Here is a 56981-nt window from a genome sequence, read left to right as displayed (position 1 = left end):
GGCCAGCCGCCGCTTGAGTGAGGCGGCGTCGACCGGCAGGCCGTCGGTCGCCGGCAGGGCGTCAACCACCGTCGCCGACCCGCCCAGCGTCGCCAGCCTCAACTCGACCTGCATCTTCTCGGTCCCCAGCGTCTGCTGCTGCGCGCTTAACAGCGCGATCCTGCGCGCGGCGACCGCCGCGACCGAACGGAAAGCCCGTCGCGCGACCTGGTGGCGCAGCGAGGCTTCGTCGGCACACACGTCGACCAGCCGGTGCGCGCCGAAGCTGACCACGGTCTGCGCGACATCGTCGACCAGCTGGCCGTTACGCATTGCCTGCCCGAAGCGTTGCGAGCGGTGGCACTGCATCACCAAAAGCGCGTACGCCTCGTCGGGGTTGCTCGCGCTGAGGAAATAGTCGCGCAGCGCGTCGCTGCCCTCCAGCGTCGCGAGCAACACCTCGGGGGACGAGAACATCAGCCCGATGCGCGCGTCGGCGCCGTAACCGGCGGGCGACAAATCAAGCGGCGAGAGCTCGTGCGCCCCCAGCTCGTCAGCGTAGGCGAGCGTGCGGCGCACGCCTTCGCGCAGCGCCTGCACCGCGCCGGGCAGCAGCTCGAGCTTGGGTTCGGCTACATGGATCAGCGCCTTGACCGACGCGTCGACCGAGCCTTGGTCACCGCCAAGGCCGAGCATGGATTTGAACGTTTGCCAGACAGACATCCCCGCCCCGCTTTCAGAATTGTTCGCCCGGCGCGAGGTAGCGCCACTTGCCTACCGGCAGGTCGCCGAGCATGACCTTGCCGATGCGGACACGCTTGAGGCCGACCACCCGCAGGCCGACCAGTTCGCACATCCGGCGGATCTGCCGCTTCTTGCCTTCGCGCAGCACGAAACGCAGCTGGTCCTCATTCTGCCAGCCGACCTTGGCCGGCAACAGCTTCTTGCCGTCGAGCTCGAGCCCGTGGTTGAGGCGGGCGAGCCCCTCGGCCGACAAGCGGCCGGTCACCCGCACCAGGTATTCCTTGTCGACATCGGAGCGCTCGCCGATCAGCTGCTTGGCCACCACCCCGTCCTGCGTGAGCACCAAGAGGCCGACCGAGTCGATGTCGAGGCGGCCGGCCGGCGCCAGGCCCTTCAGGTGGTCGCGCGAGAAACGGATGCCGCTCTTGTCGCCCTTCCAGTGGTTGTCGGGGGTGACCAGCACCTGCGCGGGCTGGTAGCCGTCTTCGGCCTGGCCGGACACGTAGCCGACCGGCTTGTTGATCAGGATGGTCACGCGGCGCGACTGGGCCTGGCGCGCGCGCGCGTCCAGCTCGATCACGGCGTCGGCGTCGACTTTCTGCCCGAGGATGGCGACCTTGCCGTCGACCTTGACCCAGCCCTGCTCGATATAGCTGTCGGCCTCGCGGCGCGAACACAGGCCGAGCTCGGCCAGACGTTTGGACAGACGGACGCTTTCCATGGTGACTCCAAGACAAAAGGGCGACACAGGGTCGCCCGGTTTCAAAGAGCCATTTTAAGTCAACGGACGATTTTGCGCACGGGCACGAGGCGTGCCAGCAGCCCTTCCGGCTGCCCGTTGCCGCAAGCGATGCCCGCGAAGATGGCGGCAAGGCCGGCCACGTGGTAGGCATGCACCGCCTCGCCCAGGAACATCACCGACATTAGCGCGCCGAAAGCCGGCATCAGGTAGAGCCAAGGCGCGGCGCGTTCGCTGCCCATCACCGCGAGCGCACGGTTGTAGAGGATGAAGGCAAGCACCGACGGGAATACGCCCAGATAGGCGAGCGCGAGCCATTGCGGCGCGGCCATGCCGCTTACCGCGTCGCCGCGTGCGAACTCGGCCAGCATGAAAGGCGCGAGGGACGCGCCGCCCAGCGCGAACAGCAGCAGCATCAGCGCATTGGCGGGAATGCCGGCAGGCAGGTAGCGCAACGAAACCGTGTAGCACGCCCAGCAGGCGCCGGCGGCGAGCACCAGGTAGTCGCCACCTGCGAAGCTGAGCCTTGCCAGAGCGGCCGCGTCGCCGCGCACGACGATCAGCAAGGCGCCGCAGAGCGCGAGCAGCATGCCGAAGACCTGCCCCGCGCCGACGCGGCTGCGCGCGACGAGCGCGCCAAACAGCAGCACCAGCACCGGTGTCGCGCTATTGATCACCACCGCGTTGAGCGCGCTGGTGGACTTGAGCGCGAGGTACAGCAAGGTATTGGTCAGCGCGATGCCGCTGGCGGCGAGCAGCATCACCAGCGGCCACGCGCCACGGATAAGGGGCCACGCCGACTGGAGCGGCCGCCACGCGAAGGGCGCGAGCACCGCCAGCGCGATCAGCCAGCGCAGGCAGGCCAGCGTGAACGGGCCGATCGCGCCGGCGAGCGCGCGGCCGATGATGAAATTGCTCGACCACATCAGGAGGGCGAGCGCCAGGAACAAGGAAGATTGGTGACGGCGGAACATGGCATTTGCATTTTGTGCGATGCAGCCATTTTACCGGCCTACCAACGTAGTGAATGCCAAAGCCCCGCCACGCAATCAAACTAAATTGCCAGTTTTTGTTTGATTGCAAAACTACATGCCAGAAAATCGGAAAATAACAGCAACAATCACTTCAGGCGCGTGCCATCGGCGTCGAGCACCGTCACTTCGACGCGGATGCCTTGGCGGACGCTTTGCGTGACCGTGCAATAGTCCTCGAAGGTCGACAGCACCCGCTCGACATGCTCAAGCGTCGCGGCCGGCCGCCCAAGCTGCAGGGTGACGGCGATGGACTCGACGCGCAGCCGCCTGTCTTCATTGCGGCCGATCACGCAACTGGCCTCGCCCGACAAGGGCGTGACGTCCTGCTTGAACTTGCCGAACGCGAACAGCAGGCTCGCCGCCAGGCAATTGGCGGTCGCCGCGACCAGCAGCTGCGACGGCGACGGGCCGCTGTCCTCGCCCAGCGGCGGCGGCTCGTCGGTAAACAGTTCGGGCACGCCGCCACCGAACAGGTTGGAGAAACGGTAGCGTTCGAGCTGCGTGAAATTCAGGGTGAAATCCGCGGACACGGGGTCTCCTTAAGCAAAGGTGCGCCCGAGCGCGGGCGCAAGCGCGCGCATCTGCGCGCCAAGTTGTTGCAGCGACGCCGTATCGAGCGCATGCGCCTCGGCGCCGACGTCGACCATCAGGCCGTCCGCGCCGGCAGCCAGCGCGGCCAAGGCCACCGGCGCCACCAGGTCGGCACGGCCGACGGCACGGCCGGGGTCGGCGATCACCGGCAGGTGGCTCTCGCATTTGAGCCAGGCAATCGCGCCGGCGTCAAACAGCGCGGGGGTCGCGTCGTCGAAACCGCGCACGCCGCGCTCGCACAGCACGATGCGGTGGTTACCGCCCACCGCTACGTACTCGGCGGCCATCAGCCACTCGGCGGCCGTCGCCGCCAGCGCGCGCTTGAGGATCACCGGCTTGTTGACGCGGCCGACCTCCTTCAAGAGCTCGAAGTTCTGCATATTGCGCGCGCCGATCAACAGCGCGTCCACACCGTACTCGAGGAAGGTCTCCAGCAGGCGCACGTCGGTCAGCTCGGCGATCGCCGGCAGCGCGCGCGCGCGGGCCGCCGCGAGCAAGTGTTCGAGCCCGGCCACGCCTGCCCCTTGCGCCTCGTACGGGCCGCCGAACAGCGCGGGGCCGTAGACGCCGCCGTGCATCAGCCGCGCGCCGCAAGGTGCGAGGCTCGCCGCGACCGCCTCGGCCGCGCCCGGGGTGGCGACGCTGGTCGGCCCGACGATCAGCTGCCACGCCTCGCCGCCGATGGGTACGGCGCCGACCTGCACCACGCTGTTCACGCCGACCAGTTCGCGCGAGACCAGCCGGTAAGGCTTGACGATGCGCAGCGCGCGCTCGACACCAGGCAAGCGCCCGATCAGCGCCGTGTCGAGCACACGCTCGTCGCCGATGGCGCCGACCAGCACGCGCTCGGTGCCGCGCGACACATGTTCACGCAGGCCAGACGCCCGGATGTGTTCGACCAGCAGGGCAAGCTCGGCCTCGCTCGCGCCCGGCTTCATCACGACGATCATGGTGGTGCCCCTAGCCGCGCGCCAGCGCCGCGCCCAGCACCTCGATAAAGCGCGCGTTCTCGCCCGGCAGGCCGATGCTCACGCGCAGCCAGTCGCCCATGCCGTACGGCGCGAGCGGACGCACGATCACGCCCTCTGCGAGCAGGCGACTGTTGAGCCTGGCCGCGTCGGGCGCGCGGAAGGTCACGAAGTTGGCGCTGGACGGGATGTATTCGAGGCCGAGACGGTCGAACGCCTCGGTCAGCGCGCGCACCCCCGCGTGGTTGACCTCGACCGAGCGCGCCAGGTAGTCGGCGTCGTCCAGCACGGCGACGGCGGCCGCCTGCGCGAGGCTGTTCACGTTGAAGGGCTGGCGCACGCGGTTGATCAGGTCGGCGACTTCGGGGTGGGCAAAGGCGAAGCCCACGCGCAGGCCGGCCAGGCCGTAGGCCTTGGAGAAGGTTCGCGACACGATCAGGTTAGGATATTGCGCGAGCGCGCCGACGCTGTCGAAACGCGCCTCGGGCGCCAGGTACTCGGTATACGCCTCGTCCAGCACCACCAGCACCGACTCGGGTACCGCAGCGACAAAGCGCGCGATCGCCTCGGGCGAGAGCAGCGTACCGGTCGGGTTGTTCGGGTTGGCGACAAACACCACCCGCGTCCTGTCGTTGATCGCGGCGAGCATCGCGTCGAGGTCGTGCCCCCACGCCTTGGCCGGCACCGCGACGCCGCGTGCGCCGGTCGCCTGCGCGACCAGCGGGTAGACCGCGAACGCGTACTGCGAGAACACCACCTCGTCACCGGGCTTGAGGAAGGCGCGTGCGATTAGCTCGAGCACGTCGTTCGAGCCGTTGCCGAGCACCACCTGCGCCGCGTCCACGCCGAAGCGGGCGCACAGCGCGGCCTTCAGCGCGAAGCCGTTGCCGTCCGGGTAGCGCGCGAGCTCGGCGAGCTCCCGCTCGATGGCCGCGCGGGCCGAAGCCGGCAGGCCCAGCGGGTTCTCGTTGGACGCGAGCTTGACGATGGTGTCCTCGGCAAGCCCCATCTCGCGGGCAAGCTCGGACACCGGCTTGCCCGGCTGGTAGGGCGCGATCGCACGGACGTATTCGGGTGCCAGGTCGACTGGATGCATGGGTTCTTCCTTTGTTGTCGTGATGGGTGGCTCAGCCGCGCGAGAGGTCTTCCCACTTGGTGACATGGTGTGGGCGGTGCCCGGCGAGCGCGCCGAGCAAGGCGTCGGCGCCGCGCTCGGCGACGAACAGCGACAGGTTTTCCTCGCGCGCGAAGCCTTCGTCGACCGTGTGCCGCGCCAACGCAAGCCACGGGTCGAAGTAGCCGCTGACGTTGAGCAGGCCCACCGGCTTGTCGTGGATGGCAAGCTGCGCCCAGGTCAGAATCTCGAAGAGCTCGTCGTAGGTCCCGAAACCGCCGGGCAAGGCGACGAAAGCGTCGGCGAGCGACGCCATCTTCGCCTTGCGCGCGTGCATGCTCTCGGTCTCGACAAGCTCGGTCAGCCCGGTATGCGCGACTTCGCGCTCGCGCAGGAAGCCTGGGATCACGCCGGTAACCTTGCCGCCGGCGAGCAGCGCCGCGTCGGCGACCTCGCCCATCAGGCCGACGTTGCCGCCGCCGTAAACCAGGGTGATGCCGCGGGCGGCCAGCGCGGCGCCGAAGGCACGCGCGGCGTCGGTGTACTCGGCACGCGCGCCGTGGCGTGCGCCGCAGAAAACGCAGATCGAACGGATGCTTGTCGTCATTCAGATCACCGCCTGCGGGTAGGCGCCCAGCAGTTTCACGTAGGATGCGCGGCTGCGCAGCGCGGCGAGCGCGTCGGCGAGCGCCGCGTCGCTGGCGTGGCCTTCCATGTCGATGAAGAACACGTAGTCCCACAAGCCCGCCTTGGACGGGCGCGACTCGAACTTGGTCATCGACACGCCGTAACGCGCGATCGGCTCGACCAGCTCATGCACCGCGCCGGGGCGGTTGGGCGCAGAGACGATGACCGAGGTGCGGTCCTTGCCGGTCGGCGCGACGTCCTGGTAGCCCAGCACCAGGAAGCGCGTGGTGTTGTTCGGCTCGTCCTCGATGTTCTCGGCGAGTTTCACCAGGGCAAAGCGCTCGGCGGCCGCCTGCCCGGCGATCGCGCACGCGCGCTCGTCCAGGCTCGCCAGCCGCGCCGCCTCGGCGTTGCTGGCGACCGACACCCGCTCGACATTGTCGGGCAGCTGGCGGTTCAGCCACTCGTGGCACTGTGCGAGTGACTGCGCGTGCGAATACACGCGGCGGATGCCGTCCATGCCCGGCACCTTGCGCAGCAGGTGGTGGTGGATGCGCAGCACCACCTCGCCGCAGATCTTCAGCGGCGTGGTCACCATCAGGTCGAGCGTGCGACCGACCGCGCCTTCGGTCGAATTCTCGACCGGCGCGACCACGTAGTCGTGGGTGCGCGCCTCGACCAGACGGAACGCCTCGTCGATCGACGAGCAGGCGACGGTGCGCGCGGCGTGGCCGAAATGCTTGGTCGCCGCCAGCTGGCTGAACGTGCCCTCCGGCCCCAGGTAGGCGATCGACAGCGGCTTCTCCAGCGCCAGGCACTCGGACATGATCTCGCGGAACAGCCGCGCGACCGATTCGTCCGGCAGAGGGCCGCGGTTGATTGACTGGATGCGGCGCAGCACGTCCGCCTCGCGCTCGGGGCGGTAGATCACGCCGCCACCCTTGATTTCGCCGATCTCGCGCGCGTGGCCCGCGCGCTGGTTCAGGAGGTCAAGCACCTGCGCGTCGATCGCATCGATCGCGTCGCGGTGCTGCTTCAGGAGTTCATCCGACACGTTGTTCTTTCAGATTTGCGCTAATTTCTCGAATTACATAAGTGTCCACGGCTTGGGCCTCGCCCGCAAGTACCGATACCCCTTGCGTACCGTTCAGCCACAGCCGGCGAGCAGGTTGGCGGTGTCGATCACGAAGGCCGGTGACAGGTAGGCGTCGAACACGCCCGCCAGCACGGCCGCCAGCAACAGCACACCGCCCCACTTCATGCGGCGACCTGCTCGGCCACCGGGCCCTCGCTGATCGGGTAGCTCGCCAGGCTTGCGAGCACGCCCAGCACGATCGCACCGCCCCACACCAGGTCGTAGCTGCCGGTACGGTCGTAGATCATCCCGCCCAGCCACACGCCGAGGAAGCTGCCGACCTGATGCGAGAAGAACACCGCACCGGAGAGCAGGCCCAGGTTGGCGACGCCGAACTGGCTGGCGATCACGCCGTTGGTCAGCGGCACCGTCGACAGCCACAAAAAGCCCATCGCGGCGGCGAACACCGCGGTCGACAGGGCGCTTAGCGGCAGCAGCAGGTAGGCGGCGATCACCACGCTGCGCGCAAGGTAGATCCCCGAGAGCAGGCGCGGCTTGGCAAAGCGGCTGCCCAGCTCCCCCGCGCTGAAGGTGCCGAAGATGTTGAAGAGCCCGATCAGCGCCAGCGCAAGGCTCGCCACTGCCCCGGACAGGCCGTGGTCCTTCAGGTAGGCCGGCAGGTGCACGCCGATGAACACCACCTGGAAGCCGCACACGAAGTAGCCGGCCATCAGCAGGCGGAAGCCCCGCACTCGCCATGCGCGCGCGAACTGGCGCGCCATCTCGGCAAGCAAGGGCGGATGCGCGCCCCCGTGCCTGGGGGTGGCGTCCATGGCGGCGGGCACCCTTGTTGCCGGGATGATCAAAAGCGTCATCGCCGCGAGGATCATCAGCGCCGGCATCCAGCCCGCGCCGTCGATCAGGCTGCGCTCGATCGGCACCATCGCGAACTGGCCGAACGAGCCGGCGGCGGCGGTCAGCCCCAGCGCACGCGAGCGGTAAGCCACCGGCACCACCCGCCCGACCACGCCGAAGATCACGCTATAGGTCGTGCACGCCATCGCGATGCCGACCAGCACGCCAGCCGACAGCGCGAAGGCAGCCGGCGTCGCCGATACGGTGATCAGCATCAGGCCCGCCGCGTAGACCAGGCTACCGCCGATCAGCACCCTCCCCGGCCCGTGCCGGTCGGCCAGCGCACCACAAAAGGGCTGCGCCATGCCCCACACCAGGTTTTGCAGGCCGATCGCGAAGGCGAACGCTTCGCGCGTCCAGCCAAACTCCATGGTCAGCGGCGCGAGGAAGAAGCCGAAGCCATGGCGGATGCCCATGCTCAGCGACACGATGACCCCGCAGGCGAGCAGCAGGCGGACGTGCGAATGCTTCATGTTTATTTATATCTTTATGTCATTACTTGAGGGCGAGCCAAAAAAACCCGCCAGCGGCGGGTTCTCTCGTTCGGGTTGGCCTTTAGCCGTGCTGGCGGGCGAATTCCTGCATATAACCTACCAGCGCCTTCACGCCTTCGACCGGCATCGCGTTGTAGATCGACGCGCGCATGCCGCCGGCGACGCGGTGACCCTTGAGCTGGACGAGCCCCGCCTTCTTGGCGCCGGCAAGGAAAGCCTCGTCGAGCGCGTCGTCGGCCAGGCGGAACACCACGTTCATCTGCGAGCGCGCCGCCACCTCCACCGGCGCGCGGTAGAAACCGCCGCTCGCGTCGATCGCGTGGTAGAGCAGCCCCGCCTTTTCGCTATTGAGCGCGGCGATGCCGCGCAGGCCGCCCTGCGCCTTCAACCACTTGAAGACGAGGCCAGCGATGTAGATCGGCCAGGTCGGCGGTGTGTTGTACATCGAGTCGGCGTCGGCGTGCACGCGGTAGTCGAGCATGGTCGGCGTAGCAGGCAATGCGTGGCCGAGCAGGTCTTCGCGCACGACCACCACCACCATGCCTGACGGGCCGATGTTCTTCTGCGCGCCGGCGTAGATCAGGCCGAAGCGCGACACCTCGATCTCGCCCGACAGGAAGTCGCTCGACATGTCACAGACCAGCGGCGCCGCGCTCTCAGGGATGTACGGAAACTCGACGCCGTTGATGGTCTCGTTCGACGTGTAGTGCAGGTAGGACGCGCCGGCCGTGCCCTGGTAGCTGCCCGCCTGCGGCACCGTCGTGTACGCCGACGCCTCGCTGCTGGCGATGACGTCGACGCGGCCGTAGCGGCGCGCTTCCTTGATCGCCAGGCGCGACCAGTGGCCGGAGTCGATGTAGTCGGCGTGGCCGCCCTCGCCCATCAGGTTGAGCGGCACCATGGCGAACTGTTGCGACGCGCCGCCTTGCAGGAACAACACCTTGTAGCCGGCCGGCACGTTCAAGAGTTCGCGCAGGTCCGCCTCGGCGTCATGGATGATTTCCATGAACTCGCGTCCGCGATGGCTCATTTCCATCACCGACAGGCCGCTGCCGTGCCAGTCGAACATCTGCGCCTGCGCTTCGGCCAGCACCGGGTGCGGCAACAACGCCGGACCCGCGGAGAAATTGTAGAGTTTGCTCATATGGCTTCCCGACCTTGGCCGCGCTTACGCGGCCGATAACAGAAAGTGTGCGCGGGCAACCGCGACTGGCCGGACCCGGTCTTCCTGCCAGGCTTCGATCAGCACATGCGCGACGCGCTTGCCCTGCTTGGTGATCTCGCACTGCGCGTACAAGGTTTGCGGCTTGCCCGAGCGCAGGTAGTCCAGCGAGAAGTTGACGATCTTCGGCGTCTCCTGGCTCTCGCGGTTCCAGATCAGGTGGATCAGCGCGGCGTTCTCGAGGAAACCGCCGATCAGCCCGCCGTGCAGCGCCGGCAAACGGGTGTTGCCGACGTTGTGCGGGCTGAACGGCAGGGCGAACAGGAGGCCACTGTCCGTCACCTCGAAGGTCGCGCCCATCAGCTTCGCGTACGGGATCGCGTCGATCACGCCCGCAAAGTCGTTGGCCTCGCGCAGCTGGCTGAAGCGCTGCATGAATTCGCTCATGATTCGCTCCTGTCGACCATCGGGATCGGGCTCGAGCCGCGCATGAAGGTGGCGACCCCGTGCGCGATCGGCCGCTCGGGGCTCTCCTGGTAGCACACCGCGCGGGTGAACGCGACCTGGCTGGCGAGCCGGTAGCATTCGGCCGTGCAGTACACCGGCAGCCCTTGCCTGGCGCCTGACAGGTAGTCAATGCGCAAGTCGAGCGTGGCGATGGTCTCGAAGTCCGGCAGGTGCGCGCAGACGGCCAGCGCGCTGGTGGTGTCGACCAGCGAGGTAATCACCCCGCCGTGCAGCACGCCGGTGGCCGGGTTGCCGACCAGCTCTGGCTTCCAGTCGACCACCAGCGTCGGCTGCCGGCCATCGGTGCCGTGCCAGCGCATGCCCAGCGTCTCGCAGTGCGGCAAGGAGACGAAGAGTTGCCCCATCGCCTCCAGCACCTGTGCGTTGACCGGCGAGGGCACCATTACGCCTCGCCTTCGGCGGCGCCGTCGTCAGTGTCACCGCCCGCGTCGGCGACCTTCTCCAGGCCGATCAGCTTCTCGCCCTCGTCGAGGTTGATCAGCTTCACGCCCTGCGCCGTACGGCCGGTCTCGCGCACTTCCGAGACCTGGGTACGGATCAGCACGCCGCCGGTGGTGATCAGCATCACGTCGTCGCTCTCCTCGACCAGCTTGGCGGCGACCAGCTTGCCGTTGCGCTCGCTGGTATCGATCGCGATCACGCCCTGCGTGCCGCGGCCGGACAGGCGGTAGTCGCCGACCGGCGTGCGCTTGCCGTAGCCGTTTTCGGTCGCGGTGAGCACCTGCTGCGTCGCCTCGTTGGTGACCAAGAGCGAGATCAGCTGCTGGCCTTCGGATAGCTTCATGCCGCGCACGCCCTTGGACGTGCGGCCCATCGGGCGCACCTTGCTCTGGCTGAAGCGCACCGACTTGCCGGCGTCGGAGAACAGCATCACCTCGTCGCCCTCGCCGGCGATATCGCCGCCTTCGAGCTCCTCGTCCGCCACGCCCTCGTCCAGCACCTCGTCCTCGTCACCCAGCACGGCGGCGGCCTTGCCGCGGGTCAGCGCGACCGCGACCAGGTAGTTGCCCTCTTCGAGGTTGATCGCGATGATGCCGGCCGCGCGCGGGCGCGAGAAGTCGACCAGCGGGGTCTTCTTGACGGTGCCGTTGGCGGTGGCCATGAACACGAACTGGTCGTCGGTGAATTCCTTCACCGGCAGCACCGCGTTGATCTTCTCGCCGTCCTGCAGCGTCAGCACGTTGACCATCGGCTTGCCGCGGCTGGTGCGCCCGCCCTGCGGCAGGTTGTACACCTTGATCCAGTGGCAGCGCCCCAGGCTGGAGAAGCACAGCAGGTAGTTGTGCGTGTTGGCGACGAACAGCGTCTCGACGAAGTCGTCGTCCTTGGTCGCCGCCGCCAGCTTGCCGCGCCCGCCGCGGCGCTGGCTCTGGTAGTCGCCGACCGGCTGCGCCTTGATGTAGCCGGCGTGCGAGATGGTGACCACCATGTCCTGCGGGGTGATCAAGTCTTCGATATTGATGTCGGCACCGAAGGGCTCGATCTCGGAGCGGCGCGTATCGCCGAACTGCGCCTTGATCGCGCACAGCTCTTCGGAAATGATCGCGCTCACGCGCTCGGCGCGCGACAGGATGTCGATCAAATCGAGGATCTGCGCCATCACTTCGCGGTACTCGCCGACGATCTTGTCCTGCTCGAGGCCGGTCAGGCGCTGCAGGCGCAAGTCGAGGATCGCCTGCGCCTGCGTCTCGGACAGGCGGTAGCCGTCCTGCGACAGGCCGAAGCCTTCCGGCAGCCACTCGGGGCGTGCCATGGTCGCGTCGACGCGCGAGAGCATCTCCTCGACCAGCTCAGAACGCCAGGCGCGGACCATCAGGCCGGCTTTCGCCTCGGCCGGCGTCTGCGACGCCTTGATCAGGGCGATGATCTCGTCGACGTTGGAGAGTGCGACGGCCAGGCCTTCGAGCACGTGGCCGCGGTCGCGCGCCTTCTTGAGTTCGTAAATGGTGCGGCGGGTGACGACTTCGCGGCGGTGGCGCAGGAACTCTTCCAGCACCTGCTTGATGTTCAACAGGCGCGGCTGGCCGTCGACCAGCGCGACCATATTGATGCCGAAGCTGTCCTGCAGCTGGGTCAGCTTGAACAGCTGGTTGAGCACCACCTCGGGCATTTCGCCGCGCTTGAGCTCGATCACCATGCGCATGCCGGACTTGTCCGACTCGTCGCGTAGATCGGAGATGCCTTCGATCTGCTTCTCGCGCACCAGCTCGCTGATGCGCTCGAGCAGGCGCGCCTTGTTCACCTGGTACGGCAGCTCGTCGACGATGATCGCCTGGCGGTCGCCCTTGCCGATATCCTCGAAGTGGGTGCGCGCGCGCATGATCACGCGGCCGCGGCCGGTACGGTAACCTTCCTTGACGCCGGCGAGGCCGTAGATGATGCCGGCGGTCGGGAAGTCCGGCGCCGGGATGATGTCGATGATCTCGTCGATGCCCAGCTCGCTGTTGGCGAGCAGCGCCAGGCAGGCGTCGACCACTTCGACCAGGTTGTGCGGCGGGATATTGGTCGCCATGCCCACCGCGATGCCGGAGCTGCCGTTGATCAGCAGGTTCGGGATCTTGGCCGGCAGCACCAAGGGTTCGTGTTCGGAGCCGTCGTAGTTCGGGCCGAAGTCGACCGTTTCCTTCTCGATGTCGGCCAACAGTTCGTGCGCGATGCGCGCCATGCGGATTTCGGTGTAACGCATCGCCGCGGCGTTGTCGCCGTCGACCGAACCGAAGTTGCCCTGGCCGTCGACCAGCGGGTAGCGCAAGGAAAAGTCCTGCGCCATGCGCACGATGGTGTCGTACACGGCGATGTCGCCGTGCGGGTGGTACTTACCGATCACGTCGCCGACGATACGCGCCGACTTCTTGTACGCACGGTTCCAGTCGTTGGAGAGCTCGTGCATCGCGAACAGCACACGGCGGTGTACCGGCTTGAGGCCGTCGCGGACGTCCGGCAGGGCGCGCCCCACGATCACGCTCATCGCGTAATCGAGGTAGGAACGACGCATCTCCTCTTCCAGGCTGACCGGGATCGTTTCCTTGGCGAAAAGCTGATCTGTCATGGGTTACGCGCTTGTCTTCTTTTGATGGCAATAACTCGGGATTCTATCATGCGCAGCCCCTGCCCGCATGGCCTGACAGCACAAAGGCCGGCGCATGGCCGGCCTTTGTGGCGGATCGCGCGACGCGCTAGCGTCCGGCGACCTGGTAACGCTTCTCCAGCCTCGACAAACCCCAGGCCATCAACATGGTCAGCGCGAGGTACATGAAGGAAATGGTCAGGTAGGGTTCCCAGTAACGCGAGTAGACGCCGGCCACCGTGCGCGCGGCGAAGGCGAGCTCGGCCAGACCGATCGCCGAGACGAGCGACGAGTCCTTGAGCAGCATGATCGCCTCGTTACCCAAGGGCGGCAGCATGCGGCGGAACGCCTGCGGCACCACCACGAAACGCATCGCCTGCCCGTAGGAGAGACCCAGCGAGCGCGCCGCCTCGACCTGCCCCTTGTCGATCGACTGGATGCCCGCGCGGAAGATCTCGGTGATGTACGCGCCGGCGTTCAGCGTCAGCGCGAGCAGGCCCGAGATGAAGGCGCCGTAGTTTTGGCGGATCTCACGCGCGAGGTCACCGTCGAGCAGCAGGCCGTCGACCGGGTGGATCAGCGTCGGCATCAGCGCGAAGTGCGCGAGCAGGATCTGCACGAACAGGGGCGTGCCACGGAAGAAGGTCACGTAGGCCGTGGCCGGCCAGCGCACGAAGAATTCGAGAAAATACTTGGCAAAGCCGTGCGGGGCGCTCGCCAGGCGCGCCATCCCCATAAAGAGACCGATCAGGGTCCCGACGATCACCGCGAAAAAGGTGATCACCAACGTCATGATCGCGCCGTCAACAAAGAGTGGCGCGTACTCGACAATCATTCCCCAGCGTAAATCCATCCTCTTCTCCGAGAGTGTTCCGCCCGGCGGCGAAAGCCGCCGGGTCGTCGTTGCAAAAGCTTACTTGCTGCCGAAGTACTGCGTGTGGATCTTGTCGTAGGTGCCGTCGGCCTTGATCGCCTGGATGCCCTTGTTGAGCTTGTCCAGCAGTTCCTGGTTACCCTTCTTCACTGCCATGCCGTAGAACTCGGGCTGGAAGCTCTGGGTGTCCTCGACCATGCGCAGGTTGGCCTGCGGGTTGTTGGTCACGTAGTTGGCGACCACGCCGTTGTCGCCGACCACTGCCTGGACGCCGCCGTTCTCGAGCTCCTTGATCGCCAAAGGCAGGCTCTCGAAGCGCTTGATGTCCGGGCTGGTCTTGCCCAGCAGCTTCTGCACCACTTCGTCGCCGGTAGTGCCGGTCTGCACGGCGACCTTCTTGCCCTTCAGGTCCTGGAACGACTTGATGGCCTCGCCGCCCTTGCCGGTGGCGATCAGCTGGCGCGCCTCGAAGTACGGCTCCGAGAAATCCATCGACTGCTTGCGCTCGTCGGTGATCGTCACCGACGACACGATGATGTCGCGGTCACCCTGGTCGAGCGTCGCGAAGATGCCTTCCCACGGCGTGTTCACCACCTTGACCTTGAAGCCACCCTTGTCGGCGACCGCGTTGAGCACGTCGACGTCAAAGCCGACCACTTCGCCCTTCTCGTTCTGGAATTCGAACGGCGCGTACGCGGCGTCGGAGCCGACCACGTACACCTTTTCTTCTGCCGCAGCCTGCGGCGCGCTGGCCGCGCCCGGCGCCGCCGCTTCATCCTTCTGTCCGCAGCCCGCCAGCACGAAAACGCCGGCCAGCATGGTCGCCAGCAAAGTCCTTCTGTTCTGTTTCATCCCAGGTCTCTCCTTATTGATTGAATAAGCGGCCAACGCAAAGCCCGTGCGGGCTGCGTGTTACTATAACAACCCACCGATGCCGCAACAACGTATTGGCATTTTTTTTGCAGAATTAAATCCACCTTGAATACCATGTTTTTGCGCAATTTACTGCCAGCCTTCGTCGCACTGACGCTAGCCGTCTCGCCTGCGGCCTACGCAGAAGACGCCCCGCTACCCGGCGACTTCGGCCCCAGCTTCCGCAGCGCGCCCAGCAAGCCGCGCGCCGCAAGCCCAAGCAACAGCCATGCCACCAAACTGGACGGCAAGCGCGCGGACACCGGCCGCAAGGCGACCGCCAAGACGGCCCGCCATGCCAAGCAGGCGGCTCCCAACGTCCGCAAGGCACGCTCGACCAAGGCCGTCAAGGCGCGCCAAGGCACCCGCTCCGTCAAGGCAGCAGGCACCAAGCGCGTACACAAGGCCAGCGTGAAAGCCAAGCGTGGCGGCAACAAGAAACAGGTCGCAAAGTCGGCCAGCACCCGCACGGCCAAGGCCGGCAAGGCCCGCCAGAGCACCAGGGAAGCCAAGGCGGTACGCGCCAAAAAGGCCGGCAACCATGTCAAGCCGCGCCAGGCAGCGTCTGCCGGCAAGGCCAGGCAACAGGCCAAGACCGGGAAAAACCGCAGCAGGCAGCAGGCAAAGTCAGGTGTCAGCCCGCGCAAACAGGTAGCCAAGGCACCCAAACGCGCCACCCGCAAGGCAGCCGCCAAGAAGCCCGCCGGCAAGCAGAGCGCCAAGGCCGCCGCTACGCGCAAACGGGCGTAGGCTGCATAAGCCTTGCCAGAAGGGCGCGCCTTATGCATAATTCGCGTCCTTGGCCGGCTTAGCTCAGTTGGTAGAGCACCTGACTTGTAATCAGGGGGTCGCGAGTTCGAATCCTGCAGCCGGCACCAATATCCACGGGGCTTCCAGACATGGAAGCCCCGTTCCATTTCCTGCACGGCGCAACGCCGGTGCAACATTTCCCTGAAGCCGACCACCCGTACGCGCGGGCTGAATTGCACCCTCGTCCTGAGCGCCTTCGCCGCCCGCAGACTGCCCTGCCTGCAGGGCACGGCTTGGCCTACCTTCGGTCCGCCTTGCGCCCCAAGCGCCAGCCGCTGATGCTCCAGCCCCCTCAACACGCATGGTTCTGCGCCCACCACGTCCCTCACTGTGTCGCCGTGGGCTACCTCCTCCCCTGACAGTCTGCCGCCATGCCCCCGACGCCGCCCCTCTTGAATCTGCACGCTCACATGCCGCCTTCGCCGCTGGTCTTGGCGCAACACAAGCGCCCAATTTCCCGCCCTAAAGTTGACGCTAACGTAAACGTCATTAGAATGAATGCATGACGTCGTGAAAAGGCCGCACCCACCGGCCCCACCCGGGACAAAGGAGACAGACATGTACCACAGCCTGCGTTTTGACCTTGGCGAGTCCTGCCAGATGCTGCGCGAAGCGGTGCGCGACTTCGCCGCGCGCGAGATCGCGCCGCGCGCCGCCGCCATCGACCGCGACAACCTGTTCCCGACCGAATTGTGGCGGCAGTTCGGCGAGATGGGCCTGCTCGGCATCACCGTGCCCGAGGCCTACGGCGGCGCCGACATGGGTTACCTTGCGCACATGGTCGCGATGGAGGAGATCAGCCGCGCCAGCGCGTCGGTCGCCCTCTCCTACGGCGCGCACTCCAACCTGTGCGTGAACCAGATCTACAAGAACGGCAACGAAGCGCAAAGGCGCGCCTATCTGCCCAAACTGGTATCGGGCGAGCATGTCGGCGCGCTGGCAATGTCCGAGCCGAACGCGGGCTCGGACGTGGTGGGCATGAAGCTCAAGGCCGACAAGGTCGACGGCGGCTATTTGCTCAACGGCAGCAAGCTGTGGATCACCAACGGCGGCGACGCCGACACGCTGGTGGTGTACGCGAAGACCGACCCTGCCGCCGGCGCCCGCGGCATCACCGCCTTCATCGTCGAGAAGGGCTTCGCCGGTTTCAGCCACGGCAGCAAGCTCGACAAGCTCGGCATGCGCGGCTCGAACACCTACCCGCTGTTCTTCGATGACTGCTTCGTACCCGAGGCCAACGTGCTCGGCGGCGAGGGCAAAGGGGTGCAGGTGCTGATGAGCGGGCTCGACTACGAGCGCGCGGTGCTCGCCGCAGGCCCCTTGGGCATCATGCAGGCCTGCCTCGACGTGGTGGTGCCTTACCTTAACCAGCGCAAGCAGTTCGGCCAGGCGATCGGCGACTTCCAGCTGATGCAGGGCAAGCTTGCCGACATGTACGTGAAACTCTCGGCCAGCCGCGCCTACGTGTACGCCGTCGGCCAGGCGCTCGACCGCGGCGAGTCCGGCCGCCAGACACGCAAGGACGCCGCCGGCGCCATCCTGTTCGCGGCCGAGGGCGCCACCCAGCTGGCGCTGGACGCCATCCAGTGCCTGGGCGGCAACGGCTACATCAACGAATACCCGACCGGCCGCCTGCTGCGCGACGCCAAGCTCTACGAGATCGGCGCGGGCACCAGCGAGATCCGCCGCTACCTGATCGGCCGCGAGCTGATGGCCGAGACCCGCTAGACCCTGCCACCCCCGAGGCCGCCCCATGCCCGTCATCGAATCCAGGCTCTCTCCACGCAGCGCCGACTTCATCGCCAACGCCGAAAAGATGCGGCGCATGGTGGCCGACCTGAAAGACAAGGTCGCCCGCGCCGCGCTAGGCGGCGGCGAGAAGGCGCGCGACAAGCACGTCGCGCGCGGCAAGCTGTTGCCGCGCGAGCGCGTCGACCTGTTGCTCGACGCAGGCGCGCCCTTTCTCGAACTGTCGCAACTGGCCGCCTTCGGCATGTACGGCGGCGACGCGCCCGGCGCCGGGCTGATCGCCGGCATCGGCCGCGTCAGCGGCGTCGACTGCCTGATCATCGCCAACGACGCCACCGTCAAGGGTGGCACCTACTACCCGATGACGGTGAAGAAGCACCTGCGCGCGCAGGAAATCGCACGCGAAAACCGCCTGCCCTGCCTCTACCTGGTCGACTCCGGCGGCGCCTACCTGCCCCTGCAGGACGAGGTGTTCCCCGACCGCGATCACTTCGGCCGCATCTTCTACAACCAGGCGCAGCTCTCCGCCGCCGGCGTGCCGCAGGTCGCGGTGGTGATGGGCAGCTGTACCGCCGGCGGCGCCTATATGCCGGCGATGAGCGACGAGACGGTGATCGTCAGGGAACAGGGCACCATCTTCCTGGGCGGCCCGCCGCTGGTGCGCGCGGCCACCGGCGAGGTGGTCAGCGCCGAGGAGCTGGGCGGCGGCGACGTGCACACCCGCGTCAGCGGCGTGGCCGACCACCTCGCGCAGAGCGACGCACACGCCCTCGCCATCGCCCGCCGCATCGTCGCCTCGCTCAACTGGCAAAAGGAAGGCCGGCTCGACCGCACGGCGCCCAAGCCGCCGCGCTACGCGGCCGAAGAGCTGTACGGCGTGGTCCCGGCCGACAGCAAGAAGCCGTTTGACGTGCGCGAGATCATCGCCCGGCTCATCGACGACTCCTGTTTCGACGAATTCAAGGAGAACTACGGCGCGACGCTGGTCACGGGTTTTGCCCGGCTCAACGGCTACCGGGTCGGCATCATCGCCAACAACGGCATCCTGTTTTCCGAGTCCGCGCTCAAGGGCGCGCACTTTGTCGAGCTGTGCTGCCAGCGCGGCATCCCGCTTGTCTTCCTGCAGAACATCACCGGCTTCATGGTCGGCAAGAAGTACGAGAACGGCGGCATCGCCAAGGACGGCGCCAAGCTGGTGACGGCGGTCGCCTGCGCGCAGGTGCCGAAGTTCACCGTGCTGATCGGCGGCAGCTTCGGCGCCGGCAACTACGGCATGTGCGGGCGCGCCTACAGCCCGCGCTTCTTGTGGATGTGGCCGAACAGCCGCATCTCGGTGATGGGCGGCGAGCAGGCCGCCGGCGTGCTCGCCCAGGTCAAGAAGGAGCAGCTGGGCGACGCCTTTACGCCCGAGCAGGAAGAGGCGCTGAAAGCGCCGGTGCGCGAACAGTACGAGCACCAGGGCCACCCCTATTACGCCAGCGCCCGGCTGTGGGACGACGGCGTGATCGACCCGGCGCAGACGCGCGAAGTGCTCTCCCTCGCGCTGGAGGCGAGCCTCTCCTCCGCTATCGAGCCGACCCGTTTCGGCGTGTTCCGCATGTAAGGGAAAGGCTTGCAATGACAGACATGAGCGTGGAAGTCACCCGCCAGGACCCGGTCGCCACCGTTTGGCTGAACCGCCCCGAGCGGCACAACGCGATGGACGAGCATTTGATCGCCGCCGTGACGGCGGCGTTCGACACCCTCGCAGGCGACCAGGCGGTGCGCGTGATCGTGCTCGCCGGGCGCGGCAGCAGCTTCTGCGCCGGCGCCGACCTTGCCTGGATGCGCCGCGCCGCCGGTTTCTCCGACAGCGAGAACCTTGAAGACGCGCGCGCGCTGGCGGCCATGCTCAAGGCCGTCCATCGCTGCCCCAAGCCGGTCGTCGCGCGCGTGCACGGCGCGGCACTCGCCGGCGGCACCGGTTTGGTCGCCGCCTGCGACATCGCCATCGGCACCGGCGCGGCGCGCTTCGGCCTCTCCGAAGTCCGGCTGGGGCTGATCCCGGCGACCATCGGCCCGTATGTGGTACACGCCATCGGCGAGCGCCACGCACACCGCTACTTCCTTTCCGCCGAGCGCATCGACGCGGCCACCGCGCATCGCATCGGCCTGCTGCACGAAGTGGTGGCGGACGACGCGCTTGACGCACGCGTGGCCGACCTCTGCGCCGAGCTTGCCCGCGGCGCTCCCGGCGCGCTCGCCGCGGCCAAAGACCTGCTGGGCGTACTGTCCGGCGTGTCGGTGCAGGACGACGCGCTCTTGGACGACACCGCCCGGCGCATCGCCAAGGCCCGCAGAGGCGAAGAAGCCCGCGAAGGGCTGGCCGCCTTCTTCGACAAACGCCCACCCGACTGGATCCAGCACTGATGCACGCCTACCCCACCCCGGAGCAACTCGCGCAGGCGGCACCGCCGTGCTGCCTGCCCAAGCCGCCAAGCGCCCGCCCCCTGTTCGGCAAGATCCTGGTCGCCAACCGCGGCGAGATCGCCTGCCGCGTCATCCGCACCGCGCGGCAGTTGGGCATCCGCACCGTCGCCGTCTATTCGGACACGGACGCCAACGCCCGTTTCGTGCAAATGGCCGACGAGGCGTGGCGCCTCGGCCCGGCGCCGGCGGCCGAGTCCTACCTAAAGGCCGACACGCTGCTTGACATCGCAAGGCTCAGCGGCGCCGAGGCGATCCACCCCGGCTACGGCTTCCTGTCGGAAAACGCCGGCTTCGCCGACGCCTGCGCGCGCGCGGGCGTGGTGTTCATCGGCCCGCCGGCGGCCGCCATCGCCGCGATGGGCAGCAAGTCCGCCGCCAAGCGTCTGATGGAACAAGCCGGCGTGCCCCTGGTGCCCGGCTACCACGGCGACGCGCAGGACGAGACCTTGCTGGCGGCCGAGGCGGCAAGCATCGGCTACCCGGTGCTGATCAAGGCAAGCGCCGGCGGCGGCGGCAAGGGCATGCGCATCGTCGAGGCGGCCGCGGACTTCGCGGCGGCGCTCGAGAGTTGCCGGCGCGAGGCGCGCGCGAGTTTCGGCGACGACAAGGTGCTCGTCGAGAAATACCTGACCCGGCCGCGCCACGTCGAGATCCAGGTGTTCGCCGACAGCGCCGGCGGCTGCGTCTACCTGTTCGAGCGCGACTGCTCGGTGCAGCGCCGCCACCAGAAGGTGCTGGAAGAAGCGCCCGCGCCACACCTGCCCGCTGCCACCCGCAGGGCGATGGGCGAGGCGGCGGTCGCCGCCGCGCGCGCCGTCGGCTATGTGGGCGCCGGCACCGTCGAGTTCATCCTCGACGTCGACAGCGGCCGCTTTTACTTCATGGAAATGAACACCCGGCTGCAGGTCGAGCACCCGGTCACCGAAATGGTCACCGGGCAGGACCTGGTCGAGTGGCAGCTGAAAGTCGCCTGCGGCGGGCGCCTGCCGCTTGCGCAGCACGAACTCACCCTCTGGGGCCACAGCATCGAGGCGCGCATCTACGCCGAAGACCCGGACAAGGGTTTCCTGCCGGCCACCGGCACCCTCTTCCACCTTGCGCCGCCCGCCGAGGGCGCGCGGGTACGCATCGACACCGGCGTTGCCGAGGGCGACAGCATCAGCCCCTACTACGACCCGATGATCGCCAAGCTCATCGTGTGGGGCGAGACGCGCGAGGCGGCGCTCAGGCAGCTGGACAGCGCGCTCGCCCACTACCAGGTGGCCGGCGTCGCGACCAATATCCGCTTCCTGCGCCGCATCGCCGCCAACGTCGACTTCGCGGCGGGCCGCGTCGACACCGGGCTGATCGCCCGCCACCAGCAGAGCCTGCTGCCACCGCCCGCCGAGCCCGGCCCCGAAGCGCTCGCGCTCTTTGCGCTGGGCGAGGTGCTCGCCGCGGCGAGGCCGGGCGACAGCGCGGCGCCCGCCGCCTGGCGCCTGAACGGCGCGCACACGCGCCGCGTCCGCTTCGGGCAGGGCGACGCGCGCTTCGAGGTCGGCGTGCGCCATCAGGACGGGCAACTCGAGGTCGAAGTGGCCGGCCAGTGGCAGGCGGCCGAGGCGGCGCTCGCCGGGACCGCGCTCACCGTCACGCTCGCGGGCAAACGCATCAGCGCCACCCGCGTCAGCCACGACCTCAAGCGGGTGCTGTTCGTGGACGGCGAGCAGCTGTGCGTCGACTACCTCGACCCGTACGCGTTCGAGGAAGCCGCCGCGCACGGCGACACCCACCTCAAGGCACCGATGCCCGGGCGGGTGGTCGCACTCCTGGCCACGGCCGGCGGCCGTGTCGCGCGCGGCGAGCCGCTGATGATCCTCGAAGCGATGAAGATGGAGCACACGATCTCGGCGCCGGGCGACGGGGTGGTGCGGGCGTTCTACTTCGCCACCGGCGAACAGGTGAACGACGGTGACGAACTGCTGGACTTCGAGGCGGACTGAATGGCACGGGTCAAGATTGTCGAAGTCGGCCCGCGCGACGGGCTGCAAAACGAAAGGCAGGCGATCCCGCTTGCGGTGAAGCTCGCGCTGATCGGGCGCCTCGCCGACGCGGGCCTGACCCACATCGAGGCGGGCGCCTTCGTCTCGCCCAAGTGTGTGCCGCAGATGGCCGACACCGCCGAGGTGCTCGCATCCCTCAAGCTTGACGGCGCGGTCCGCTACCCGGTGCTGGTGCCCAACCTCGCGGGGCTGGAGGCGGCACTCAAAGCCGGCGCGCGCGAAATCGCAATCTTCGGCGCCGCAAGCGAGACATTCAGCCGGAAGAACATCAACGTAGGCGTGCACGACAGCCTCGCGCGTTTCGAGGCGGTCGCGCAGCGTGCGCTGGCGGCGGGCCTGTCCGTGCGCGGCTACGTCTCCTGCGTGGTCGGCTGCCCGTACGAGGGCGACGTCTCCCCGCGCAAGGTCGCCGAAGTCGCCGCCGCGCTCTACCGGATGGGCTGCTACGAGGTCTCGCTGGGCGACACCGTCGGCGTCGGCACCCCCGACCGGGTGCTCGCCATGCTGGACGCGGTCACCGCCGAAGTGCCGGTGGACAGGCTCGCCGGGCATTTCCACGACACCTACGGCATGGCGATCGCCAATATCTACGCCGCGCTCTGTGCCGGCGTGCGCACCTTCGATAGCTCAGTGGCGGGCCTTGGCGGCTGCCCGTACGCGCGCGGCGCGTCCGGCAACGTCGCGACCGAGGACGTGCTCTACCTGCTGCACGGCATGGGCTACACCACCGGCGTCAACCTGGATGCCGTCACCGACGCGGCATGGCAGATCGCCGACGCGCTCGGCCGCGAGCCGGGGTCGAAATACGCGCGCGCACGCGGGCGTTCACCCGCCGGCGGAAACGCCTGAACACGGAGACACCGCATGCACAACCAGATGCTTCCCGTTTGGCGGCCGTCGGCCGCGCGCGTCGCGGCGGCCCACCTGACCGCCTTCACCCGCCTCGCCGAACACGCCGACGGCAAGGCCTACCCCGACTACGAAAGCCTCAGGCAGGCGAGCCTCGCTGAGCCCGGCCGCTTCTGGCGCCAGGTGTGGGATTACTGCGGGGTCGTCGGCGAACCGGGCAACGTCGCCTTTGCCGGCAGCGAAGACATGCGCGAGGCGCGCTTCTTTCCCGGGGCGCGGCTCAACTACGCCGAAAACCTGCTCAGGCACGACGGTGACGCGCTGGCCGTCGTGTTCTGGGGCGAGGACCGCGTCCAGCGCGAGCTGAGCTTCCGTGCGCTGCGCGAACTGGTCTCGCGCTTGCAGCAGGCGCTCGCCTCGCAGGGCGTGCGCGCCGGCGACCGCGTGGCGGGCTTCATGCCGAACATGCCCGAGACGCTGGCCGCGATGCTGGCGACGGCGAGCCTGGGCGCCATCTGGACCAGTTGCTCGCCCGACTTCGGCGCCGAGGGCGCGATCGACCGCTTCGGCCAGACCGCGCCCAAGGTCCTGTTCTGCCCGGACGGCTATTTCTACAACGGCAAGCGTGTCGATATCGACGCCAAGCTGCACGCCGTCGCGCATGGCCTGCCCTCACTTCAGAAGCTGTTGGTAGTGCCCTACACCGGCGGCGCCGACGCGCTCGCCGCCGCCCTGCCCGGCGGGCAGACGCTCGACGCCTTCCTCGACGGCTTTGCCGCGCAGCCCCTCACCTTCGAGCGGGTCGGCTTCCGGCACCCGCTCTTCATCCTGTATTCCAGCGGCACCACCGGCGCGCCCAAGTGCATCGTGCACGGTCACGGCGGCACCTTGCTGCAGCACCTGAAGGAGCACCAGCTCCACGCCGACCTGCACCCGGGCGACGCGCTGTTCTACTTCAGCACCTGCGGCTGGATGATGTGGAACTGGCTGGCCTCGGGCCTCGCCAGCGGCGCGACCCTGCTGCTCTACGACGGCTCGCCGCTGGCCAACGACGGCCGCATCCTGTGGCAGTACGCCGACGCCTACCGTTGCACCCACTTCGGCACCTCGGCCAAATACCTCGACGGCCTGAGCAAGACCGGCCTTGAGCCCGGCAAGGCGTACGCGCTGGCGGGCTTGCGCGTGCTGATGTCCACCGGCTCGCCGCTGCTGGCCGAGCGCTTCGACTGGGTCTACCGGGCCATCAAGGCCGACCTCGACCTCGCGTCGATCTCGGGCGGCACCGACATCCTCTCCTGCTTCGCGCTGGGCAACGCCTGCCTGCCGGTCTACCGCGGCCAGCTGCAGTGCCGGGGCCTGGGGATGGCCGTCGAGGTCTGGAACGACGCGGGCGACGCCGTCATCGGCGAAAAGGGCGAACTCGTCTGCACCCGCCCCTTCCCGTCGATGCCGGTCGGCTTCTGGAACGACGAAGACGGCGAAAAGTACCGCAAGGCCTACTTCGCGCGCTTTCCCGGCATCTGGTGCCACGGCGACTACGCCGAGCTGACGGCCGAGGGCGGCATGATCATCCACGGCCGCTCGGACGCGGTGCTCAACCCCGGCGGCGTGCGCATCGGCACGGCCGAGATCTACCGCCAGCTCGAACGGTTCGACGAAGTGCTGGAGAGCGTGGTGGTCGGCCAGCGCTGGCAGGGCGACGAGCGCGTGCTCTTGTTTGTCAGGCTGCGGGAGGGCTTAGAGCTTGACGACGCGCTGACAGCGCGCATCAAGGCGGCGATCCGGCAACAGGCCAGCCCGCGCCACGTGCCGGCCAGGATCGTCGCCGTCGCCGACATCCCGCGCACCCTCAGCGGCAAGCTCGTCGAGCTGGCCGTCAGGAACGTGATCCACGACGAGCCGGTCAACAACCTCGGCGCGCTGGCCAACCCGGAGGCGCTCCTGCTGTTCGCCAGGCTGCCGGCGCTACAGGACTGAGCGCCCGGCGAGTTATCCGTTAACAAAAGCGGCCCTGCGCACTGGCAGGGCCGCTTTCGGTTTTACGGCAGGCCTCAGCGTTCTGGCGGCGCGAACAGGCCGACGATGCTGGAAAAATCGAGCGCGCCGTGGCCCGAACTGCTCCACTGCGCGAAGAGTTCGCGGGCGAGCCCCCCCATCGGCACTGACGCGCGCGCCGCGATTGCCGCCTCCACCGCCAGTCCCAGATCCTTCAGCATCAGGTCGGCGCCGAAGCCGCCGGCGTAGCCGCGCGCGGCCGGCACGTTGTCCATCACCCCCGGCCACGGGTTGTAGAGCTCGGTCACCCAGCCCCGCCCCGAACTCTTGGCGATGATGCCGGAGAGCACGGCCGCGTCCAGCCCTTGCCTGACGCCCAGCGCGAGCGCCTCGCTGACGGCGAGCATCTGCACGCCGAGCACCATGTTGTTGCAGATCTTGGCGACCTGGCCCGCGCCCTGCGCGCCGGCGTGAAAGAGGTTGCGCCCCATCGCCGACAGGATGGGCCGCGCCAGCTCCAGGTCGGCCGCCTCGCCGCCGACCATGAAGGTCAGCGTGCCGGCCGCCGCGCCGGCGGTGCCGCCGGACACCGGCGCGTCCAGCATGCGGAGGCCCTGCCTGAGCGCTGCCGCCGCGACCTTCTGCGCGCTTTGCGGGCTGATCGTCGAGCAATCGATCACGAGCGTGCCCGGCCGGGCCTGCGGCAACACCCCGCCCCCCGCCGCGTCCCCCAGGTACAGCCGCTCTACATGCGGGCTCGCCGGCAGCATGGAGATCACCACGCCGGCCTCGCTGACGGCGGCCGCGGCGGACGCGGCAAAGCAGGCGCCTGCCGCGACGAGAGGCTCGGCGAGCGCCGGGTTGAGGTCGAACACCTGCAGCTCAAACCCTGCCTTGACGAGGTTGAGTGCCATCGGGCCGCCCATATGCCCGAGGCCGATGAATGCGATGCGTGTCATGCGGTTTCCTTTGTACGTTCACCCAGCGCGGCCAGCGGCGAGCGCGGCCACGGCGCCTCGAAATGGCTGGTAAGCCAGCCCGGGTCCACTTGTTGCAGCGTCGGCGGCTGCCAACGCGGCGCGTTGTCCTTGTCGACCAGCAGCGCGCGCACGCCCTCGGTGAAATTGCCGTTGGCACAGCAGCGCAGCGCAAGGACCAGTTCCATGCGCAGCACGTCGGCGAGCGACAGCCCGCGCGCGCGCGCGAGGGTTTCCCACACCAGCGCGAGCGTCGCCGGGCAACCCGCCGCGAGCTTGCCGGCGGCGCCGGCAAGCCAGGCATCCGCGTCGCCTTGCGCGCCTAGCACCGCCTCGCAGACCGCCGCGAGCGTCGGCTGCGCGGTCATCGCCCCGATGCGCGCGAAGTTGGGCTCGACCTGCCCGGCCGGCAGGTGTTCACGCGCCGCGTGGGCCATGCCCTCAAGCAGCGCGTCCAGCCGCGCGCGGTTGTCCGCGGCGTCGGCCTGCCAGTCGCACGCGGCGAGCGCCGTCATCAGCGCCGGCAGCGCGTCGTCTTCCAGCGCATAGTCGGCGAGGCCGACATACAGGCAGTCGGTCGCGTTGAGCGGCGCGCCGGTCAGCCCGAGGAACAGGCCGACCCGGCCCGGCATCCGGTTCAGGAACCAGCTGCCGCCGACGTCCGGGAACAGGCCGATGCTCACCTCGGGCATCGCCATGCGGGTGGACGGCGTGACCACGCGGTGGCTGGCGCCCGCCAGCAGGCCGAGCCCGCCGCCCATCACGATGCCGCGCCCCCACACCAGCACAGGTTTTCGGTAGGTGTGGATCAGGTAGTCGAGCGCGTATTCCTCGCTGAAATAGGTCTCGGCGAGCGGGTGCGGGCACGGCGCCGGCGTTTCGCTCAGCGCGCGGTAGAGGGCGCGCACGTCGCCGCCCGCGCAGAAGGCGCGCTCGCCGCTGCCCGAGAGCACCACCAGCGCGACCCGCGGGTCGTCCTGCCAGCGCGCGAGCTGCGTGGACAGCGCGCGGATCATGTCAAGCGTCAGCGCGTTGAGCGTGCGCTCGCTGTTGAGCGTCGCCGTGGCGATCCGGTAGCCGTTGGCGGCGGCGTACTCAGCGAACAGCACGCAATCGGCCGCGCTCATGGACGCGCCCCCGCTGATGGCACCTGCCATGCGGGCGCGCGCTTCTCGAGGAAGGCGCGCACGCCCTCCTGCTGGTTGGGGTCGGCGAACAGGCCGACGAACAGCTCGCGCTCCAGCGGCAGGTTGAGCGCCGGCGGCACGCTGCGCGCACGCTGGATCAGCGTCTTGCACGCAAGCAGACTTGCCGGGCTCTGCCGCGCGACCTTGTCCGCCATGGCAAGCGCGGCGGACAACGCCTCCCCCCGGGCGGCCACCTGCTCGATCAGGCCGATGCGCATCGCGGTGTCGGCGTCCACCCGCTCGCCCAACAGGATCATCCGCTTGGCCCAGCCCTCGCCGATGAGGTGTGGCAACAACTGGGTGCCGCCGGCGCACGGCAACAGGCCGACAGCCGCCTCGGGCAGCGCCAGCTGCGCCTGCGCCTCGGCCACCCGCAAGTCGCAGGCGAGCGCGACTTCCAGCCCGCCGCCCATCGCGTAGCCGTTGATGGCGGCGATGCTGACCCCGCGGTAGGCCGACAGGCGCTCGAAGGCGCGGCCAAACGCCGAGGCTGCCTCGGCGGCCACCGCGGCGTCGCCTTCGGCAAACTGTTTGAGGTCCGCCCCGGCGCAGAAGAACTTGTCGCCCGCGCCCACCAGGATCAGCACCCTGAGCGCGGGGTCGGCTTCCACGTCGTCGATCAGGCGCACGAGGTCGGCGAGGCTCTGCCGCGTCCAGGTGTTGGCCGGCGGGTTGTCCAGCGTCACCACGGCGGCGACGCCGTGTTTTTCCAGGCGCATGCCTTGGTAGGTGTTCATCTGAGGTTCTCCAGTACGCCGTCCGCAAGCAGGCGGCGGGCAATGATCAGTCGCATGATGTCGTTGGTGCCTTCCAGGATCTGGTGCACGCGCAAGTCGCGCACATGGCGCTCCAGCGGGAAGTCGCGCAGGTAGCCGTAGCCGCCGAAGCACTGCAGCGCCTGGTTGGCCACGTTGAAGGCAAGGTCGGTGGCCAGGCGCTTGGCCATCGCGCAATACGCCGACGCTTCCGGGTGGCGCGCGTCCAGTTGCCAGGCCGCCAGCCTGACCATCTGCCGCGCGGCGACCAGTTCGGTCTGCATGTCGGCCAGCCGGAACTGGATGTTCTGCAACTGGGCGAGCGGCGCGCCGAACTGCTGGCGTTCCCCCACGTAGCGGCAGGCGGCGTCATGCGCGGCCTGCGCGGTGCCGACCGCGGTAGTCGCGATATTGATGCGGCCGCCGTCCAGCGCCTTCATCGCGAAGGTGAAGCCCTCGCCCTCCTCGCCCAGCCGGTTGCCAAGCGGCACGGCCACGTTCTCGAAGCTGATCGCGCGCGTGGGCTGGCTGTTCCAGCCCATCTTGCCTTCTTTCTTGCCGTAGAGGATGCCGTGGCTGTCGGCCGGCACCAGGAAGGCCGAGATGCCACGCGGGCCGGCGCCGCCGGTGCGCGCCATCACCACCAGCACGTCGGTGCTGCCGGCACCCGAGATGAACATCTTGCTGCCATTGAGCACATACTGCCCGCCCTGGCGCTCGGCGCGCGTCGTAAGCGAGGCCGCGTCCGACCCTGCGCCCGGCTCGGTCAGGCAATAGCTGCCCAGCACTTCACCCGCCACCATGCGCGGCACCCAGGCTCTAGCAAGTTCGGCCGGGCCGAAGCTTGCGACCATCCAGCTGACCATATTGTGGATGGTGAGATAAGCCGCGGTGGACGTGCAGCCGTAGGCGAGTTCCTCGAACACGAGGGCGCTGTCGAGCCGCGGCAGCTCAAGCCCGCCGTAGGCTTGCGGCGTGTAGAGGCCCAGAAAGCCCATTTCCCCGGCACGGCGGATGGTGGAGAGCGGAAACTCCTCGTCGGCGTCCCAGCGCGCGGCATGCGGCGCGAGCTCGTTACGGGCAAACGCACGGGCGCTGTCCTGAAACGCCCGCTGTTCTTCATTGAGCGCGAACTCCATGCGGTCTACCTCAGGCTGATGGTGGTGTGGATGCGGCCGCTGGAGGCGTCGTCGTCGAACCAGCGGCTGGTGACGGTCTTGGTCTGGGTATAGAAGAGCACCGCCTGCTTGCCGTAGGGGCCGAGGTCGCCCAGCTTGGACGCGCGCGAACCGGTAAAGCTGAACAGCGGCACCGGCACCGGGATCGGCACGTTGATGCCGACCTGGCCGACGTCGATCTCTTCCTGGAAGCGGCGGGCGGCGGCGCCGCTCTGCGTGAAGATGGCCGTGCCGTTGCCGTTGGGGTTGGCGTTGACAAGCTTTATCGCCTCGTCGAGCGTGTCGGCCCCCATCACGCACAGCACCGGCCCGAAGATTTCCTCGCGGTAGATGCGCATGGTGTCCCGCACGCCGCTGAACAGCGTCGGGCCGACGAAGTTGCCGTCGGGGTAGCCCGCCACCTCGGGGTGGCGGCCGTCCAGTTCAAGCGTCGCCCCCTCGGCCACCCCCGCTTCGATCAGCGCGTGGATGCGCGACCTGGCCGCGCCGGAGATCACCGGGCCCAGGTCCGGGTTGTCGCAACCGGCGCCGATCTTCAGGGTACGTGCGCGCGCGACCAGTTCGGGGATCCACGCCTGCGCCTCGCCGACCAGCACCGCGACCGACAGCGCCATGCAGCGCTGGCCGGCCGCGCCGAACGCGGCGCCGACCAGCTGGTTGAGCGTCTGCTCGCGGTTGGCGTCCGGCAGCACCACCGCGTGGTTCTTCGCGCCCATCATGCACTGCACCCGCTTGCCGGCAAGGCTCGCGCGCTGGTAGACATGCGTGCCGACCCGGGTCGAGCCGACGAAGCTGACCGCCTTGACCGACGGGTGGTCGCACAGCGCGTTGACCACGGACTCTCCGCCGTGCACCACGTTGAGCACGCCTGCCGGCACCCCCGCCTGCATCGCGAGCTCGACCAGGCGCATGGTCACCATCGGGTCCTGCTCGGAGGGCTTGAGCACGAAGGTGTTGCCGCAGGCGATCGCCATCGGAAACATCCACAAGGGGATCATCGCCGGGAAGTTGAACGGCGTGATGCCGGCGCACACGCCCAGGGGCTGGATCACGGTATAGGTGTCGACCCCGCCGGCGACGTTCTCGGCGAACTCGCCCAGTTGCAGCGAGCCGATATTGGCCGCGTGCTCGACCACCTCCAGCCCGCGGAAGATATCGCCCTCGGCGTCGGCCAGCGTCTTGCCCTGCTCGGCACTCAACAAGGCGGCAAGCTCGGCCATATGCTCGCGGATCAGCTGCTGGTACTTGAGGAAGATGCGCGCGCGCGCGCCAAGCGGCGTCTTCTTCCACGTGGCAAACGCCGCGCGCGCGGCGGCCACCGCAGCGTCCACTTCCTTGTCGGTCGCCATCGGCACGCGGGCGAGCACGGCCTGCGTCGCCGGGTTGACCACTTCGCGCCACTCAAGGCTCTCTGACGCAACAAAACGCCCGCCGATCAAGAGCGGCATGGTCGGCACGTCTGCGCTTGGCGTGCCGTGGCGGGTGTTCGAATCGAGCAGGGTCTGCATGGTGTGTTTCTCCGTGTGTTGCCGCGCGCCGCCTGGGCACTGCCCGGGCACACGCGTCTTGTTGTCAGGTTCAGTGGCTGCGGCAATCGTCGATCACCTTGCCGTCCGCGGGCAGGCTGCCGGGCAACACGGCGACGACGTCGGCGCGCAACTGGGTCAGCTCGCGAAAGCCGGTCGAGAGCGCGTCAAGCAGCGCCGGCGTATCCGCGCACTCGGCCTTCAGCGTCAGGGTGTCCTGGGCGCCGGCCCGGCTAACTTCCAGGCGCAAGCGCCCCACTTCGGGAACGCGCTTTTGCAGGGCAGCAAGCTGCGCGGGGTGGACGAACAGGCCGCGCACCTTGGCGGTCTGGTCGGCGCGGCCGAGCCAGCCCCGCAACACCCGCCCGCTGCGCCCGCACGGGCTAAGCTCGGGCGAGAAGGCTGACAAGTCGCCGGTGGCGAAGCGCACCAGCGGGTAGCTGCGCTGCAAGGTGGTGACCACCACCTCGCCCACCTCGCCGAAGGGCACCGGCTCGCCTGTGCCCGGGCACACGATCTCGACCAGGATGTCCTCGTCGCAGATAAGCCCGCCGCCGGGCACGCCCTCGTACGCGATCAGCCCCAGGTCGGCGCTGGCGTAGCACTGGTAGGCCGTCACGCCGAACCCGGTCAGTTGCTCGCGCAAGGCGGCTGGCAACGCTTCGCCGCTGACCAGCGCGCGTTTGAGCCTGGGGAGCGGCACGCCCGCGTCGCGCGCGCGCTCGAGCAGGATGGCCAGGAAGGACGGCGTGCCGACGTAGGCGTCGGGCTGCAGCGCCCGCATCGCACCCACCTGCAGCTCGGTCTGGCCGGGCCCGGCCGGGAACACCGCGCAACCGGCGGCCTGGCAGCCCAGGTCCAGCATGAATCCGCCGGGGGTCAGGTGGTAGGCGAAACTGTTGTGCACCAGGAAGCCGGGCGCGAAGCCTGCCGCCTGGCACGCGCGGCGCATCCGCCAGGGGTCGGCGCCCTCGCCTTGCGGCTCGAAGATCGGGCCGGGCGAGGCGAACACCCGCCCCGCTTCGCCCGGCGCGCAGGTCGCGTAACCGGCAAAGGGCGGCAGCTCGGCCTGCTCTTCCGGCAACGCGGACTTGCGCGTCAGCGGCAGGCTGGCCAGCGCCGACCAGCTGTTGACGAGTGACAGGTCGACGCCGGCGAAGAGGCGCCGGTACGCCGGGCTGTGCTCGCGGGCGAAGGCCAGTTGTGCGGGCAGGCGCGCGAACCATTCGGCCTCGCGTTCGGCCATGCTGCGGTATTCGCGTGGGTCGTGCATCGCGTCCTCCTCAGGCCAGCCAACGCTTGCGGCGGCGGTAGTGCTTGACCTCGCGGAAGCTCTTGCGCCCCTCGCCGCCCAGGCCCAGGTAGAACTCCTTGACGTCCTCGTTGCTGGCGAGCGCGGCGGCCTCGCCGTCCATCACCACGCGGCCGTTCTCCAGGATGTAGCCGTAGTCGGCGTACCTGAGCGCGATGCTGGTATTTTGTTCGGCCAGCAGGAAGCTGACCCGCTCCTTCTGGTTGAGCTCGCGGACGATCTCGAAGATTTCCTCGACGATCTGCGGCGCCAGCCCCATCGAGGGCTCGTCCAGCAAGATCATCTGCGGGCAGGCCATCAGCGCGCGGCCGACCGCGACCATCTGCTGCTCGCCGCCCGAGGTGTAGCCGGCCTGGCTCTGCCGGCGCTCCTTCAGGCGCGGGAAATAGTGGTAGACCTTCTCCAGCGACGCCGCGATCTCGCCGCGGCCCGCACGCCGGGTGTACGCGCCGGTCAGCAGGTTCTCCTCGACGGTCAGGTGGCCGAAGCAATGCCGCCCCTCCATCACCTGGATCACGCCACGCTTGACCAGCGCGTCGGGCGACAGCGCTTCGATGCGCTCGCCGCGGAACTCGATGCTGCCCTTGGTGACGTTGCCCCGCTCGCTTGAGAGCAGGTTGGAGATCGCCTTGAGCGTGGTGGACTTGCCCGCGCCGTTGGCGCCCAGCAAGGCGACGATGCGGCCTTCGGGCACGTCCAGCGACACCCCCTTCAGGACGAGGATCACGTGGTTGTAGATCACCTCGATATTGTTGACCGACAACAAAAAGGGCGACGCGACCTCTGGATGGGCGGCTGTCACCGTGGCGGTGGCTGTCTGCATGCTGCGTCTCCTGATGGGGCGCCGTGCCTGCCGGCACGGCGCCGGGCCTGACTTACTTTTCCTTGCTGCAATCGCGCGGGGTGATGCCCTTCTCTTGTGCGTACTTGGCCGCGCTGGCCTTGACCATCGGGTCGAGCACGGAACGGTCGGCCGGGATCCAGTTCGACACCGGCTTCCAGTCCTTGCCGTCCCACTGCATGAAGCGGGTGTAGCCCGAGCCTTCATGGTTGCTGCACGAGGTCTTCAGCGGCGGCACCATATTGCTGATGCCCAGCGCCTTCTGGCGCGCCGCGTCGATGTTCAGATTCTCGAAGCCCCAGCGGATCTGCTCGCCGGTCAGCGGCTTCTTGCCGTACTTGCCCTGCGCCACACGGATCGCCTCGACCAGCATCACCCCGCCCACCACGCCGCGGTTATAGTTGACGGTGCCGATCGAACCCGTGTCGGAGAGGTTGCCCTTGCCCTGCGCGTAAAGGGTTTTCTCGATGTCCTGGATCAGCGGGAACTGCTTGCCGTCGGCGGCGAAACTGCCAGCGATATAGCCCTTGGCGGCTTCGCCGGCCGGGATCACGTCCTCTTCCGAGCCGCCCCACCAGTTGGAGATGATCTTGTCGCGCGGGAAGCCGACCTTGGTCGCCGCCTTGATCGCGGCCGGCGTCATCACGCCCCAGCTGCGCAACAGCACGAAATCGGGCTGCTGGCGGCGCACTTCCAGCCATTGCGACTGCTGCTCGGTGCCCGGCGCCGGCACCTCGACGTTGACGAGCTCGAAGCCGTACTTCTTCGCCATCGCCTCCAGCACCGGCAGCGTCTCCTTGCCGTAGGCCGAGCCGTGGTACAGGTTGACGAGCTTCTTGCCCTTGAGCTTGTCCATGCCGCCCAGGCGCTGGCCGATGAACTGGATCTTGGCGGTCGCCTGGCTCCAGTAGCTGGTCACCAGCGGGAACACGTAGGGGAACACGCTGCCGTCCTTGGCGTCGGCACGGCCGAAGCCGATGGTCATCAGCGGGATCTTGTCCTTGTCGGCGCGGTCCATCGTCGCGTAGGTGATGCCGGTCGACATGAAGTTGAACGCCGACGCGCCGGTCGCGCCCTTTTTCTTCAGGCGCTCGTAACACTCGACGCCGCGGTCGTTCTTGTACTCGGTCTCGCACTCCTCGTAGGCGAGCTTGACGCCGCCGACACCGCCCTCCTTCAGGTTGACGTAGTTGAGGTAGTCGATCATCCCGCCGTAGTACTTGGCACCGCCGGACGCGTACGGTCCGACGCGGTAGCTCGGTACCGGCACGAATTGTTCGGCCGCAAAGGCGGAACCGGCAAAGACCAGGCCCAGGGACAGGGCAAGCAGACGTTTCTGCATGGCGTTTCTCCTCTTGGAATCGTGGGTGCAGCGACAAACATCGGGGTGGGAACTATCAGTGCGGGAAGGGCCACAGGCGCAGCTTTTCCTTGGCGATCTGCCACAGCCGGGCGAGGCCCAAAGGCTCGACGATCAGGAAGAAGATGATCAGCCCGCCGAAGATCATCATCTCCAGGTTGGAGAGGAAGGAAGTGCTGACCGCGCCGTGCAACAGCTGGCCGGCCTGGTTGAGCACGATGGGCAACAGCACGATGAAGGCCGCGCCGAGGAAGGAGCCCAGGATGGAGCCGACGCCGCCGATGATGATCATGAACAGGATCTGGAACGAGCGGTGCAGATCGAAGGCCTGCGGGTCGACCGTCCCCAGGAGCACGAAGGCCCACAGGCTGCCGGCGACGCCGCAGTAGAACGAACTCACGGCAAACGCGGTCAGCTTGGTTTTGAGCATCGGGATACCGATCACCTCGGCGGCGACGTCCATGTCGCGCACCGCCATCCACGCCCGCCCCAGGCCCGAGCGCACCAGGTTCTTGGCCGCCAGCGCGAGCACCGCGACCACCAGCAGGGTGAACACGTACTTGCTCGCCGGGGTGTCCAGCGCGATGCCGAACACCTGCAGCTCGGACACGCTGATCACCCCCGAGCTCGAGTAGTTGGTGAACCAGCCGAACTTGGTCAGCGCCCACTCGATGAAGAACTGCGCGGCGAGTGTCGCCACCGCCAGGTAAAACCCCTTGATGCGCAACGACGGCAGGCCGAAGGCGACACCGACGACGGCGGCGACCAGCCCGCCCAGCAGCATGGCCGCGATCAGCGGGAGCCCCGGGATGCGCAGCATGAAGTTGTAGGTGGCGAACGCGCCGACCGCCATGAAGGCCGCCGACCCCAGCGAGAGCTGGCCCGCGTAGCCGGTCAGGATGTTGAGGCCGAGCGCGGCGAGCGACAGCACCAAAAACGGGATCAGGATGCCGGAGAGTAGGTAGTCCGACGCCAGCGCCGGCACCACCACCAGCGCGGCCAGCAGCAGCGCGCCGACAAACAGGCGGTCCTGCAGGATGGGGAAGATGACGCTGTCGGCGCGGTAGCTGGTCTTGAACTGGCCGGATTCACGATAGAACATGGGTTTCTCTCCAGAATGAGCTAGACGCGCTCGATGTGGCGCTCGCCGAACAGGCCTTCGGGGCGGATCAACAGGAAGACCAGCGCCAGCATGTAGGGGAACCAGTTTTCAATGCCGCCGGACAAGTAGGGCCCGAGGTAGACCTCGGCCAGCTTCTCGCCGGCGCCAACGATCAGGCCGCCGACAATGGCGCCGGGAACCGAAGTGAAACCGCCCAGGATCAGCACCGGCAGCGCCTTGAGCACGACCAGCGTCAGCGCGAACTGCACGCCGAGGCGCGAGCCCCACAGCAGGCCAGACACCAGCGCGACAAAGCCCGCCACCCCCCACACCACCGCCCAGATATGCTGCAGCGGGATGCCGACCGACAGCGCGGCCTGGTGGTCGTCCGCCACCGCGCGCAGTGCACGGCCCAGCTTGGTGTACTGGAAGAACAGCGCGAGCGCGGCGACCAGCAAGGCCGACAGCCCGGCGGCGAACAGGTCGAACTTGGAGATGAACACGCCACCGACCTCGAAAGGCTCGTCGGCGATGCCAAGCTCCAGCCCGTGCACCTCGGTGCCCCACACCATCTGCGCCAGCCCCTCGATGAAGAAGGACAGGCCGATGGTCGCCATAAAGAGTGCGATCGGCGGCTGGTTGACCAGCGGGCGCAGCACCACCCGCTCGATGGCGACCCCCATGCCGACCATGATGACCAGCGTCGCCGCCATGCTCAGCCAGAACGACAGGCCCATCGCCTGCAGGCTGACGAAGGTCAGCGCGGCGAACAGCACCAGCGCGCCCTGCGCGAAATTGAACACGCCGGAAGCCTTGTAGATCAGCACGAAGCCGAGCGCGACCAGCGAATACATGACCCCGGCGAGCAGGCCGCCGACCAGCACTTCGATAAAAAACTGCATGTCGTCTTCCTCGCTTTGGGCTTAGTGGGCGGTGCCCAGGTAGGCGGCGATCACGTCCGGGTTGTGCTTGACCTCGTCCGGGGCGCCGTCGCCGATCTTCTTGCCGTAGTCGAGCACCACGACCCGGTCGGAGATGTCCATCACCACGCCCATGTCGTGCTCGATCAGCACGATGGTGGTGCCGAACTCGTCGTTCACGTCGAGGATGAAGCGGCACATGTCCTGCTTTTCCTCGACGTTCATCCCGGCCATCGGCTCGTCCAGCAGCAGCAGCGTCGGCTCCATCGCCAGCGCACGCCCCAGTTCGACCCGCTTTTGCAGGCCGTAGGGCAGCCGGCCGACCGGCGTCTTGCGGATATGCTGGATCTCGAGGAAGTCGATGATTTCCTCGACCCGGCACCGCTCGCGCAGCTCCTCGCGCTCGGCCCGCCCCCACCACAGCGCGCGCTCCAAGAGGCTCGCGTGCAGCTTGTGCTGGCGCCCGGTCATGATGTTGTCGAGCACGCTCATGCCCTTGAACAGCGCGATGTTCTGGAAGGTACGGGCGATGCCCTGGCGGGCGGCCAGGTGCGCGCTCATCCGTTGGCGTACCTGGCCGCGGTAGCGCACCTCGCCCTCTTGCGGGTGGTACACCCCGTTGATCACGTTGAGCATCGAACTCTTGCCGGCCCCGTTCGGGCCGATGATGGCGAGTACTTCGTGCTCGCGCACGTCCAGGCTGATGTCGGTCAGCGCCTTCACGCCGCCGAAGCGCAAGGAGATATGGCTGGCTTCCAGCACGACGTCGCCGATCCTGCGGTTGGGATTCATGGGCTCGCTTCCTCAGGCTGCCCGCGGGTAGGTGCGGGCGGTTTCGATCTTGAGGTCGGCGCTCAGGCGGCCGCTGCGGCCGTCTTCGAAGCGCACTTCGGTTTCGATGACACCGCGGCTGGCGTCGCTGTACAGCGCGTCGACCAGCGGCGCGTAGCGCTCGGCGATGAAGCGGCGCCTCACCTTGCGGGTACGGGTCAGCTCGCCGTCGTCGGCGTCCAGCTCCTTGTGCAGCACCAGGAAGCGGCTGATCTGCGAACCGGACAACCGGCTGTCCGCCGACAGGCTCTCGTTCACCTGCTCGACGCAGTCGCGCACCAGTTCGTACACCGCGTCCTGCGCGGCAAGGTCGGTGTAACCGCTGTACGCGAGACCCCGCCGCTCGGCCCAGTTGCCGACAGCCTCGATGTCGATATTGATGAAGGCGGCGGCATGCTCGCGCCCGTCGCCGAAGGCGACCACCTCCTTGATGAAGGGGAAGAACTTGAGCTTGTTCTCCGGATATTTCGGCGCGAACAGCGTACCGTCGGTCAGGCGGCCGACGTCTTTGGCGCGGTCGATGATCCTCAGGTGGCCGGCGTCGTCGATGAAACCCGCGTCGCCGGTGTGCACCCAGCCCTCGGCATTGCGGGTCTCGGCGGTGGCGTCCGCGCGCTGCCAGTAGCTGTGGAACACGCCCGGCCCGCGGAACAGCACCTCGCCCTTGTCGTCGATGCGCACCTCGACGCCCGGCGCCGGCTTGCCGACCGTATCGGCGCGCACCTCGCCGTTGGGCTGCACGCACACCATCACGTAGGCTTCGGTCGAGCCGTACAGCTGCTTGATGTTGATGTTGAGCGCGCGGTAGAAGGCGAAGAGCTCGGGGCCGATCGCCTCGCCCGCGGTATACGCGAGGCGGATGCGCGAGAAACCCAGCACGTTCTTGACCGGTCCGTAGACCAGCCAGTCGCCGAGCCGGTAGCCCAGCCTGTCCCAGAAGCCGACCGGCTCCTTGTCGACGATCCTGACGCCGACCTTGCGCGCGTGCGCCATGAAGTAGCGAAACAGCGCGCGCTTGATGCGGCCGGCGTCCTCCATGCGGATGGTGACCTGGGTGAGCAGGTTCTCGAACACGCGCGGCGGCGCAAAGTAATAGGTCGGCCCGATCTCGCGCATGTCGGTCATCACGGTCGTCGACGACTCCGGACAGCTGACGCAGAAGCCGCACACCATGGACTGCGAGAACGAGAACAGGTTGTCGCCGACCCACGCCATCGGCAGGTAGGCCAGCACCTCCTCGCGGTCGGTCAGCCCTTCCATCGCAGCGGCCGCGCGCGCGGTGTGGATCATGCTGTCGAAGGTATGCACGACCCCCTTGGGCTGGCCGGTCGTCCCCGAGGTATACAGCATGATCGCGAGGTCATGCCCCTGCCCGGCCTCGACACTCAGCTGGAAAAAGGCCGGGTGCTGCTCGTGGAAGACCCGGCCCTCGCCCAGCAGGGCGTCCATGCTCAGAAGGCCTGTCGCGTCGTAGTGGCGCAGGCCGCGCGTGTCGTCGTAGACGATGGTGTGCAGCGCAGGCAACTGCTCGCGGATCTCCAGCAGCTTGTCGACCTGCTCCTGGTCCTCGACCACCGCCACGCTGATGCCGGCGTCGCGCAGGGAGAACACCATCTCGTCGGCGACCGCGTCCTGATAGAGGGGTACCGGCAGCGCGCCGATGCTTTGCGCCGCCAGCATGGCCCAGTAAAGGCGCGGACGGTTGTCGCCGATGATCGCCACCCGGTCGCCGCGGGACACGCCGCGCACATTGAGGCCGCAGGCCATCGCCCGCACCTCGTCGGCGACCTGACGCCAGTTCCAGGTTTGCCAGATGCCCAGGTCCTTTTCGCGCATGGCGGGGCGCTCCGCCCGTTCCTGGGCATGCCGGCACAACAACTGAGGGAAGGTATCCGCAGCCGTGCCGGCCTGCGTGGTGATTTGCTGGGGCAAGTCAAAGGGGCTCGCCATACCGGTGTCTCCTTGTGTTTGAACTTGCGGCCTCTGCGGGCCCTACACCATTACATTGACGTTAACGTAAACCAAAACAACCTTAGCCAAATAAAATGCCAGTGGCAAGATATTTGTCCTGCACGGTGCGACGCCGCTCAGGCGGTGTAGTCATAAAACCCCCGCCCGCTCTTGCGGCCCAGCCTGCCCGCCTCGGCGTAGCGCACCAGCAGCGGGCAGACCCGGTACTTGCTGTCGCGGCTCTCCCGCCACAACACGTCCATGATCGCGACACAGGTGTCGATGCCGATCAAGTCGGCCAGCCTGAGCGGCCCCATCGGGTGATGCATGCCGAGCGTCATCACCTCGTCGACGGCCTCGGCGGTGGCCACGCCTTCGTGCACGCAGAACGCCGCCTCGTTGATCATCGGCATCAGCACGCGGTTGGAGACGAAACCTGGCGCGTCGCCGACCGTGACCGGCGTCTTGCCCAACTGTCTGGCCAGCACCTCGGTCGCCGCGTGTGTCGCGTCGTCGGTCTGCAGCGCGCGGATCACCTCGACCAGCGGCATCAACGGCACCGGGTTCATGAAGTGCATGCCGATCACCCGCGCCGGGTTGGGCAGCGCGGCGGCCAGCCGGGTCAGCCCGATCGACGAGGTATTGCTCGCGATAACCGTCTCCCCTCCCACCACCTCGGCGGCTTCCTTCAGTAAGCGCAGCTTGAGTTCAAGCTGTTCGGGCGCCGCCTCGATCACCCAGTCGCAAGCGGCCAGATCGGCGAGACGGCCCACCGTCACCACCCGCGCCATGACCGCTGCCGCGTCAAGCTGCGGCGTCTTGGCGGCGAGCCTCGCGAGGCTCGCCGTCATCGTGCGGCGCGCGCGCTCAAGCTGCGCGCCTGCCACGTCATACAGGACCACGTCGTGGCCGGCCTGCGCGCACACCTGCGCGATGCCGCTGCCCATCTGCCCCGCGCCGAGAACGGCGATCCGTCTGCCTTGCATTGCCTGCCCCTTTACCCTGGCCGTGTCATGACGCTAATATATGTTTACGCGAACGTAAACGTCAAACAACGGATTCAGACTTCGCGTCAAACCGAGTGTACTGTTGCGGGCAGCACAAAATATTGCACCGCGATAGAATCGTGTAACCATCCGGAGCAGCAACATGGACGACAACAAAAGAACCTACACCATCAGTGAGCTGGCGCGAGAATTCGACGTCACTACCCGCACCATCCGCCACTACGAAGACCAGGGCCTGATCGCACCGGAGCGGCGCGGCCAGCACCGCATCTATTCGCGCCGCGACCGCACACGCTTGCTGCTGACCCTGCGCGGCAAACGCATCGGGCTCACGCTGCAGGAGATCCGCGAACTCTTCGACCTGTACGACGCGGCGCGCGACGATGCTCCGCAGCTGCTCGAATTCCTGAAGATCCTTAACCAGCGCGAAGCGCTGCTGATGCAGCAGATCGAGGACATCCGGGTGGTCACCCGCGAGGTGCAGTCGCTGCGCCAGATGTGCGAACACCTGATCGAGAAGCGCACCGGCGGCACGGGCTCCGCGTCAGGCGAACTCTGAACCTCGCCTATGGCGTGGTTTTTTTACCTCAAGCTGTACGCTTACGTAAACGAAAGGCAACCATGTCACAGCCAGATCCGGTCGTAATCATCAGTGCCGCCCGCACCCCGATGGGCGGTTTTCAGGGCAGCCTCGCCGCGCTTGGCGCGAGCGGGCTCGGCGCAGTAGCGCTCGCTGCCGCACGCGAGCGCGCCGGCCTCGCGGCCAACGCCGTCGACGAAGTGATCATGGGCTGCGTGCTGCCGGCCGGCCAGGGCCAGGCGCCGGCACGGCAGGCCGCGCTCGCGGCCGGACTGGACCTGCACACCCCCTGCACCACCATCAACAAGATGTGCGGCTCGGGCATGAAGGCCGTGATGATGGCGCACGACGCCCTGCTCGGCGGCAGCGCGCGCGTCGTGCTCGCCGGCGGCATGGAGAGCATGTCGAACGCGCCCTACCTGCTGCCCAAAATGCGCGCCGGCCAGCGCCTCGGGCACGGCGTCACCCAGGACCACATGTTTCTCGACGGATTGGAAGACGCGTACGAAAAGGGCACGCTGATGGGGGTGTTCGCCGAGCGCTGCGCGGCGCACTACGGCTTCAGCCGGCAGCGGCAGGATGAATTTGCGCTCGCGTCGCTCTTGCGCGCGCAAGCCGCGATCAGGGAAGGCGCGTTTGCCGCCGAGATCGCGCCGGTGAGCGTGCCGCTGCGCGGGGGCGAGCAGCGGGTGGACACCGACGAGCAGCCCCTGAGCGCCTGCGCCGACAAGATCCCTACCCTGAAGCCCGCGTTCCGGGCGGACGGCACGGTCACCGCGGCCAACTCAAGCTCGATCTCGGACGGCGCGGCGGCGCTCGCCTTGACCCGCGAGTCGACCGCGCGCGCGCTCGGGCTCACGCCGCTGGCGCGCATCGTCGGCCACGCAAGCTACGCGCACGAACCGGCCTGGTTCAGCACGGCGCCGGCGCACGCGATGCGCCGCCTGCTCGGACAGATCGGCTGGCGCGCCACTGACGTCGACCTTTACGAGATCAACGAGGCGTTCGCCGTGGTCGCCCTCGCCGCGATGCACGACATGGACCTGCCGGAGGGCAAGGTCAACGTGCACGGCGGCGCCTGCGCGCTGGGCCACCCGATCGGCGCGTCCGGCGCGCGCATCCTGGTCACCTTGCTGCACGCCCTGCAAAGACGCGGCCTCAGGCGCGGCATGGCCAGCCTGTGCATCGGCGGCGGCGAGGCGACCGCGCTGGCGATCGAGCTTTACTGACACCCGCAAAGGAACAGCCCGCACGCGGCGGGCTGTTGCCGTACGGCAGGCGATGCGGCCAACGGCCTGCGCTCAGCTGCCCCACACCGGCTTGGCCGGCACCGCCTCGCCGATCAGGCGGGCAACCACCTGGCCGATCGACGCGGCGTCGAAGGCCACGCCGCCTGCCCTCGCCTCGGGGCCGGAGCGCCAGCCGTCGCACACCGACACCCGGTCGCCCTCGATCTCGAACACCTGGCCGCTGACGCCGCGGCTTTCTCCGCTCGCAAGCCACACCACCAGCGGCGCGACGTTGGCCGGGTCGTAGTGGTCGAAGCCGCTGTCGGGCTTCTTCACGAGCTCGGGCATGCCCTGTTCGGTCATCGAGGTGCGCGCGGCGGGCGCCAGCGCGTTGGCGGTGACGCCGTAACGGGCGAGTTCAGCTGCCTGCACCAGCGTCAGCGCGGCGACGCCGCCCTTGGCTGATGCGTAGTTGGACTGGCCGATCGAGCCTTGCAGGCCGGCGCCGGAGGTAGTGTTGATGATGCGCGCGTCGACTGCGATGCCGTCCTTGGCAAGGTTGCGCCAGCGCTCGGCGAGCACGCGGGCGAGGCAGAAGTGCCCCTTCAGGTGCACGCGCATCACCGCGTCCCAATCCTCCTCGGACAGCGAGACGAACATGCGGTCGCGTAGGATGCCGGCGTTGTTGACCACGGCGTGCACTTCGCCGAAGGCGGCCAGCGCCGCCTCGACGATGCCGCGCGCGCCTTCGAGCGAACAGATGTCGCCTGCGTTGGCGAGCGCCTTGCCGCCGGCAGCGGCGATCTCGGCCGCCACCGCCTCGGCGGCCTCCAGCCGGATGTCGTTGACGACGACGCTGGCACCGGCCTTGGCCAGCGCCAAAGCGTAGGCGCGGCCGAGGCCGCCGCCGGCGCCGGTGATGATCACGGTGCGGTTTTCGCAAAGCTGCATGGGGTGTCTCCCTGTGTGGCGGCTTTTACAGCCGCTCGATGATGGTCACGTTGGCCTGGCCGCCGCCTTCGCACATGGTCTGCAGGCCGAAGCGGCCGCCGGTGCGTTCGAGCTCGTGCAGCAGCGTGGTCATCAGCCGCGCGCCGGAGGCGCCCAGCGGGTGGCCCAGCGCGATCGCGCCGCCGTTGACGTTGGTGCGCGCAGGATCGAACCCCGTCTCGATCTGCCAGGCCATCACCACCGACGCGAAGGCCTCGTTGATTTCGACGAGGTCGATGTCGGAGAGCTTCATCCCGCACCTCTTCAGCGCGTATTCGGTGGCCGGGATCGGTGCGCGCAGGTGCCAGATCGGGTCGTCGGCGCGTACCGACAGGTGGTGGATGCGTGCGCGCGGGGTCAGCCCGTAACGCTTGAGCGCGGCCTCAGACACGACCAGCACCGCGGCGGACGCGTCGGCAGTCTGGCTGGACACCGCGGCGGTAATCCCCGGGTACACCGGGTCGACCGGCTCGAGCTCGGCCATCCTGGCAAGGCTGGTCGAGCGCACCGTCTCGTCGTGGGCAAGACCCAATAGCGGGACGATCTCGCGCGAGAAATGGCCGGCCTCGGTCGCGCGGCGCGCCTTCTCGTGGCTATCCAGCGCGAACGCTTCCATCGCCTCGCGGCGGATGCCCCAGTGGTCGGCAATGCGCTGCGCGGCGTAGAACTGGTTGACCGGCGCGTCGGCAAAGCGCGCGCGCCAGCCGCTGCTCTCGGCAAACGGCGTGCTGTAACCGTAGGCCTGGCCGGCGAGCATCGCCGCCGAGATCGGGATGCGGGTCATGGTCTGCACGCCGCCGGCGAGCACCACGTCCATGGTGCCGGACATCACCGCCTGCGCGGCAAAGTGCACCGCCTGCTGGCTCGAGCCGCACTGGCGGTCGACGGTGGTGCCGGGCACCGCCAGCGGCAGCCCGGCGGCAAGCCACGCGGTGCGCGCGATATCGCCGGCCTGGCTGCCGATGGTGTCGACGCAGCCGAACACCACGTCGTCGTAATCTTCTGCTGGGATCGCGTTGCGCGCGACGATGGCGCCGATCACATGCGCGCCTAGGTCGGCCGCATGCACCTCGGCGAGCGTCCCCTTGCGCTTGCCGGTCGGGCTGCGCAGCGCGTCGACGATATAAGCTTCTGCCATGGTCTGTCCTTGTGGATTGCGTTTACGCGAAGGTGACGCCGGGGCCGGCGGCACCGTCGGCAAGCACCCAGTCGGCGACGCGCGCCTTGTGGTAAGCGGCGTCGCCCCACGCCGATTCGAGCGCCCAGACCCGCTTCATGTAGATCTGCAGGTCACACTCCCAGGTGTAACCGATCGCGCCGTGCACCTGGATGCCGTTGCGCGCGGCGAGCCACGCGGCCTCCCCGCAGGCGAGGCGCGCGTGCGACACGTAGGCGCCGGCGTTGGGGTGGCCGTGTTCGAGCGCGTAGGCGGCGCGGCCCAATACCGGCCTGGCGAACTCGCTCTTGACCGCGACGTCGGCGAGCAGGTGCTTGACCGCCTGGAAGCTGCCAATCGGCTTGCCGAACTGCTTGCGTTGCGCGGTGTAGTCGATCGCAAGGTCAAGGATGCGCTGGGTCAGCCCCAGTTGCTGGCCGGCGATCGCGAGCGCCATGCGGTCGACCAGGCGCTGCCACAAGCCGCGGCCGGCTTCAGCGTCGGCGACGCGGCTGGCGGAGGACGGGTTCCAGCTGACACGGCACAGGCGGCGGGACGGGTCGACGCTCGCCACTGGCGCGATATCGACGTCGGCGCGCGGCAATGCGTGCACCTCGTCCTCGTGCCACAACAACAGCAGGTCGGCGCGGTCGGCGTCGCCCACCAGCGGGCTGAGCGGGTGCCCGACGGCGACCGACAGCCGCCCTTCGCAGAGCGCCGGCAGCCACGCCTGCTGGCGGTTGGCGGCGTCCGGCAATTCGCGGATCAGGCAGGCGGCCGGGTAGCTGGTGGTAAGCAGCGCGTCCGGCACCGCGTAGTAGCCGAATTCCTGCGTGAGCAAGGCCCAGTCGGTATCCGACAGGGCGAGGCCGCCAAACGCCTCGGGCACCGACAAGGCGGTCAGCCCCTGCTCGGCGATCAAGCCCGCGAGCGACGGCGCGACGCCGGATGCGTGTTCCCAGCCTTCGCGCACCACGTCGGGGGTGGCCTCGACCATGAACGCCGCGCGTACCGCGTCGCGGAAACTCTTCTGGTCCTGCGTAAACGTGAAGTCCATCGTGTCCTCCTTAGCGCGGCAGCCCGAGCATGCGCTCGGCGATGATGTTGCGCTGGATCTCGTTGCTGCCGGCGTAGATCGGCCCGGCCTGCGCGAACATGAAGCCTTCCATCCAGCGGCGTGCCTCGGCCGTGTCGAGCTCCGCGTGGCTGCCCAGGATGGCCAGCGCCGCCTCGTGCAACTGCAGGTCAAGCTCGGACCAGAAGATCTTGCTGGTACTGGCCTCGGGGCCGATCTTGCCGCCGGCGGCGAGCAGGCTGACCGTACGGTAGGTTGACAGCGCGTACGCCTCGGTCGCGGCGAGCGCGGCGGCGACGCGCTCGCGCAGCGCCGGGTCGCGCCGTGCCGCCTCGGAGTGCGCGCGGTATAGCGCGGCAAGGCGGCGCGCGGTCGCCTGGTAACGGGCGGGCGACCTGAGCATCAGCCCGCGCTCGAAGCCGGCGGTCGCCATCGCCACCGACCAGCCCTCGCCCTCCTCGCCCAGTCGGTTGTCCACCGGCACGCGCACCTCGTCGAAGAAGATCTCGGCGAACCCGGCCAGCCCGTTGAGCTGGCGGATCGGCCGCACGGTGACCCCGGGCGCATCCAGCGGCACCATCAGGTAGCTCAGCCCGTGGTGGCGCTGCGAGCCTTGTTCGCTGCGGAACAGGCCGAAGATCCAGTCCGCCCAGCGCGCGCGGGTCGACCAGGTCTTCTGGCCGTTGATCACGTAGTGGTCGCCGTCGCGGTAGGCGGTGGTGCGGATCGCCGCCATGTCCGAGCCCGCGCCCGGCTCGCTCCACGCCTGCGCCCACATGTCGTCGCAGCGCGCCATGCGCGGCAGGAAACGTGCCTTCTGCGCGTCGGTGCCGAACTCCATCAGGGTGGGGCCGAGCAGGAAGATGCCGTTCTGGTTGAGCCTGAGCGGCGCGCTGGCCGCGTAGTACTCCTCCTCGAAGATCAGCCACTCGAAGAGGTCGCAGCCGCGCCCGCCGAGCGCCTCGGGCCAGGTGACCATGCCCCAGCCGCTGTCGCCCAGCTTTTGTTCCCAGGCGCGATGCGCCTCGAAGCCTTCCCAGGTGTCGTAGTCCGGCAGATCGCCCGGCACGTTCTCGCGCATCCAGGCGCGCACTTCCTGACGGAATGCCTGCTGCGCGGGGGTATAGTTGAGGTCCATCGCCGTCTCCTCGCCTCAGAATTTCGCTTCGCGCTTCTCGACGAAGGCATCCCGGGTCTTCGCCGAATCCGGGCTCATGTAGGCCTGCAGGGTGAAGCCCTGCTCCCAGCGGTACTTGGCCTCCAGGTCGCCGTCCTCGACGCCGTTGAGCGCCTCCTTGGCGATGCGGATCATCGCCGGGCTCTTGGCGGCGATCTTGCGGGCGACGGCGAGCGCCGTCTCGCGCAGCTCGACACGCGGCACCACGCGCTCGATCGCGTTCAGGCGGAACGCCTCGTCCGCACCGATCATCTCGCCGGTGAAAAACAGGTAGCGCGTCTTCTGCACGCCGAACATCCGCTGCAGGTGCGCCGCGCCGCCCATCGCGCCGCGGTCGACCTCGGGCAGGCCGAAGCTTGCGTCGTCGGCGGCGATCACGATGTCGGCCGCGCCGCAGATGCCGATGCCGCCACCCAGCACGAAGCCGTGCACCGCCGCGATCACCGGCACCCGGTTCCGGTGCACCGCCTTGAAGGTTTCATAGTTGCCGGCGTTGACCGACACGATCAGCGTGTCGTCGGCGGCGAGCTCCTTGATGTCGACCCCCGCGCAGAAGCCGCGCCCCTCGGCACGGATCACGATCACGCGGGTCGCCGCATCGTTGCCCAGCCGCGCGATCTCGGCGGAGAGCGCGTGCCAGCCGGCCGCGGGCAAGGCGTTGACCGGCGGATGGCCGATCACCAGTTCGGCGACGCCGTCGGGGTGCAGGGTGGATTCGAAATAGGCCATGGGGTTTCCTCTGGAAGCGCTCGCAGCACCGGGCACGCCGCCCGGCAATACGGGAATGGTGCAGGGGCGCGCGATAAGGCGCGCCCCCTGAACGGACTAGTGCGCGGCGGTGACGCGCACGGCGGAGGGCTGGGCGAAGCGCGCGAGCAGCGCCTCGGCGTCGCGCGCGATGCCGCCGATCAGCGCGTCGCAGCTGAGTAGCGCGTCGATCGACGCGGCGACCTGGCCGCTGGCGAGCAGGCCCTCGTCGGGCACGCCGTCGACCATCGCGCGCTGAAGCAGCATGGGCTGGCTCGCCGCCATCACCGTCTGGCTGAGGGTGGACGGGTCCTCGCGCAGCGCGCGCATCAGCGTCGCCACCATCTGGCCTGCGCTCATGCCGGTCTCGCTGCTGAAGCGGCGGGCACTTTTCACCGCCAGCCACAGCCGGGCGAACGGCCCTGCGCCTTCCAGGCGCTCGAGCACCGGGTTGCGGATCAGCCGGTGGCGCATGCCGTCGACGGCGAGGCTCACCTCGATGCGCGAGACGTCGTTCACCGCGACGTATTTCGCGAGTGTCGGCGCCGGCACCGGCGAGTCGGTGGTCATCAGGAAGCGCGTGCCCATCGCGATGCCGGCAGCGCCGGCGGCCAGCGCCATCGCCAGGCCCCGCCCGTCGCGGAAGCCGCCGGCGGCGAGCACCGGCACGTCGACCGCGTCGAGCACCTGCGGCAACAGGATGGTGGTCGGCACCGAGCCGGTGTGACCGCCGCCCTCGCCGCCCTGGATGGTCAGCGCGTCCGCCCCCAGTTCGACCGCCTTTAGCGCATGCTTGAGCGCGCCGACGGTCGGGATGCACAGGATGCCCGCGTCCTTCAGGCGGCGGATCTGCGCCTTGTTCGGGCCGCGCCCGTAGCTGACCGCGCGCAGGCCATGACGGATCGCCAGCGTGATGATGTCGTCGGCGTTCGGCTGGAACAGGTGGAAGTTGATGCCGAACGGCGCGTCGCTTGCGGCCTTCACCGCGAGGATGGCCGGCTCGACCTCTTCCGGGCGCAGAGTCGCCGCCGCGAGGAAGCCGAAGCCGCCGGCGTTGCCGGTGGCCGCGACCAGACGCGCATCGGCTACCCAGCCCATCGCGGTCTGGATCACCGGGTAGCGGCAGCCGAGCAGCCGGGTGATTTCGGTATCGAGCACGCCCATCAAGCGCCCTCCCGGTTGGCGCGCGCCATCGCGCGCGCATCAAAGCCGGCGAGCTTGTCGCCCGACACCAGCTCGTTGTGCGCGTGCGCGAAATGGTGCCAGGCGAACGTCGCGTCCATCGACGCGCGCTTGCCCATCAGGTCCTCGGCGTGGTTGATCGCCTGCTTGGTCAGCGCGACGCCCAGGCGCGGCTGCGCGGCGAGCTTCTGCGCGATCTGGCCGACCGTCGCTTCCAGTTCGTCCCGCGGCACCACCTTGTTGACCATGCCCATCTGGTACGCCCGCTCGGCGCCCATCTTCTCGCCCAGCAGCAAAAACTCCTTGGCGATGCGCGGGTTCAATTCGAAGGCGTGCGCGAAATACTCGACACCGGGGATGCCCATGCGCACCACCGGGTCCTGGAAGAAAGCGTCGTCCGAGGCGACGATCAGGTCGCACACCCAGGCGAGCATCAGCCCGCCGGCGACGCAGGCGCCCTGCACCATCGCGACCGTCGGCTTGGGAAGGTCGCGCCAGCGCCGGCACATGCCCAGGTACACCTCCTGTTCGCGCGCGTACAGGAACTCGCCGCCGGGCTTGTTGCTGTGGTCCCACCACATCGACGCGCGCCGCTCGAAGCTGCGGTTGACGTCGCGCCCCGGCGTGCCGATGTCGTGGCCGGCCGAGAAGTGGCGGCCGGCGCCGGCGAGCACGATCGCGCGCACCGCGTCGTCGCCCGCCGCGCGGCCGAAGGCGTCGTCCAGCGCGTACGTCATCTGCGAATTCTGAGCGTTGTTGAAGCCCGGGCGGTTCAGCGTGATCCACGCGACGTTGCCCTTTACCTCGTAGAGCACCGGGCTGTCGGTCTCGTAGACCGCGTCGTCCGGGCGGCTGACAAAGTTCGTGTCGTCCATCTTGGCCTCCTGCGGGCGCTCTTACAGTTCGGCGCGGTTGGCCGGCGGGTTGCCCTTGATCTGCTGCGCGCGCATCTCGTGCGGGTCGAGCCGGCGGATGATCGCCAACTCGTCCGGCGTCGGCGCGCGGGTGACCGGGGTATCGGCAAGGAACTCAAGCGGGAAGCCGGTTGCCCCCGCCACCTGCTCGCGCGTCACGCCCGGGTGCAGCGAGATCACGCGCACCGCATGGTCCGCGCCGCCAAAGTCCATCACGCACAGGTCGGTGACGATGCGGCGCAGGTCGACATAGTCCTGGCGCATTCCCTCGCCCCAGCGCGCCGGGTTGTAGCCGACGCCGGAGACCATGTCGACTTCGCCGGCGACGAACACGCGCGTGCTGTGCGACGGCACCAGCATCGAGCTTGCGTGGTTGATACTGTTGCCCGGCAGGCCGCGCACGCCGAGCATCGCCGCCTTCGGTTTGGCGTAGTCGCCGACTACCGACAGGTTGGTCTGCCCGAAGCGGTCGATCTGGGTCGGGCCGATCATCACGTGGCGGCGTCCGCCCCACACGCACTCGAACACGCGCTCGAAGCCCATATAGCCCGAGTAACGGGGCTCGAAGTCGCCGCGCGGCCCGAGCGGCACCGGCTCCTCGACGAGGAAGGCCTCGCTGTCGGTCATCAACAGTTCCGGCGTGTGGGTGAGCTTGGCGAGGCTCGCGCCCAGGCGCGGGATCACGCCGATGCCGGAGGCGAGGATCTCGCCGTCGCCGCGCCACGCGTCGGACGCGGCTGTGACCATCAGTTCGGCAAGCGTGTAGTCGTAAGGCTGGCTCATCGCGGCCTCCTCAGAAGATCGGGTGGGAAAGTTCGGCGAGCCTGGTAGGAAGGCCGTTTTGCGCGCGGTACGCCGCTTCGCCGCCGTCGATATGGCGGGCGCGGTACGCGGCCCAGCCACCCTCTTCGGCCGCGGCAGCGACGTACGCCTTCATGTGCGCGAGGTCCCAGCCGTAGTCGGGGTTGTTCAGCGTCGGGTGCGCACCGCCCGGGGCGTGCACGACACCGCTGACCAGATAGCGCTCGAACAGGTTGGCGCGCGCTTCTTCTGCACTGAGCGCGAACTTGTCCGTCAGGCGCTCGCAGCTGACCAGGGTGCATTCGGCGGCGCGCGCGAACAGGTGGTCGAAGTAGGCGTCGCGCCCGGTGATCAGCGTATTGCCCCAGCGGTCGGCGTCGTTCACGTGCAAGAGCGCGACGTCGAGCGTCAGCGCGGGCATCGCCAGCAGCACCTCGCCGTCGTCATACGGCGAAGCGACGGTCTTGAGGGCCGGGCACTTCGCCAGTACGTCGCTCGCCAGGCCGCAGCGGGTCGGCAGGTAGGGCAGGCGCATGCCGGCGGCGCGCAGGCCCCACTCGAGCATCCCCTCGTCCAGCTCCATCAGTTCGAGCTCACCCGCCTCGCGCGCCTTGCGGTAGAAGGGCTCGAGCGGGATCGCGTCCATGGTCACGAAGCCGAACACCAGCTTCTTCACCTTGCCGGCCGCGCACAGCATGCCGACTTCGGGGCCGCCGTAGGCAACCACGGTCAGGTCGCGCACGTCGCTGCGGACCAGTTCGCGCACCAGCGCCATCGGCTTGCGGCGCGGACCCCAGCCGCCGATGCCGATCGTCATCCCCGACTCGATCTGCGCGCACGCCTGCGACAGCGTCATTTCCTTGTTCATGGTCTGCCCCTTACTGCTCGTTGAAACCGACGCCGAAATCGTGGCCCCACACGCTGACCTCGGTCGCCTCGAACGCGCTATGCCGCTCCCAGTCGCAGACGAGGCCGCCAAAGCCGTACTCGAGCGCGAACATCGACGGCGTGCGCATGTAAAAGGACGTCATCTTGTCGTTCAGGTGCTGGCCCAGCGTCGCCATCAGCTTGACGCCGTGTTTCGCCCGCCGGTCGTGCGCGCGGCCGACGTCGGTCATGTTCGGCACTTCGAGCATCATGTGCACGCAGCCTTCCGGCGACGGAAAACCGGCCAGCGCCAGGCTGTGGTGACGGCCGTTCGCGCAGTGCAGGAAATGGATAGGGATCGCCGGCGCTGCCGGGTCGGGACGGAAGTTGAAGGTGTCGGACACGCCAAAGCCCAGCACCTTCACGAAGAAGTCGCGCGTGGCATCGAAGTTGACCGCCGGCAGCACGGTGTGGCCCATACCCAGTTCGCCCGTGACGAAGTGCGACACCCCCTGCGGCGACGCGAAGGGCTGCGCATCGAGCTGCGGCCCCCAGAAGAATTCGTGGCGGTTGCCGGAAGGGTCGGTCAACGCGAGTAGCGCGTTGACCTTGCGCGACGCGCACAGCGCTGCGTCCGCCTCGACGAAAGCGCAGGCGGCCGCGTCGAGCCGCGCCTTGAGCGCGGCGTAGGCGGCTTCGCCGGCCAGCTCCCAGCCCGAGGCGAGGTAACGGTCGTCGTCCCCGCGCTCGACCAGGATGCGGTAGGGGCGCTCGTCGACTTTCACAAGCACGCTGCCGTCGTCCCGGCTTTGCGCCATCGCCCCCAATACCTCGTGCGCGTAAGCCACCCAGCGCTCGGGCGAGCGGCATTGCGCGACCACGTAGGCCAGCGCCCTGATCTGGACCATGTTCCACCTCCGTCGTTGACACCCGTGCGGGCGATTGGACGGATTGTGGCGGCGCGGGCAAGGGCGGGCATCGTCCATCCGGACGGCGGCACGGCACCTGCCACAAAAACAAAAAGCCCACCCCGCAGGGTGGGCGAGCGTACGCCGGGCTGTGCGCCTAGCGCTTGTCCCAGGTCACGATCTCGACGCGCTCCTTGAGCTTGGCCGACACCTCGTCCTCGTCGGTGAAGAACTGCTCGTACCATTCGCGCAGCTGGTAGACCGGGCCGTCGCCCTCGGCCAGCACAGGGTTGTTGACGCGGATCTTGTTCTGCCAGATCGCGACGTCCTGGTAGAAGGAGTCGCGGTTCTGCTGGACGTAGCCGCGCGCGGCCTCGAGGTTCTGCTCTGCGGTCCAGTCCGGCTGCTTCTTCACGCGCACGCCGAAACGCAGCTGGAAGCTGGTCTGTGTGATCGGCGTGTTGGCGTTGAGCAGAATGCACTCCATCAGGCGGCCGTCGTAGTTGGCGCGCATGCGCGTCAGGTGCACCGCCGGGCCGTAGTACGCCGACTCGGCGATGAGGTCGCCGCCGAGGCGCTCGGAGTCGCCGTGAAAGACCTGGTGCGCGACATGGCCTTCGAACACGTTGGCGAAATACTTGGTCGGCGCACCGTGTACCGGGCCGAAGTGCTGCGCGTCGACCAGGTTGTCGACCAGTTCGCGCGGGTTGGTCTCGATCAGCAGGGTGTCGAGCATCCAGTCGTCCGACCATTCGTCCGAATCGAGCTCAGGCAGGTGCGGGATGACGATGCCCTCGGCCGGCGCGCGGCCCTCGACGTTGTGCCAGACGAACAAGAGGCCGTTTTCCTCGCAGGTCAGCCACTTGCGGGTCTTGGCCTTGACCGGCACCCGCTTGCAGTACGGGATTTCCTGGCACTTGCCGTCGGCACCGAAGCGCCACTGGTGGAACGGGCAGACCAGCAGGTCGCCTTCGATCGTGCCGTGCGACAGGTCGGCGCCCATGTGCGGGCAGTAGGCGTCGAGCACGTTGATCTTGCCCTGGCTGTCGGCAAACACCGCCAGACGGGTGCCGAAGGCGTCGAGGGTGTGCGGCTTGCCGTCACGGTAGTCGGCGGCGACGCCGATGCAGTGCCAGCCGCGCGCGTAGCGGGTCGGCAACTCGCTCTTGAATACCGGCAGGTCGGGGGCGATGGACAGATTGGTCATCTAGGTTCTCCATGGTCACAGCCGGGGCAGCCCCGGTCATGCAGAAGAACTTAAGGCCGGCAGGGCCGGCCCTTCATACCCCGGACGGACTACCCCACCCCCGCCCGGGGCATTTATTTGACGCAGATCAAAAACGGCAGGGGCGCGCCAACGCGTCGATGCCACCGTCGACCACCAGCAAGCTGCCGTGCACGTAGCTTGCCGCATCCGACAGCAAGAAGCCGATCACCTGCGCGATCTCGGCTGGCTCGGCCCGCCGGCCCAAGGGCGGGATGAACGCGGCGGTCGCCTTGCCGACCACCGGGTCGGCGATGCTCTGCTGCAACAGCGGCGTCTCGACCGCGCCGGGCGCGACCGCATTCAAGCGCACGCCGCGCGCGCCCCAGGCGGCGGCGCGCCGGCGCACGTCGCACACCACCGCGTGCTTGGAGGCAGCGTAGGCAGCGGCGGCATGACCCGTCGCGGCGCACAGCGCGCGCGCCTTCTCTTCGTCACCGGCGAGGAAGGCCTCCCGCAACGGGCTACCCTCCCATTCGCCGTGGGTCGCGGCGACCGAGGCGACCACCACTACCGACTTCATCGTGCCCGCCTCGAGCGCACCCTTGAAGCCGTCGAGCAGTTCGCTGACACCGAAATAATTGACCGAAGCAATCTTTTCCGGCGCGTGGGTCGCGCCCAGCCCGGCGCACAGCACCAGCGCGTCGATGCGCCCGCCGCAACGGGTCAGCGCGCCGTCGATAGCGGCGGCGCGGCCGGCGGCGCTTGAGAGGTCGACGCACACTTCGGCGCCGGCGACGTCGACGCCGACGACCTGGTGTCCGGCCTCGCGCAGCATGGCCGCGGTGGCCGCGCCGATGCCGGACGCACTGCCTGTAATGACGATTGAAGCCATGGTTTACTCCCTATCTGGTTAGAGCCCTGCAGGTAACCCGATTCTCAGGCGCACCCGCGTGCGCGACACCCTCCGAACGGACGATGAGGTGCATGGCATATGCACAGACACTCGTGCGATGATGGGCCGGCAGCGACCGGCCGGCAACCGCCTAGCTGGAGGAGACCGCACCATGAGCGCCAACGCCCCCTATTCCCGCCTGATGTCGCCGCTTTCGATCGGCAGCCTGAAGCTTAAGAACCGCATCATCCTCGCGCCGATGGGCGACAACATGGCCGAGACCGACGGCAGCTGCACCGAACGCATCCAGGCCTATTACGAGGCCCGCGCCGCCGGCGGCGCCGGCCTGCTGATCATGGGGGTGGTCTCGGTCGCCTTCCCCGCCGGCACCGCCGAGCCTTTCCAGAGCGGCTTGTCGGATGACCGCTTCATCCCCGGCATGGCGGCCATCGCGCGGCGCGTGCATGCGGCCGGCGGCAAGATCGCCGTGCAGTTGCAACACGCAGGCAAGACGGCGATCCGCGACCTGGTCGACGGGCGTGAACTGTGGGTGCCGTCGCTGCCCACGCCCAAGCAAAGCGACATGATGGCGACGCTGACGCCCGAGGAGCGCGCCGGCTTCATCTCAAACCAGATCCGCAGCGCGCCGAAGATCCGCGTGATGGACAAAGCCGACATCGCGCAGATGGTCGAGTGGTTCGCCGCCGCCGCCTGGCGTGCCAAACAGGCCGGCTTTGACGGCGTCGAGTTGCACTGTGCGCACACCTATATCATCGCGGGCTTCCTGTCCGCGCACAGCAACCACCGCGATGACGAATACGGCGGCCCGCTCGAAAACCGCGCACGGCTGATGGTCGAGGTGATCCGCGCGGTCAAGGCGCGCTGCGGGGCGGACTATCCGGTATGGGTGCGCCTGGACGGCGAGGAGATCGATTTCGAAGGCGGTATCACCCCGAACGACGCGGTCGCCGCCGCGCGCCTGGCCGAGGCGGCTGGCGCCGACGCGATCCATGTGTCCGCTTACGCGTCGGCGCACCGCAGCATCAACTTCACGCGCGCACCCTTGGTGCACGCGCAGGGCGGGCTGTTGCCGCTGGCAGAGCGGGTCAAACAGGCCGTCAGCGTGCCGGTGATCGGCGTCGGCCGCGTCGAAGCGGAAGAGGCCGACGCGGTGATCGGCCGCGGCGCGATCGACGCGATCGCGATGGGCCGCAAGCTGTTGGCCGACCCGGAGTTACCCAACAAGCTCGCCCAGGGCCGCGCCTCCGAAGTCCGCCCTTGCATCTATTGCTACACCTGCGTGAGCCAGATCTTCGTCAACCAGAGCGTCAAGTGCGCCGCCAACCCCTCGTGCGGGCGCGAAAGCGAAGAGGCGCAAGGCCCGGCCGACGCCCAGCGCCATGTGGTGGTGGTCGGCGGCGGGCCGGCCGGCATGGAAGCCTCGCGTACCGCCGCGCTGCGTGGCCACCGGGTGACGCTGGTCGAGAAATCAGCCCGTCTGGGCGGTACGCTGTTCTTCGCCTCGCTCGCCTACCCGGAAAACGGCCGTCTGCTCGACTACCTGGCAGCCGAGATGCGCCGCCTGCCAATCGATGTGAAGCTGTCGACCGAGGCGACCCCAGCGCTATTGAAGGAGCTGGCACCCGACCTGGTGCTGGTCGCCAGCGGCGCGCGCCGTGACGGCGCCGCCATCGAAGGCGCCGACCAAAACCATGTGTTCAGCGGCGACGAACTACGCGCACTGTTAACCGGCGACGGCGCCGAAGACGTCGCCCGCAAGAAGCTCAGCCTTGCGCAGCGCGCGCTGATGAAGGCAGGCAACCTGTCGGGCGTCACCGGTAGCGGCGCTGCCCTGCAAAAGCTCAGCCATGTCTGGATGCCGCTGGGCGAAACGGTCGCGATCGTTGGCGGCGGACTGGTCGGGCTGGAACTTGCCGAATTCCTGGTCGCGCGCAAACGCAAGGTGACGGTGATCGAAGAGAGCAGCTCGCTGGGGCGCGAACTGTCCATCGTCCGCCGCTGGCATGTACTGGGCGAGCTTGGCAAGCATCAAGTCACGCTGCTGCGCGACACCCGCGTCCGGCTGATCGACGGCAAGACGCTGGTGTGCGAGGGTGCAGACGGCGAGACGCGCGTACGCGCCGACTCGGTGGTACTCGCCAGCGGCGCGCGCGGCGACGACAGCGTGGCGCGTTCGCTCGAAAGTGCGGGCTTCAGGGTCGCGCTGATCGGCGACGCGGCGGGCCTTGGCTACATCGAAGGCGCCCTCGCGGCAGGCAGGCGGGCGGGCCTTGCCGCATAAACTAGTTGTTTGTCATTTCCCTTTGCGGTACAAGGGTAAAAAATCGGGCCGCTCCCATGAGGGCGGCCCTGTCCAAAAGGGGATAGCCATGCCATACCTCCGTACCTGCGTGCTCCTGCTCGCCGCATCCGGTGCCGCCCACGCGGCCGACCTCAACGTGCTGTCTTTCGGCGGCGCCAACAAGGCGGCGCAGGAAATCGCCTACTACCAGCCCTTCCACCGCGCAAGCGGCGTCGGCGTCTACGCCGACGACTACAACGGCCACTACTACCGCGAGATCGTCGCCGGCCGCAACACGGCACCCGGCGGCCGCTGGGACGTGGTTGAGGTGTCCGCGCCGGAGTTGGCGCGCGGCTGCGCCGAGGGTCGCTTCGAGAAGCTCGACTGGGCGGCGATCGCGCCGCGCGAGGCCTTCCTGACCGGTGCCACCAGCGAATGCGGCGCCGGCATTTTCACCTGGTCGGCGGTGCTCGCGTACAACCAGAAGATGCTCGCCAAGGCCCCACAAGGCTGGGCCGACTTCTGGGATACTCGCCGTTTTGCCGGCAAGCGCGCGATGAACCGCAGCGCGCGCTACACGCTGGAGGCGGCGCTATTGGCCGACGGCGTGCCGGCGGCCGAAATCTACCCGACGCTGTCGACCGAGGCCGGCGTCAAGCGTGCGCTGAGGAAGCTCGACGCGTTGCGCCCGCATATCGTGTGGTGGGAGTCGCCGGCGCAACCGGCGCAGATGCTCGCCCACGAGCAGGTGTCGATGGCGCTTGGCTTCAGCGGGCGCATCACGCGCGCCGCCCGCGACTGGCCGCAACTGAAGGTCAGCTGGCCGGGTAATATCAACAACGTCAACTACTGGGCGGTCCCCAAGGGCGGCAACACCGCGCTGGCGACGAGTTTTATCGCGTTCGCGAGCCAGCCGGAAAACCAGGCGACCTACTCGCGCTATATCGACTACGGCCCGACCCGCAAGGAAGCCATCGCCATGCTGCCCGCCGAGCTTGCCCAGCGCCTGCCCGGCAGCGACGCCAACCGCCAGGGCGCGCTGCAACTGGACAGCGCGTTCTGGGCAGCCAACGGCAAGTCACTCGAGGCACGCTTCGAGCGCTGGCTCTCCACCGGCAAGGACTGACCCGCAGCGCCGAGACGCTGCAAAGCACAAAGGCCACGGCGAATGCCGCGGCCTTTCCATTTGATCTGGCGCTGCCTTAGGCGTGCTCGGCGCCCTTGACCAGGTCTTCGACCACCTTCTTCGCGTCGCCGAACACCATCATGGT

General features: G+C 68.3%; 51 protein-coding genes and 1 tRNA gene (1 of these 52 running past the window's edge). 12 read left to right on the top strand and 40 right to left on the bottom strand.

What is annotated here, in order from left to right; genetic code table 11:
* From E5K04_RS00260 to E5K04_RS00190, 15 genes are all read right to left on the bottom strand, one after another.
* On the bottom strand, positions 1-702 hold the 5' portion of the coding sequence (locus tag E5K04_RS00260) for a hypothetical protein (RefSeq protein ID WP_136550896.1). 288 nt of this gene lie to the left of the window's left edge; the window shows 702 of its 990 coding nt (coding positions 1-702); the start codon lies at positions 700-702; its stop codon lies beyond the left edge, outside the window.
* A 13-nt stretch (positions 703-715) separates the two neighbouring features.
* A complete protein-coding gene (locus E5K04_RS00255; RefSeq protein WP_136550895.1) occupies positions 716-1444 on the bottom strand; it encodes a pseudouridine synthase in 729 nt (242 codons plus the stop codon).
* Between the two features lie 59 nt (positions 1445-1503).
* Complete coding sequence (locus tag E5K04_RS00250) at positions 1504-2436, bottom strand: DMT family transporter (RefSeq protein ID WP_136550894.1); 933 nt, start codon at positions 2434-2436, stop codon at positions 1504-1506.
* A gap of 146 nt (positions 2437-2582) precedes the next feature.
* The gene (locus E5K04_RS00245) at positions 2583-3026 is read right to left on the bottom strand and encodes an OsmC family protein (RefSeq protein ID WP_136550893.1); all 444 of its coding nucleotides are present in this window, start codon (positions 3024-3026) and stop codon (positions 2583-2585) included.
* 9 nt (positions 3027-3035) lie between these two features.
* Positions 3036-4037 carry a 3-deoxy-7-phosphoheptulonate synthase gene (locus tag E5K04_RS00240; RefSeq protein ID WP_136550892.1) on the bottom strand — a complete coding sequence of 334 codons (1002 nt, stop codon included), beginning with the start codon at positions 4035-4037 and terminating at the stop codon, positions 3036-3038.
* A gap of 10 nt (positions 4038-4047) precedes the next feature.
* The gene (gene hisC, locus E5K04_RS00235; RefSeq protein WP_136550891.1) at positions 4048-5151 is read right to left on the bottom strand and encodes a histidinol-phosphate transaminase; all 1104 of its coding nucleotides are present in this window, start codon (positions 5149-5151) and stop codon (positions 4048-4050) included.
* Positions 5152-5182: 31 nt separating this feature from the next.
* Positions 5183-5776, bottom strand: a complete 594-nt coding sequence (locus tag E5K04_RS00230; protein ID WP_136550890.1) for an LOG family protein — start codon at positions 5774-5776, stop codon at positions 5183-5185.
* Positions 5777-6850 carry a prephenate dehydratase gene (gene pheA / locus E5K04_RS00225; protein WP_136550889.1) on the bottom strand — a complete coding sequence of 358 codons (1074 nt, stop codon included), beginning with the start codon at positions 6848-6850 and terminating at the stop codon, positions 5777-5779.
* Between the two features lie 203 nt (positions 6851-7053).
* Positions 7054-8259, bottom strand: a complete 1206-nt coding sequence (locus tag E5K04_RS00220) for an MFS transporter (RefSeq protein ID WP_136550888.1) — start codon at positions 8257-8259, stop codon at positions 7054-7056.
* Between the two features lie 82 nt (positions 8260-8341).
* Positions 8342-9424, bottom strand: a complete 1083-nt coding sequence (gene serC / locus E5K04_RS00215; protein WP_136550887.1) for a 3-phosphoserine/phosphohydroxythreonine transaminase — start codon at positions 9422-9424, stop codon at positions 8342-8344.
* A gap of 24 nt (positions 9425-9448) precedes the next feature.
* Positions 9449-9889: a PaaI family thioesterase gene (locus E5K04_RS00210; protein ID WP_136550886.1), complete on the bottom strand. Its 441-nt coding sequence runs from the start codon at positions 9887-9889 to the stop codon at positions 9449-9451.
* Positions 9886-10353 carry a PaaI family thioesterase gene (locus tag E5K04_RS00205; RefSeq protein WP_136550885.1) on the bottom strand — a complete coding sequence of 156 codons (468 nt, stop codon included), beginning with the start codon at positions 10351-10353 and terminating at the stop codon, positions 9886-9888. The genes E5K04_RS00210 and E5K04_RS00205 overlap by 4 nt, the downstream gene beginning before the upstream one ends.
* Positions 10353-13019 carry a DNA gyrase subunit A gene (gyrA, locus tag E5K04_RS00200; protein ID WP_136550884.1) on the bottom strand — a complete coding sequence of 889 codons (2667 nt, stop codon included), beginning with the start codon at positions 13017-13019 and terminating at the stop codon, positions 10353-10355. The genes E5K04_RS00205 and gyrA overlap by 1 nt, the downstream gene beginning before the upstream one ends.
* Before the next feature lie 127 nt (positions 13020-13146).
* The gene (locus tag E5K04_RS00195; RefSeq protein ID WP_136550883.1) at positions 13147-13890 is read right to left on the bottom strand and encodes an amino acid ABC transporter permease; all 744 of its coding nucleotides are present in this window, start codon (positions 13888-13890) and stop codon (positions 13147-13149) included.
* 60 nt (positions 13891-13950) lie between these two features.
* Positions 13951-14763, bottom strand: coding sequence for a basic amino acid ABC transporter substrate-binding protein (locus tag E5K04_RS00190; protein WP_136550882.1), 813 nt, complete (start codon positions 14761-14763; stop codon positions 13951-13953).
* A gap of 126 nt (positions 14764-14889) precedes the next feature.
* On the opposite strand from E5K04_RS00190, the gene E5K04_RS00185 reads away from it, so the two are divergent.
* The 8 genes from E5K04_RS00185 (at position 14890) to E5K04_RS00150 (ending at position 24719) form a co-directional block, all read left to right on the top strand.
* Positions 14890-15573 (top strand): hypothetical protein, encoded by a 684-nt coding sequence (locus tag E5K04_RS00185; RefSeq protein ID WP_136550881.1) that lies wholly within the window; start codon positions 14890-14892, stop codon positions 15571-15573.
* Between the two features lie 52 nt (positions 15574-15625).
* Positions 15626-15701, top strand: a tRNA-Thr gene (locus tag E5K04_RS00180).
* A 490-nt stretch (positions 15702-16191) separates the two neighbouring features.
* Positions 16192-17361: an isovaleryl-CoA dehydrogenase gene (locus E5K04_RS00175; protein ID WP_136550880.1), complete on the top strand. Its 1170-nt coding sequence runs from the start codon at positions 16192-16194 to the stop codon at positions 17359-17361.
* 25 nt (positions 17362-17386) lie between these two features.
* Positions 17387-18985: a carboxyl transferase domain-containing protein gene (locus E5K04_RS00170; protein ID WP_136550879.1), complete on the top strand. Its 1599-nt coding sequence runs from the start codon at positions 17387-17389 to the stop codon at positions 18983-18985.
* 14 nt (positions 18986-18999) lie between these two features.
* Positions 19000-19791: an enoyl-CoA hydratase/isomerase family protein gene (locus tag E5K04_RS00165; protein WP_136550878.1), complete on the top strand. Its 792-nt coding sequence runs from the start codon at positions 19000-19002 to the stop codon at positions 19789-19791.
* A complete protein-coding gene (locus E5K04_RS00160) occupies positions 19791-21833 on the top strand; it encodes an acetyl/propionyl/methylcrotonyl-CoA carboxylase subunit alpha (RefSeq protein ID WP_136550877.1) in 2043 nt (680 codons plus the stop codon). Before E5K04_RS00165 ends, E5K04_RS00160 begins: the two co-directional genes overlap by 1 nt.
* Positions 21834-22742 (top strand): hydroxymethylglutaryl-CoA lyase, encoded by a 909-nt coding sequence (locus E5K04_RS00155; RefSeq protein ID WP_136550876.1) that lies wholly within the window; start codon positions 21834-21836, stop codon positions 22740-22742.
* 15 nt (positions 22743-22757) lie between these two features.
* Positions 22758-24719, top strand: coding sequence for an acetoacetate--CoA ligase (locus E5K04_RS00150; RefSeq protein ID WP_136550875.1), 1962 nt, complete (start codon positions 22758-22760; stop codon positions 24717-24719).
* A 74-nt stretch (positions 24720-24793) separates the two neighbouring features.
* Here E5K04_RS00150 and mmsB read toward each other — a convergent pair whose 3' ends face one another.
* From mmsB to E5K04_RS00085, 13 genes are all read right to left on the bottom strand, one after another.
* Positions 24794-25696: a 3-hydroxyisobutyrate dehydrogenase gene (mmsB, locus tag E5K04_RS00145; RefSeq protein ID WP_136550874.1), complete on the bottom strand. Its 903-nt coding sequence runs from the start codon at positions 25694-25696 to the stop codon at positions 24794-24796.
* Positions 25693-26841: an enoyl-CoA hydratase/isomerase family protein gene (locus E5K04_RS00140; protein ID WP_136550873.1), complete on the bottom strand. Its 1149-nt coding sequence runs from the start codon at positions 26839-26841 to the stop codon at positions 25693-25695. The genes mmsB and E5K04_RS00140 overlap by 4 nt, the downstream gene beginning before the upstream one ends.
* On the bottom strand, positions 26838-27638 hold the full coding sequence (locus E5K04_RS00135) for an enoyl-CoA hydratase (RefSeq protein ID WP_136550872.1): 801 nt from the start codon (positions 27636-27638) through the stop codon (positions 26838-26840). The genes E5K04_RS00140 and E5K04_RS00135 overlap by 4 nt, the downstream gene beginning before the upstream one ends.
* Positions 27635-28795 carry an acyl-CoA dehydrogenase family protein gene (locus tag E5K04_RS00130; protein ID WP_136550871.1) on the bottom strand — a complete coding sequence of 387 codons (1161 nt, stop codon included), beginning with the start codon at positions 28793-28795 and terminating at the stop codon, positions 27635-27637. The genes E5K04_RS00135 and E5K04_RS00130 overlap by 4 nt, the downstream gene beginning before the upstream one ends.
* A gap of 5 nt (positions 28796-28800) precedes the next feature.
* Complete coding sequence (locus E5K04_RS00125; RefSeq protein ID WP_205700275.1) at positions 28801-30282, bottom strand: CoA-acylating methylmalonate-semialdehyde dehydrogenase; 1482 nt, start codon at positions 30280-30282, stop codon at positions 28801-28803.
* Positions 30283-30412: 130 nt separating this feature from the next.
* Positions 30413-31633, bottom strand: coding sequence for a phenylacetate--CoA ligase family protein (locus E5K04_RS00120; RefSeq protein WP_136550869.1), 1221 nt, complete (start codon positions 31631-31633; stop codon positions 30413-30415).
* Positions 31634-31643: 10 nt separating this feature from the next.
* Positions 31644-32495, bottom strand: coding sequence for an ABC transporter ATP-binding protein (locus E5K04_RS00115; RefSeq protein ID WP_168929109.1), 852 nt, complete (start codon positions 32493-32495; stop codon positions 31644-31646).
* A gap of 52 nt (positions 32496-32547) precedes the next feature.
* Positions 32548-33855 carry an ABC transporter substrate-binding protein gene (locus tag E5K04_RS00110; protein ID WP_136550868.1) on the bottom strand — a complete coding sequence of 436 codons (1308 nt, stop codon included), beginning with the start codon at positions 33853-33855 and terminating at the stop codon, positions 32548-32550.
* Positions 33856-33910: 55 nt separating this feature from the next.
* Positions 33911-34975: a branched-chain amino acid ABC transporter permease gene (locus tag E5K04_RS00105; protein WP_136550867.1), complete on the bottom strand. Its 1065-nt coding sequence runs from the start codon at positions 34973-34975 to the stop codon at positions 33911-33913.
* Between the two features lie 20 nt (positions 34976-34995).
* On the bottom strand, positions 34996-35877 hold the full coding sequence (locus E5K04_RS00100) for a branched-chain amino acid ABC transporter permease (protein ID WP_136550866.1): 882 nt from the start codon (positions 35875-35877) through the stop codon (positions 34996-34998).
* Between the two features lie 21 nt (positions 35878-35898).
* Complete coding sequence (locus tag E5K04_RS00095; RefSeq protein WP_136550865.1) at positions 35899-36687, bottom strand: ABC transporter ATP-binding protein; 789 nt, start codon at positions 36685-36687, stop codon at positions 35899-35901.
* A 12-nt stretch (positions 36688-36699) separates the two neighbouring features.
* Complete coding sequence (locus E5K04_RS00090) at positions 36700-38676, bottom strand: AMP-dependent synthetase/ligase (protein ID WP_136550864.1); 1977 nt, start codon at positions 38674-38676, stop codon at positions 36700-36702.
* 137 nt (positions 38677-38813) lie between these two features.
* Entirely contained in the window at positions 38814-39662 is an 849-nt protein-coding gene (locus tag E5K04_RS00085; RefSeq protein ID WP_136550863.1) for a 3-hydroxyacyl-CoA dehydrogenase family protein, read from the bottom strand.
* 163 nt (positions 39663-39825) lie between these two features.
* On the opposite strand from E5K04_RS00085, the gene E5K04_RS00080 reads away from it, so the two are divergent.
* Entirely contained in the window at positions 39826-40242 is a 417-nt protein-coding gene (locus tag E5K04_RS00080; RefSeq protein WP_136550862.1) for a MerR family transcriptional regulator, read from the top strand.
* Between the two features lie 62 nt (positions 40243-40304).
* Positions 40305-41492: an acetyl-CoA C-acyltransferase gene (locus tag E5K04_RS00075; RefSeq protein WP_136550861.1), complete on the top strand. Its 1188-nt coding sequence runs from the start codon at positions 40305-40307 to the stop codon at positions 41490-41492.
* A 72-nt stretch (positions 41493-41564) separates the two neighbouring features.
* Here E5K04_RS00075 and E5K04_RS00070 read toward each other — a convergent pair whose 3' ends face one another.
* The 12 genes from E5K04_RS00070 to E5K04_RS00015 all read right to left on the bottom strand — a co-directional run bounded on the left by E5K04_RS00070 (position 41565) and on the right by E5K04_RS00015 (position 53408).
* Positions 41565-42443: an SDR family oxidoreductase gene (locus tag E5K04_RS00070; protein ID WP_136550860.1), complete on the bottom strand. Its 879-nt coding sequence runs from the start codon at positions 42441-42443 to the stop codon at positions 41565-41567.
* Positions 42444-42468: 25 nt separating this feature from the next.
* Complete coding sequence (locus E5K04_RS00065) at positions 42469-43620, bottom strand: acetyl-CoA C-acetyltransferase (RefSeq protein ID WP_136550859.1); 1152 nt, start codon at positions 43618-43620, stop codon at positions 42469-42471.
* A gap of 22 nt (positions 43621-43642) precedes the next feature.
* Positions 43643-44695: an acyl-CoA dehydrogenase family protein gene (locus E5K04_RS00060; protein WP_136550858.1), complete on the bottom strand. Its 1053-nt coding sequence runs from the start codon at positions 44693-44695 to the stop codon at positions 43643-43645.
* Between the two features lie 10 nt (positions 44696-44705).
* A complete protein-coding gene (locus tag E5K04_RS00055) occupies positions 44706-45851 on the bottom strand; it encodes an acyl-CoA dehydrogenase family protein (protein ID WP_136550857.1) in 1146 nt (381 codons plus the stop codon).
* A 15-nt stretch (positions 45852-45866) separates the two neighbouring features.
* Complete coding sequence (locus E5K04_RS00050) at positions 45867-46619, bottom strand: enoyl-CoA hydratase family protein (protein WP_136550856.1); 753 nt, start codon at positions 46617-46619, stop codon at positions 45867-45869.
* 96 nt (positions 46620-46715) lie between these two features.
* Entirely contained in the window at positions 46716-47801 is a 1086-nt protein-coding gene (locus E5K04_RS00045; protein ID WP_136550855.1) for an NAD(P)H-dependent flavin oxidoreductase, read from the bottom strand.
* Positions 47801-48694: an enoyl-CoA hydratase gene (locus E5K04_RS00040; RefSeq protein WP_136550854.1), complete on the bottom strand. Its 894-nt coding sequence runs from the start codon at positions 48692-48694 to the stop codon at positions 47801-47803. The genes E5K04_RS00045 and E5K04_RS00040 overlap by 1 nt, the downstream gene beginning before the upstream one ends.
* Positions 48695-48715: 21 nt before the next feature.
* Positions 48716-49516 carry a CoA-transferase subunit beta gene (locus E5K04_RS00035; RefSeq protein WP_136550853.1) on the bottom strand — a complete coding sequence of 267 codons (801 nt, stop codon included), beginning with the start codon at positions 49514-49516 and terminating at the stop codon, positions 48716-48718.
* A gap of 10 nt (positions 49517-49526) precedes the next feature.
* Entirely contained in the window at positions 49527-50402 is an 876-nt protein-coding gene (locus E5K04_RS00030) for a CoA transferase subunit A (protein WP_136550852.1), read from the bottom strand.
* Positions 50403-50412: 10 nt separating this feature from the next.
* Positions 50413-51309 carry a VOC family protein gene (locus tag E5K04_RS00025; protein WP_136550851.1) on the bottom strand — a complete coding sequence of 299 codons (897 nt, stop codon included), beginning with the start codon at positions 51307-51309 and terminating at the stop codon, positions 50413-50415.
* A gap of 157 nt (positions 51310-51466) precedes the next feature.
* A complete protein-coding gene (locus tag E5K04_RS00020) occupies positions 51467-52516 on the bottom strand; it encodes a Rieske 2Fe-2S domain-containing protein (RefSeq protein WP_136550850.1) in 1050 nt (349 codons plus the stop codon).
* Between the two features lie 127 nt (positions 52517-52643).
* The gene (locus E5K04_RS00015) at positions 52644-53408 is read right to left on the bottom strand and encodes an SDR family oxidoreductase (protein WP_136550849.1); all 765 of its coding nucleotides are present in this window, start codon (positions 53406-53408) and stop codon (positions 52644-52646) included.
* A 172-nt stretch (positions 53409-53580) separates the two neighbouring features.
* On the opposite strand from E5K04_RS00015, the gene E5K04_RS00010 reads away from it, so the two are divergent.
* The gene (locus E5K04_RS00010) at positions 53581-55710 is read left to right on the top strand and encodes an oxidoreductase (protein WP_136550848.1); all 2130 of its coding nucleotides are present in this window, start codon (positions 53581-53583) and stop codon (positions 55708-55710) included.
* Positions 55711-55798: 88 nt separating this feature from the next.
* Positions 55799-56836, top strand: coding sequence for an ABC transporter substrate-binding protein (locus E5K04_RS00005; RefSeq protein WP_136550847.1), 1038 nt, complete (start codon positions 55799-55801; stop codon positions 56834-56836).
* Positions 56837-56981 lie beyond the last annotated feature (145 nt).

The sequence above is a fragment of the Crenobacter intestini genome (assembly GCF_004919095.1).
GTDB lineage: Bacteria > Pseudomonadota > Gammaproteobacteria > Burkholderiales > Chromobacteriaceae > Craterilacuibacter > Craterilacuibacter intestini.
This window is presented reverse-complemented; position numbering and strand designations above follow the sequence as displayed.

Excerpts from the sequence above, each read along its gene's own strand:
- E5K04_RS00160 (WP_136550877.1), top strand. The coding sequence starts at position 19,791 with ATGCACGCCTACCCCACCCCGGAGCAACTCGCGCAGGCGGCACCGCCG.
- E5K04_RS00055 (WP_136550857.1), bottom strand. The coding sequence starts at position 45,851 with ATGGACCTCAACTATACCCCCGCGCAGCAGGCATTCCGTCAGGAAGTG.
- E5K04_RS00135 (WP_136550872.1), bottom strand. The coding sequence starts at position 27,638 with ATGAACACCTACCAAGGCATGCGCCTGGAAAAACACGGCGTCGCCGCC.
- E5K04_RS00035 (WP_136550853.1), bottom strand. The coding sequence starts at position 49,516 with ATGAGCCAGCCTTACGACTACACGCTTGCCGAACTGATGGTCACAGCC.
- E5K04_RS00120 (WP_136550869.1), bottom strand. The coding sequence starts at position 31,633 with ATGCACGACCCACGCGAATACCGCAGCATGGCCGAACGCGAGGCCGAA.
- E5K04_RS00140 (WP_136550873.1), bottom strand. The coding sequence starts at position 26,841 with ATGAGCGCGGCCGATTGCGTGCTGTTCGCTGAGTACGCCGCCGCCAAC.
- E5K04_RS00080 (WP_136550862.1), top strand. The coding sequence starts at position 39,826 with ATGGACGACAACAAAAGAACCTACACCATCAGTGAGCTGGCGCGAGAA.
- E5K04_RS00105 (WP_136550867.1), bottom strand. The coding sequence starts at position 34,975 with ATGTTCTATCGTGAATCCGGCCAGTTCAAGACCAGCTACCGCGCCGAC.
- E5K04_RS00165 (WP_136550878.1), top strand. The coding sequence starts at position 19,000 with ATGACAGACATGAGCGTGGAAGTCACCCGCCAGGACCCGGTCGCCACC.
- E5K04_RS00025 (WP_136550851.1), bottom strand. The coding sequence starts at position 51,309 with ATGGTCCAGATCAGGGCGCTGGCCTACGTGGTCGCGCAATGCCGCTCG.
- E5K04_RS00040 (WP_136550854.1), bottom strand. The coding sequence starts at position 48,694 with ATGGACGACACGAACTTTGTCAGCCGCCCGGACGACGCGGTCTACGAG.
- E5K04_RS00060 (WP_136550858.1), bottom strand. The coding sequence starts at position 44,695 with ATGGACTTCACGTTTACGCAGGACCAGAAGAGTTTCCGCGACGCGGTA.
- E5K04_RS00020 (WP_136550850.1), bottom strand. The coding sequence starts at position 52,516 with ATGACCAATCTGTCCATCGCCCCCGACCTGCCGGTATTCAAGAGCGAG.
- E5K04_RS00255 (WP_136550895.1), bottom strand. The coding sequence starts at position 1,444 with ATGGAAAGCGTCCGTCTGTCCAAACGTCTGGCCGAGCTCGGCCTGTGT.
- E5K04_RS00100 (WP_136550866.1), bottom strand. The coding sequence starts at position 35,877 with ATGCAGTTTTTTATCGAAGTGCTGGTCGGCGGCCTGCTCGCCGGGGTC.
- E5K04_RS00240 (WP_136550892.1), bottom strand. The coding sequence starts at position 4,037 with ATGATCGTCGTGATGAAGCCGGGCGCGAGCGAGGCCGAGCTTGCCCTG.
- E5K04_RS00005 (WP_136550847.1), top strand. The coding sequence starts at position 55,799 with ATGCCATACCTCCGTACCTGCGTGCTCCTGCTCGCCGCATCCGGTGCC.
- hisC (WP_136550891.1), bottom strand. The coding sequence starts at position 5,151 with ATGCATCCAGTCGACCTGGCACCCGAATACGTCCGTGCGATCGCGCCC.
- E5K04_RS00010 (WP_136550848.1), top strand. The coding sequence starts at position 53,581 with ATGAGCGCCAACGCCCCCTATTCCCGCCTGATGTCGCCGCTTTCGATC.
- E5K04_RS00075 (WP_136550861.1), top strand. The coding sequence starts at position 40,305 with ATGTCACAGCCAGATCCGGTCGTAATCATCAGTGCCGCCCGCACCCCG.
- E5K04_RS00205 (WP_136550885.1), bottom strand. The coding sequence starts at position 10,353 with ATGGTGCCCTCGCCGGTCAACGCACAGGTGCTGGAGGCGATGGGGCAA.
- E5K04_RS00155 (WP_136550876.1), top strand. The coding sequence starts at position 21,834 with ATGGCACGGGTCAAGATTGTCGAAGTCGGCCCGCGCGACGGGCTGCAA.
- E5K04_RS00065 (WP_136550859.1), bottom strand. The coding sequence starts at position 43,620 with ATGGCAGAAGCTTATATCGTCGACGCGCTGCGCAGCCCGACCGGCAAG.
- gyrA (WP_136550884.1), bottom strand. The coding sequence starts at position 13,019 with ATGACAGATCAGCTTTTCGCCAAGGAAACGATCCCGGTCAGCCTGGAA.
- E5K04_RS00220 (WP_136550888.1), bottom strand. The coding sequence starts at position 8,259 with ATGAAGCATTCGCACGTCCGCCTGCTGCTCGCCTGCGGGGTCATCGTG.
- E5K04_RS00070 (WP_136550860.1), bottom strand. The coding sequence starts at position 42,443 with ATGCAGCTTTGCGAAAACCGCACCGTGATCATCACCGGCGCCGGCGGC.
- E5K04_RS00130 (WP_136550871.1), bottom strand. The coding sequence starts at position 28,795 with ATGGAGTTCGCGCTCAATGAAGAACAGCGGGCGTTTCAGGACAGCGCC.
- serC (WP_136550887.1), bottom strand. The coding sequence starts at position 9,424 with ATGAGCAAACTCTACAATTTCTCCGCGGGTCCGGCGTTGTTGCCGCAC.
- E5K04_RS00085 (WP_136550863.1), bottom strand. The coding sequence starts at position 39,662 with ATGCAAGGCAGACGGATCGCCGTTCTCGGCGCGGGGCAGATGGGCAGC.
- E5K04_RS00150 (WP_136550875.1), top strand. The coding sequence starts at position 22,758 with ATGCACAACCAGATGCTTCCCGTTTGGCGGCCGTCGGCCGCGCGCGTC.
- E5K04_RS00045 (WP_136550855.1), bottom strand. The coding sequence starts at position 47,801 with ATGGGCGTGCTCGATACCGAAATCACCCGGCTGCTCGGCTGCCGCTAC.
- E5K04_RS00030 (WP_136550852.1), bottom strand. The coding sequence starts at position 50,402 with ATGAACAAGGAAATGACGCTGTCGCAGGCGTGCGCGCAGATCGAGTCG.
- E5K04_RS00175 (WP_136550880.1), top strand. The coding sequence starts at position 16,192 with ATGTACCACAGCCTGCGTTTTGACCTTGGCGAGTCCTGCCAGATGCTG.
- E5K04_RS00095 (WP_136550865.1), bottom strand. The coding sequence starts at position 36,687 with ATGAATCCCAACCGCAGGATCGGCGACGTCGTGCTGGAAGCCAGCCAT.
- E5K04_RS00090 (WP_136550864.1), bottom strand. The coding sequence starts at position 38,676 with ATGGCGAGCCCCTTTGACTTGCCCCAGCAAATCACCACGCAGGCCGGC.
- E5K04_RS00230 (WP_136550890.1), bottom strand. The coding sequence starts at position 5,776 with ATGACGACAAGCATCCGTTCGATCTGCGTTTTCTGCGGCGCACGCCAC.
- E5K04_RS00210 (WP_136550886.1), bottom strand. The coding sequence starts at position 9,889 with ATGAGCGAATTCATGCAGCGCTTCAGCCAGCTGCGCGAGGCCAACGAC.
- E5K04_RS00050 (WP_136550856.1), bottom strand. The coding sequence starts at position 46,619 with ATGGCCTATTTCGAATCCACCCTGCACCCCGACGGCGTCGCCGAACTG.
- E5K04_RS00125 (WP_205700275.1), bottom strand. The coding sequence starts at position 30,282 with ATGCCGCTCTTGATCGGCGGGCGTTTTGTTGCGTCAGAGAGCCTTGAG.
- E5K04_RS00170 (WP_136550879.1), top strand. The coding sequence starts at position 17,387 with ATGCCCGTCATCGAATCCAGGCTCTCTCCACGCAGCGCCGACTTCATC.
- E5K04_RS00195 (WP_136550883.1), bottom strand. The coding sequence starts at position 13,890 with ATGGATTTACGCTGGGGAATGATTGTCGAGTACGCGCCACTCTTTGTT.
- E5K04_RS00110 (WP_136550868.1), bottom strand. The coding sequence starts at position 33,855 with ATGCAGAAACGTCTGCTTGCCCTGTCCCTGGGCCTGGTCTTTGCCGGT.
- E5K04_RS00250 (WP_136550894.1), bottom strand. The coding sequence starts at position 2,436 with ATGTTCCGCCGTCACCAATCTTCCTTGTTCCTGGCGCTCGCCCTCCTG.
- E5K04_RS00115 (WP_168929109.1), bottom strand. The coding sequence starts at position 32,495 with ATGCAGACAGCCACCGCCACGGTGACAGCCGCCCATCCAGAGGTCGCG.
- E5K04_RS00190 (WP_136550882.1), bottom strand. The coding sequence starts at position 14,763 with ATGAAACAGAACAGAAGGACTTTGCTGGCGACCATGCTGGCCGGCGTT.
- mmsB (WP_136550874.1), bottom strand. The coding sequence starts at position 25,696 with ATGACACGCATCGCATTCATCGGCCTCGGGCATATGGGCGGCCCGATG.
- E5K04_RS00015 (WP_136550849.1), bottom strand. The coding sequence starts at position 53,408 with ATGGCTTCAATCGTCATTACAGGCAGTGCGTCCGGCATCGGCGCGGCC.